The sequence below is a fragment of the Streptomyces sp. Ru71 genome, assembly GCF_002920535.1.
Taxonomy (GTDB): domain Bacteria; phylum Actinomycetota; class Actinomycetes; order Streptomycetales; family Streptomycetaceae; genus Streptomyces.
On the sequence record NZ_PQSS01000012.1, the window covers coordinates 1 to 55323 of the forward strand.

The 55323-nt window shown below is 67.3% G+C and carries 63 protein-coding genes, 1 tRNA gene and 1 pseudogene (1 of these 65 only partly in view); 59 read left to right on the forward strand and 6 right to left on the reverse strand.

All coding sequences use genetic code 11. The annotated features are described in order from the left end of the window. Positions 1-93: 93 nt before the first annotated feature. Both C3489_RS10010 and C3489_RS10015 read left to right on the forward strand, forming a co-directional pair. A pseudogene (locus tag C3489_RS10010) lies at positions 94-1150 on the forward strand (UDP-N-acetylmuramate dehydrogenase). Positions 1151-1206: 56 nt separating this feature from the next. Further along, a complete protein-coding gene (locus tag C3489_RS10015; RefSeq protein ID WP_103781420.1) occupies positions 1207-1971 on the forward strand; it encodes a thioredoxin domain-containing protein in 765 nt (254 codons plus the stop codon). A 9-nt stretch (positions 1972-1980) separates the two neighbouring features. Here C3489_RS10015 and C3489_RS10020 read toward each other — a convergent pair whose 3' ends face one another. Both C3489_RS10020 and C3489_RS10025 read right to left on the reverse strand, forming a co-directional pair. Further along, positions 1981-3012, reverse strand: a complete 1032-nt coding sequence (locus tag C3489_RS10020) for an adenosine deaminase (protein ID WP_103781421.1) — start codon at positions 3010-3012, stop codon at positions 1981-1983. A 122-nt stretch (positions 3013-3134) separates the two neighbouring features. Continuing rightward, the gene (locus C3489_RS10025; protein ID WP_103781422.1) at positions 3135-4361 is read right to left on the reverse strand and encodes a pyridoxal phosphate-dependent aminotransferase; all 1227 of its coding nucleotides are present in this window, start codon (positions 4359-4361) and stop codon (positions 3135-3137) included. Positions 4362-4649: 288 nt separating this feature from the next. Between C3489_RS10025 and C3489_RS10030 the strand changes: the two genes are divergently transcribed. From C3489_RS10030 to C3489_RS10120, 18 genes are all read left to right on the forward strand, one after another. Continuing rightward, positions 4650-4722: transfer RNA gene (locus C3489_RS10030), tRNA-Trp, on the forward strand. A gap of 108 nt (positions 4723-4830) precedes the next feature. Then, complete coding sequence (secE, locus tag C3489_RS10035; protein ID WP_103781423.1) at positions 4831-5118, forward strand: preprotein translocase subunit SecE; 288 nt, start codon at positions 4831-4833, stop codon at positions 5116-5118. 81 nt (positions 5119-5199) lie between these two features. Further along, positions 5200-6066 (forward strand): transcription termination/antitermination protein NusG, encoded by an 867-nt coding sequence (nusG, locus tag C3489_RS10040; protein WP_103781424.1) that lies wholly within the window; start codon positions 5200-5202, stop codon positions 6064-6066. A 170-nt stretch (positions 6067-6236) separates the two neighbouring features. After that, positions 6237-6671: a 50S ribosomal protein L11 gene (rplK, locus tag C3489_RS10045; RefSeq protein ID WP_006130605.1), complete on the forward strand. Its 435-nt coding sequence runs from the start codon at positions 6237-6239 to the stop codon at positions 6669-6671. A gap of 74 nt (positions 6672-6745) precedes the next feature. Beyond that, the gene (gene rplA / locus C3489_RS10050) at positions 6746-7471 is read left to right on the forward strand and encodes a 50S ribosomal protein L1 (protein ID WP_103781425.1); all 726 of its coding nucleotides are present in this window, start codon (positions 6746-6748) and stop codon (positions 7469-7471) included. 166 nt (positions 7472-7637) lie between these two features. Continuing rightward, positions 7638-8480, forward strand: coding sequence for a hypothetical protein (locus C3489_RS10055; protein ID WP_103781426.1), 843 nt, complete (start codon positions 7638-7640; stop codon positions 8478-8480). An 82-nt stretch (positions 8481-8562) separates the two neighbouring features. Further along, positions 8563-9402, forward strand: coding sequence for an LppX_LprAFG lipoprotein (locus C3489_RS10060; protein ID WP_103781427.1), 840 nt, complete (start codon positions 8563-8565; stop codon positions 9400-9402). A gap of 295 nt (positions 9403-9697) precedes the next feature. Continuing rightward, entirely contained in the window at positions 9698-10228 is a 531-nt protein-coding gene (gene rplJ / locus C3489_RS10065; RefSeq protein WP_103781428.1) for a 50S ribosomal protein L10, read from the forward strand. Positions 10229-10343: 115 nt separating this feature from the next. After that, positions 10344-10733, forward strand: a complete 390-nt coding sequence (rplL, locus tag C3489_RS10070; protein WP_103781429.1) for a 50S ribosomal protein L7/L12 — start codon at positions 10344-10346, stop codon at positions 10731-10733. A 584-nt stretch (positions 10734-11317) separates the two neighbouring features. Continuing rightward, entirely contained in the window at positions 11318-14803 is a 3486-nt protein-coding gene (gene rpoB, locus C3489_RS10080; RefSeq protein ID WP_103781430.1) for a DNA-directed RNA polymerase subunit beta, read from the forward strand. 99 nt (positions 14804-14902) lie between these two features. Beyond that, positions 14903-18802 carry a DNA-directed RNA polymerase subunit beta' gene (locus C3489_RS10085; RefSeq protein ID WP_103781431.1) on the forward strand — a complete coding sequence of 1300 codons (3900 nt, stop codon included), beginning with the start codon at positions 14903-14905 and terminating at the stop codon, positions 18800-18802. Between the two features lie 125 nt (positions 18803-18927). Further along, positions 18928-19452, forward strand: coding sequence for a DUF1707 and DUF4190 domain-containing protein (locus C3489_RS10090; RefSeq protein ID WP_258054628.1), 525 nt, complete (start codon positions 18928-18930; stop codon positions 19450-19452). A 345-nt stretch (positions 19453-19797) separates the two neighbouring features. Next, positions 19798-20169 carry a 30S ribosomal protein S12 gene (rpsL, locus tag C3489_RS10095; protein ID WP_003948652.1) on the forward strand — a complete coding sequence of 124 codons (372 nt, stop codon included), beginning with the start codon at positions 19798-19800 and terminating at the stop codon, positions 20167-20169. A 2-nt stretch (positions 20170-20171) separates the two neighbouring features. Continuing rightward, the gene (gene rpsG / locus C3489_RS10100) at positions 20172-20642 is read left to right on the forward strand and encodes a 30S ribosomal protein S7 (protein WP_003998848.1); all 471 of its coding nucleotides are present in this window, start codon (positions 20172-20174) and stop codon (positions 20640-20642) included. A 39-nt stretch (positions 20643-20681) separates the two neighbouring features. Next, positions 20682-22808, forward strand: a complete 2127-nt coding sequence (fusA, locus tag C3489_RS10105; protein ID WP_103781432.1) for an elongation factor G — start codon at positions 20682-20684, stop codon at positions 22806-22808. Between the two features lie 156 nt (positions 22809-22964). Continuing rightward, positions 22965-24158: an elongation factor Tu gene (gene tuf, locus C3489_RS10110; protein WP_103781433.1), complete on the forward strand. Its 1194-nt coding sequence runs from the start codon at positions 22965-22967 to the stop codon at positions 24156-24158. Positions 24159-24358: 200 nt separating this feature from the next. Then, complete coding sequence (locus C3489_RS10115) at positions 24359-26650, forward strand: N-acetylmuramoyl-L-alanine amidase (protein WP_146075297.1); 2292 nt, start codon at positions 24359-24361, stop codon at positions 26648-26650. A gap of 78 nt (positions 26651-26728) precedes the next feature. Then, on the forward strand, positions 26729-27133 hold the full coding sequence (locus tag C3489_RS10120; protein WP_258054629.1) for a hypothetical protein: 405 nt from the start codon (positions 26729-26731) through the stop codon (positions 27131-27133). Positions 27134-27151: 18 nt separating this feature from the next. Here C3489_RS10120 and C3489_RS10125 read toward each other — a convergent pair whose 3' ends face one another. Continuing rightward, entirely contained in the window at positions 27152-27706 is a 555-nt protein-coding gene (locus C3489_RS10125; RefSeq protein ID WP_103781435.1) for a hypothetical protein, read from the reverse strand. 139 nt (positions 27707-27845) lie between these two features. Here C3489_RS10125 and C3489_RS10130 point away from each other — a divergent pair, with 139 nt between their 5' ends. Beyond that, positions 27846-28493, forward strand: coding sequence for a hypothetical protein (locus tag C3489_RS10130; protein ID WP_103781436.1), 648 nt, complete (start codon positions 27846-27848; stop codon positions 28491-28493). Positions 28494-28503: 10 nt separating this feature from the next. After that, entirely contained in the window at positions 28504-29001 is a 498-nt protein-coding gene (locus C3489_RS10135; protein WP_103781437.1) for a hypothetical protein, read from the forward strand. Here C3489_RS10135 and C3489_RS10140 read toward each other — a convergent pair. After that, entirely contained in the window at positions 28950-29813 is an 864-nt protein-coding gene (locus C3489_RS10140; protein ID WP_103781438.1) for a DNA-binding protein, read from the reverse strand. The two genes, C3489_RS10135 and C3489_RS10140, sit on opposite strands and share 52 nt — an antisense overlap. A 259-nt stretch (positions 29814-30072) precedes the next feature. Further along, on the reverse strand, positions 30073-30528 hold the full coding sequence (locus C3489_RS10145) for an ATP-binding protein (protein WP_258054630.1): 456 nt from the start codon (positions 30526-30528) through the stop codon (positions 30073-30075). A 160-nt stretch (positions 30529-30688) separates the two neighbouring features. On the opposite strand from C3489_RS10145, the gene C3489_RS10150 reads away from it, so the two are divergent. The 3 genes from C3489_RS10150 to C3489_RS10160 are packed head-to-tail and all read left to right on the forward strand — an operon-like array spanning position 30689 to position 32088. Then, a complete protein-coding gene (locus C3489_RS10150; RefSeq protein WP_103781439.1) occupies positions 30689-31564 on the forward strand; it encodes a helix-turn-helix transcriptional regulator in 876 nt (291 codons plus the stop codon). Beyond that, positions 31561-31770, forward strand: coding sequence for a DUF397 domain-containing protein (locus C3489_RS10155; RefSeq protein ID WP_103781440.1), 210 nt, complete (start codon positions 31561-31563; stop codon positions 31768-31770). Before C3489_RS10150 ends, C3489_RS10155 begins: the two co-directional genes overlap by 4 nt. Before the next feature lie 6 nt (positions 31771-31776). Continuing rightward, positions 31777-32088 carry a hypothetical protein gene (locus tag C3489_RS10160; protein ID WP_103781441.1) on the forward strand — a complete coding sequence of 104 codons (312 nt, stop codon included), beginning with the start codon at positions 31777-31779 and terminating at the stop codon, positions 32086-32088. Between the two features lie 17 nt (positions 32089-32105). Here C3489_RS10160 and C3489_RS10165 read toward each other — a convergent pair whose 3' ends face one another. Next, positions 32106-32582: a hypothetical protein gene (locus C3489_RS10165; protein WP_103781442.1), complete on the reverse strand. Its 477-nt coding sequence runs from the start codon at positions 32580-32582 to the stop codon at positions 32106-32108. A 174-nt stretch (positions 32583-32756) separates the two neighbouring features. Between C3489_RS10165 and C3489_RS10170 the strand changes: the two genes are divergently transcribed. The 34 genes from C3489_RS10170 to C3489_RS10335 all read left to right on the forward strand — a co-directional run. Next, on the forward strand, positions 32757-33056 hold the full coding sequence (locus C3489_RS10170; RefSeq protein ID WP_258054631.1) for a hypothetical protein: 300 nt from the start codon (positions 32757-32759) through the stop codon (positions 33054-33056). A 269-nt stretch (positions 33057-33325) separates the two neighbouring features. Next, positions 33326-37876: an RHS repeat-associated core domain-containing protein gene (locus C3489_RS10175; RefSeq protein ID WP_103781443.1), complete on the forward strand. Its 4551-nt coding sequence runs from the start codon at positions 33326-33328 to the stop codon at positions 37874-37876. Between the two features lie 6 nt (positions 37877-37882). Then, complete coding sequence (locus C3489_RS10180) at positions 37883-38425, forward strand: barstar family protein (RefSeq protein ID WP_103781444.1); 543 nt, start codon at positions 37883-37885, stop codon at positions 38423-38425. A gap of 190 nt (positions 38426-38615) precedes the next feature. After that, a complete protein-coding gene (locus C3489_RS39250) occupies positions 38616-38738 on the forward strand; it encodes a hypothetical protein (RefSeq protein ID WP_258054632.1) in 123 nt (40 codons plus the stop codon). A gap of 2 nt (positions 38739-38740) precedes the next feature. Next, on the forward strand, positions 38741-39361 hold the full coding sequence (locus tag C3489_RS10185; RefSeq protein ID WP_103781445.1) for a hypothetical protein: 621 nt from the start codon (positions 38741-38743) through the stop codon (positions 39359-39361). Between the two features lie 371 nt (positions 39362-39732). Then, the gene (rpsJ, locus tag C3489_RS10190; RefSeq protein ID WP_003948644.1) at positions 39733-40041 is read left to right on the forward strand and encodes a 30S ribosomal protein S10; all 309 of its coding nucleotides are present in this window, start codon (positions 39733-39735) and stop codon (positions 40039-40041) included. Between the two features lie 16 nt (positions 40042-40057). Continuing rightward, positions 40058-40702 (forward strand): 50S ribosomal protein L3, encoded by a 645-nt coding sequence (rplC, locus tag C3489_RS10195; RefSeq protein ID WP_103781446.1) that lies wholly within the window; start codon positions 40058-40060, stop codon positions 40700-40702. 8 nt (positions 40703-40710) lie between these two features. Further along, a complete protein-coding gene (rplD, locus tag C3489_RS10200; RefSeq protein WP_103781447.1) occupies positions 40711-41361 on the forward strand; it encodes a 50S ribosomal protein L4 in 651 nt (216 codons plus the stop codon). Then, positions 41361-41780, forward strand: coding sequence for a 50S ribosomal protein L23 (gene rplW / locus C3489_RS10205; RefSeq protein WP_103781448.1), 420 nt, complete (start codon positions 41361-41363; stop codon positions 41778-41780). Before rplD ends, rplW begins: the two co-directional genes overlap by 1 nt. Positions 41781-41818: 38 nt before the next feature. Beyond that, positions 41819-42655, forward strand: coding sequence for a 50S ribosomal protein L2 (gene rplB / locus C3489_RS10210; protein ID WP_103781449.1), 837 nt, complete (start codon positions 41819-41821; stop codon positions 42653-42655). Positions 42656-42667: 12 nt separating this feature from the next. Next, positions 42668-42949: a 30S ribosomal protein S19 gene (rpsS, locus tag C3489_RS10215; RefSeq protein ID WP_103781450.1), complete on the forward strand. Its 282-nt coding sequence runs from the start codon at positions 42668-42670 to the stop codon at positions 42947-42949. A gap of 43 nt (positions 42950-42992) precedes the next feature. Then, entirely contained in the window at positions 42993-43340 is a 348-nt protein-coding gene (gene rplV, locus C3489_RS10220) for a 50S ribosomal protein L22 (RefSeq protein WP_030778516.1), read from the forward strand. After that, positions 43340-44161 (forward strand): 30S ribosomal protein S3, encoded by an 822-nt coding sequence (rpsC, locus tag C3489_RS10225; protein ID WP_003998826.1) that lies wholly within the window; start codon positions 43340-43342, stop codon positions 44159-44161. Before rplV ends, rpsC begins: the two co-directional genes overlap by 1 nt. Before the next feature lie 5 nt (positions 44162-44166). After that, positions 44167-44586 (forward strand): 50S ribosomal protein L16, encoded by a 420-nt coding sequence (gene rplP / locus C3489_RS10230; RefSeq protein ID WP_009190136.1) that lies wholly within the window; start codon positions 44167-44169, stop codon positions 44584-44586. After that, positions 44586-44810, forward strand: a complete 225-nt coding sequence (rpmC, locus tag C3489_RS10235; RefSeq protein ID WP_007494763.1) for a 50S ribosomal protein L29 — start codon at positions 44586-44588, stop codon at positions 44808-44810. Before rplP ends, rpmC begins: the two co-directional genes overlap by 1 nt. Further along, positions 44810-45094 carry a 30S ribosomal protein S17 gene (gene rpsQ / locus C3489_RS10240; RefSeq protein ID WP_103781451.1) on the forward strand — a complete coding sequence of 95 codons (285 nt, stop codon included), beginning with the start codon at positions 44810-44812 and terminating at the stop codon, positions 45092-45094. Before rpmC ends, rpsQ begins: the two co-directional genes overlap by 1 nt. 96 nt (positions 45095-45190) lie before the next feature. After that, on the forward strand, positions 45191-45559 hold the full coding sequence (rplN, locus tag C3489_RS10245; protein ID WP_003998823.1) for a 50S ribosomal protein L14: 369 nt from the start codon (positions 45191-45193) through the stop codon (positions 45557-45559). 2 nt (positions 45560-45561) lie between these two features. Continuing rightward, positions 45562-45885 (forward strand): 50S ribosomal protein L24, encoded by a 324-nt coding sequence (rplX, locus tag C3489_RS10250; RefSeq protein WP_055706473.1) that lies wholly within the window; start codon positions 45562-45564, stop codon positions 45883-45885. Continuing rightward, on the forward strand, positions 45885-46442 hold the full coding sequence (gene rplE / locus C3489_RS10255) for a 50S ribosomal protein L5 (protein ID WP_014674377.1): 558 nt from the start codon (positions 45885-45887) through the stop codon (positions 46440-46442). The genes rplX and rplE overlap by 1 nt, the downstream gene beginning before the upstream one ends. A gap of 5 nt (positions 46443-46447) precedes the next feature. Then, a complete protein-coding gene (locus C3489_RS10260; RefSeq protein ID WP_003948630.1) occupies positions 46448-46633 on the forward strand; it encodes a type Z 30S ribosomal protein S14 in 186 nt (61 codons plus the stop codon). A 210-nt stretch (positions 46634-46843) separates the two neighbouring features. Then, positions 46844-47242 (forward strand): 30S ribosomal protein S8, encoded by a 399-nt coding sequence (rpsH, locus tag C3489_RS10270; RefSeq protein ID WP_103781452.1) that lies wholly within the window; start codon positions 46844-46846, stop codon positions 47240-47242. 24 nt (positions 47243-47266) lie between these two features. Next, positions 47267-47806, forward strand: a complete 540-nt coding sequence (gene rplF / locus C3489_RS10275) for a 50S ribosomal protein L6 (protein WP_103781453.1) — start codon at positions 47267-47269, stop codon at positions 47804-47806. 3 nt (positions 47807-47809) lie between these two features. Continuing rightward, on the forward strand, positions 47810-48193 hold the full coding sequence (gene rplR / locus C3489_RS10280; RefSeq protein WP_103781454.1) for a 50S ribosomal protein L18: 384 nt from the start codon (positions 47810-47812) through the stop codon (positions 48191-48193). Between the two features lie 36 nt (positions 48194-48229). Beyond that, positions 48230-48835, forward strand: a complete 606-nt coding sequence (rpsE, locus tag C3489_RS10285; protein WP_019753099.1) for a 30S ribosomal protein S5 — start codon at positions 48230-48232, stop codon at positions 48833-48835. Between the two features lie 2 nt (positions 48836-48837). Further along, a complete protein-coding gene (gene rpmD, locus C3489_RS10290; RefSeq protein ID WP_103781455.1) occupies positions 48838-49020 on the forward strand; it encodes a 50S ribosomal protein L30 in 183 nt (60 codons plus the stop codon). A 2-nt stretch (positions 49021-49022) separates the two neighbouring features. Then, a complete protein-coding gene (gene rplO, locus C3489_RS10295) occupies positions 49023-49478 on the forward strand; it encodes a 50S ribosomal protein L15 (RefSeq protein ID WP_067018996.1) in 456 nt (151 codons plus the stop codon). Positions 49479-49650: 172 nt separating this feature from the next. Continuing rightward, entirely contained in the window at positions 49651-50964 is a 1314-nt protein-coding gene (secY, locus tag C3489_RS10300; RefSeq protein WP_103781456.1) for a preprotein translocase subunit SecY, read from the forward strand. Beyond that, entirely contained in the window at positions 50964-51626 is a 663-nt protein-coding gene (locus tag C3489_RS10305) for an adenylate kinase (RefSeq protein WP_103781457.1), read from the forward strand. The genes secY and C3489_RS10305 overlap by 1 nt, the downstream gene beginning before the upstream one ends. Positions 51627-51726: 100 nt before the next feature. Next, a complete protein-coding gene (gene map, locus C3489_RS10310; protein WP_103781458.1) occupies positions 51727-52563 on the forward strand; it encodes a type I methionyl aminopeptidase in 837 nt (278 codons plus the stop codon). Positions 52564-52789: 226 nt separating this feature from the next. Beyond that, positions 52790-53011 carry a translation initiation factor IF-1 gene (gene infA, locus C3489_RS10315; protein WP_003948620.1) on the forward strand — a complete coding sequence of 74 codons (222 nt, stop codon included), beginning with the start codon at positions 52790-52792 and terminating at the stop codon, positions 53009-53011. 60 nt (positions 53012-53071) lie between these two features. Continuing rightward, a complete protein-coding gene (gene rpmJ, locus C3489_RS10320) occupies positions 53072-53185 on the forward strand; it encodes a 50S ribosomal protein L36 (protein WP_004984509.1) in 114 nt (37 codons plus the stop codon). A 197-nt stretch (positions 53186-53382) separates the two neighbouring features. After that, complete coding sequence (rpsM, locus tag C3489_RS10325; protein WP_009300593.1) at positions 53383-53763, forward strand: 30S ribosomal protein S13; 381 nt, start codon at positions 53383-53385, stop codon at positions 53761-53763. Between the two features lie 65 nt (positions 53764-53828). Beyond that, a complete protein-coding gene (rpsK, locus tag C3489_RS10330; RefSeq protein ID WP_003956432.1) occupies positions 53829-54233 on the forward strand; it encodes a 30S ribosomal protein S11 in 405 nt (134 codons plus the stop codon). Between the two features lie 143 nt (positions 54234-54376). Continuing rightward, positions 54377-55323, forward strand: the 5' portion of a protein-coding gene (locus tag C3489_RS10335; RefSeq protein WP_024755423.1) for a DNA-directed RNA polymerase subunit alpha. 76 nt of this gene lie beyond the right edge of the window; 947 of the gene's 1023 nt are visible here — the first part of the coding sequence; it begins with the start codon at positions 54377-54379; its stop codon lies beyond the right edge, outside the window.

Sequence of the window (55323 nt, forward strand, 5' to 3'; positions counted from 1 at the left end):
GGCACCCGAGACGCACCCCCACCACCCGCACACGCCGCCGCAGGCACCCGCACCCGAAACCGCACCCAGCGCCGCAGGCATAGGCTTGCCCCCGTGCAGGAACGACAAGACGCCCCCCTCGCCCCCCCTGACCACCTTCCGTCTCGGCGGCCCCGCCGCCCGCCTCCTCACGGCGACCACCGACGCCGAGGTGATCGACGCCGTCCGCGAGGCCGACGCCAACCGCACCCCCCTCCTGATCATCGGCGGCGGATCCAACCTGCTCATCGGCGACAAGGGCTTCGACGGCACCGCCCTCCGCATCGCCACCCGAGGTGTCGAGCTGAGCGGCACCACCCTGGAGCTCGCCGCAGGCGAGGTGTGGACCGACGCCGTCACCCGCACCGTGGAGGCCGGCCTCGCCGGCATCGAATGCCTCGCCGGAATCCCCGGCTCCGCCGGCGCCACCCCCATCCAGAACGTCGGCGCGTACGGCCAGGACGTCTCCGCCACGATCACCGAGGTGATCGCCTACGACCGCCGCACCCACCGCACGGTCACCCTCACCAACGCCGACTGCGCCTTCTCCTACCGCCACAGCCGCTTCAAGCAGGACCCCGACCGCTACGTCGTCCTCCGCGTCCGCTTCGAGCTGGAGGACGCCGACGGCCTCTCCGCCCCGATCCGCTACGCCGAGACCGCCCGCGCCCTCGGCGTGGAACCCGGCGACCGCGTCCCCCTCGCGGACGCCCGCGAGACCGTCCTGAAGCTGCGCGCCGGCAAGGGCATGGTCCTGGACCCCGACGACCACGACACCTGGTCCGCCGGCTCCTTCTTCACCAACCCGATCCTCACGGACACCGCCTTCGAGGCCTTCCGCGCCCGCGTCCACGCCCGCCTCGGCGCCGACACCGAGCCCCCCGCCTACCCCGCCGGCGACGGCCACACCAAGACCTCCGCCGCCTGGCTGATCGACAAGGCCGGCTTCACCAAGGGCTACGGCACCGGCCCCGCCCGTATCTCCACCAAGCACACCCTCGCCCTGACCAACCGCGGCGAGGCCACCACCGAGGACCTCCTGACCCTCGCCCGCGAGGTCGTCGCCGGCGTCCGCGAGGCGTTCGGCATCACGCTGGTCAACGAGCCGGTGACGGTGGGCGTCAGCCTGTAGCAAAAGATCACATAGGGTCGAACCCCGACCGGTCAGGAAAATCGAGGGGAACGACCATGCAGGGCACCCGCCGCACCCGTACCGCCGCCGCGCTCTCGGCGGCGGCAGTACTCCTGGCAGCCGGAGCGACGGCATGCGGCGGGAAGCCGGAAGCGGGCGGCGGCGACGACGACGCCAAGCCCATCGGCGGAAAGCTGACGCAGCCCGCCCCCGCCCCCGCCCACACCTACGCCACCGACGCCGACCTCCCCGAGTCCCTCGCCCCCGACGGCACCACCGTCCGCGTCGGATCCCCGACCGCCAAGACCGTCGTGCACGTGTACGAGGACATGCGCTGCCCGGTCTGCAAGCAGTTCGAGACCGGGGGCGGCGGCGAGTCCCTGCGCGAGATGGTCCGCTCGGGCCAGGTCAGGGCCGAGTACACCCTCGCCAGCTTCCTGGACACCAACCTCGGCGGCCAGGGCTCGAAGAAGGCCGCCAACGCCCTGCGCGCGGCCCTCGACCAGGGCAGGTTCGTCGAACTCCACGACCTGCTCTTCGCCCACCAGCCCGAGGAGAGCGTCGACGGCTACACCGACACGTTCCTGCTCCAGATGGCCGGCCAGGTCAAGGGCCTGCGCGGCGCGCAGTTCGACGCCGCGGTCAAGGGCATGAAGTACGGCGCCTTCGTGACCGCCTCCGAGAAGGCGTTCACCGCCTCGGGCGCGACCGGCACGCCCACCCTGAAGGTCAACGGCAAGACCGTCCCGCAGAACCTGGCCGGCGGCATCTTCGACAAGAGCACGCTGCCGATGGTGATCGGCGCCATGACCGCACAGTAGGGCCGGACGTCAGTCGTCCAGCCACTCGTCCACCCCCGCCAGCAGCTCGCGCCGCACCCCCTCCGGCGCAGCCGACGCCCGCAGCGACTGCCGGGCCAGTTCCGCCAGCTCCTCGTCGGTGAACCCGTGGTGCCGCCGCGCGATCTCGTACTGCGCGGCGAGCCGCGAGCCGAACAGCAGCGGGTCGTCGGCGCCCAGCGCCATCGGCACGCCCGCCTCGTACAGCGTGCGCAGTGGCACGTCCTCGGGTTTCTCGTAGACCCCCAGCGCCACATTGGACGCCGGGCACACCTCGCAGGTGACGCCCTGCTCGGCCAGCCGCCGCATCAGCCACGGGTCCTCGGCGGCGCGCACCCCGTGTCCGAGCCGGTCGGCGTGCAGGTCGTCCAGGCAGTCCCGCACCGACGACGGGCCGGTCAGCTCGCCGCCGTGGGGTGCCGACAGCAGTCCGCCGTCGCGGGCGATGGCGAAGGCCCGGTCGAAGTCGCGGGCCATGCCCCGTCGCTCGTCGTTGGAGAGCCCGAAGCCGACCACGCCCCGGTCGGCGTAGCGCACCGCCAGCCGGGCCAGGGTGCGCGCGTCCAGGGGGTGCTTCATCCGGTTGGCGGCGACCAGCACCCGCATCCCGAGCCCCGTCTCCCGGCTGGTGGTCTCCACCGCGTCCAGGATGATCTCCAGCGCCGGGATCAGCCCGCCCAGCCGCGGGGCGTACGAGGTGGGGTCGACCTGGATCTCCAGCCAGCGCGAGCCGTCCTTCAGGTCCTCCTCGGCCGCCTCCCGCACCAGCCGCTGGATGTCCTCCGGCTGCCGCAGGCACGAGCGCGCGGCGTCGTAGAGCCGCTGGAAGCGGAACCAGCCGCGCTCGTCCGTCGCCCGCAGCCGCGGCGGCTCCCCGCTGACCAGCGCGTCGGTCAGCGCGTCGGGCAGCCGTACGCCGTGCTTGTCGGCCAGTTCCAGGAGGGTGGCCGGCCGCATCGAGCCGGTGAAGTGCAGGTGCAGATGGGCCTTGGGCAGTGCAGACAGATCACGTACGCGCTCCATTCCCAGATCCTGCCGCACGCCTCGGGCGTCCCGGTAGCTCTTTCCCCGATCGAGGTCTTGCTCGCACGAAGAAACGGGCCGCCTCCCGGAGGAGACGGCCCGTGCCCAGCTCAGCGGGGAGGTCAGTCCCTGGCCTCCGCCAGCAGCTTCTGGATCCGGCTCACGCCCTCGACGAGGTCCTCGTCACCGAGCGCGTACGACAGCCGCAGGTAGCCCGGCGTGCCGAAGGCCTCGCCCGGGACGACCGCGACCTCGGCCTCCTCCAGGATCAGCGCGGCCAGCTCGACCGAGTCCTGCGGGCGCTTGCCGCGGATCTCCTTGCCGAGCAGCGCCTTGACCGACGGGTAGGCGTAGAAGGCGCCCTCGGGCTCCGGGCAGAGCACGCCGTCGATCTCGTTGAGCATCCGCACGATGGTCTTCCGGCGCCGGTCGAACGCCTCGCGCATCTTCGCGACGGCCTCCAGGTCACCGGAGACGGCGGCCAGCGCGGCCACCTGGGCGACGTTGGAGACGTTGGACGTGGCGTGCGACTGCAGGTTGGTCGCGGCCTTGACGACGTCCTTCGGGCCGATGATCCAGCCCACGCGCCAGCCGGTCATGGCGTACGTCTTGGCCACGCCGTTGACGACGATGCACTTGTCGCGCAGCTCGGGCAGCACCGCCGGCAGCGACACGGCGGAGGCACCGCCGTAGACCAGGTGCTCGTAGATCTCGTCGGTGAGCACCCACAGGCCGTGCTCGTGGGCCCAGCGGCCGATGGCCTCGGTCTCGTGCTCGGAGTAGACCGCGCCGGTCGGGTTGGACGGGGAGACGAAGAGGACGACCTTCGTCTTCTCGGTGCGCGCGGCCTCCAGCTGCTCGACGGAGACGCGGTAGCCGGTGGTCTCGTCGGCGGTCACGAAGACCGGGACGCCGCCGGCCAGCCGGATCGACTCGGGGTACGTCGTCCAGTACGGCGCCGGCACGATGACCTCGTCGCCCGGGTCGAGGATCGCGGCGAACGCCTCGTAGATCGCCTGCTTGCCGCCGTTGGTCACCAGGACCTGGGAGGCGTCGACCTCGTAGCCGGAGTCGCGCAGCGTCTTCGCGGCGATGGCGGCCTTCAGCTCGGGCAGGCCGCCGGCCGGGGTGTAGCGGTGGTACTTGGGGTTCTTGCAGGCCTCGACGGCCGCCTCGACGATGTAGTCCGGAGTCGGGAAGTCGGGCTCACCGGCGCCGAAGCCGATCACCGGGCGCCCGGCGGCCTTCAGGGCCTTGGCCTTGGCGTCCACGGCGAGGGTGGCGGACTCGGAGATCGCGCCGATGCGGGCCGAGACCCGGCGCTCGGTGGGAGGGATTGCAGCGCTCATACGGCCCATGCTTTCAGACCCGAAACGCGCGCGGCACGCTGGTTTCACGGAGTGGGCATCCACCGAACGCCTGACGGAACGTCGGGCACGACCGGCGCCCGCCCGGTGTCTGTCGGCGCCTGTCCGGTCGCGAACATCAGAACCAACCACCCCCGTGGCCACTTTCCGTTCGACTGTGCGCTCCGGACCACGTACACTCTCACCTCGTTGGCCTTCACCAGCCGCCGCCGCAACCGGTGCACACCAAGCATCCGGGCGGATGCGGTACGTTGGGGGACACACCAACAAAGGGTCGTAGCTCAATTGGTAGAGCACCGGTCTCCAAAACCGGCGGTTGGGGGTTCAAGTCCCTCCGGCCCTGCTACACACACCTTCGCCAGGATGTGTGCGCATGTACGTACAGCAATGCACCGCCGTGCGGCTCAGACCGGGCGCGGCACGGCCACGACCCGGGACCAGGTGAGGACGAATGGCGGATGCCGTGGGCTCCATCGACACGCCTGACGCCCAGGACGAGGCGGCGGAGAGCCGGAAGAAGACCCGCAAGGGCGGCAAGCGGGCCAAGAAGGGTCCGCTCAAGCGCCTGGCCACTTTCTATCGGCAGGTCATCGCCGAGCTGCGCAAGGTCGTCTGGCCCACGCGCAACCAGCTGACGTCGTACACGACTGTGGTGATCTTCTTCGTCGCCATCATGATCGCCCTGGTGACTGTGATTGACTATGGGCTCAACCACGCGGCCAAGTACGTCTTCGGCTGAGCCAGAAGCGAAGGGCGCCGAGGTATCCGGCGCCCCTTTTCGCGTGTTCCACCCCTATGTATCCAGGAAGAAGCAGCCACCGTGTCTGACCAGAACCTGAACGACGCCGTTGAGCCTCGCGGAGAGAGCGTCGAGGTCGACGACGAGCTCGACATCGTCGAGGGCGCGGACGAGGACCTGGACGAGGTAGAGGCTGCCGACGCCGAGGCGGGCGAGGCCGCCGAGGAAGCCGCCCTCCACGAGGAGGACGAGGTCGAGGAGACCGAGGCCGGCGAGGCCGAGGGCGACGAGACCGAGGCCGTGGCCGAGGAGGCCGAGCCCGAGGAGGAGCTCGACCCGGTCACCAAGCTCCGCGAGGAGCTGCGCACCCTGCCCGGCGAGTGGTACGTCATCCACACGTACGCCGGTTACGAGAAGCGCGTGAAGGCCAACCTGGAGCAGCGCGCCGTCTCGCTGAACGTCGAGGACTTCATCTACCAGGCCGAGGTGCCCGAGGAAGAGATCGTCCAGATCAAGAACGGCGAGCGCAAGACCGTCAAGCAGAACAAGCTGCCCGGTTACGTCCTCGTCCGGATGGACCTGACGAACGAGTCCTGGGGCGTCGTCCGCAACACGCCCGGCGTCACCGGCTTCGTGGGCAACGCCTACGACCCGTACCCGCTGTCGCTGGACGAGATCGTGAAGATGCTCGCCCCGGAGGCCGAGGAGAAGGCCGCCCGCGAGGCCGCCGAGGCCGAGGGCAAGCCGGCCCCGCAGCGCAAGGTCGAGGTCCAGGTACTGGACTTCGAGGTCGGCGACTCGGTCACCGTCACCGACGGCCCGTTCGCCACGCTGCAGGCCACGATCAACGAGATCAACCCCGACTCCAAGAAGGTCAAGGGCCTGGTGGAGATCTTCGGCCGCGAGACGCCGGTCGAGCTCTCCTTCGACCAGATCCAGAAGAACTAGTTCTTTCTGGACGTACCGCTTCCGCGCAGGTCAGGCGAACGCTCCGGCGACCGCCTGACCTGCACGGTTTTTGGCCGCACATCCATACCCGTTATCGTTGTGCGGTATGCCTGCGTCCGGGTGGTCCCCGGAGGCAGGCATGGACCCGAAGTGAAAGGACCCGGAGAGCCATGCCTCCCAAGAAGAAGAAGGTCACGGGGCTCATCAAGCTCCAGATCCAGGCCGGCGCCGCCAACCCGGCCCCGCCGGTCGGCCCCGCGCTGGGTCAGCACGGCGTCAACATCATGGAGTTCTGCAAGGCCTACAACGCCGCGACCGAGTCGCAGCGTGGCTGGGTCATCCCGGTGGAGATCACGGTCTACGAGGACCGTTCCTTCACCTTCATCACCAAGACCCCGCCGGCCGCCAAGATGATCCTCAAGGCCGCGGGCGTTGAGAAGGGCTCCGGCGAGCCGCACAAGACCAAGGTCGCCAAGATCACCCGCGACCAGGTCCGCGAGATCGCCACCACCAAGATGCCCGACCTCAACGCCAACGACCTGGACGCCGCCGAGAAGATCATCGCCGGCACCGCCCGTTCCATGGGCGTCACGGTCGAGGGCTGACCCCACCCACCAGCAGAAGTGGAAGGGCCTGCTCGGCCCGCACCACAACTCCTAAGCACACACAGGAGCATCACGTGAGCAAGCGCAGCAAGGCTCTCAAGGCTGCGGACGCCCAGGTCGACCGGGAGAAGCTGTACGCCCCGCTCGAAGCCGTCCGTCTCGCCAAGGAGACCTCCACGACCAAGTTCGACGCCACCGTCGAGGTCGCCTTCCGTCTGGGTGTCGACCCGCGCAAGGCCGACCAGATGGTCCGTGGCACCGTGAACCTGCCGCACGGCACCGGCAAGACCGCCCGGGTCCTGGTCTTCGCGACCGGTGACCGTGCTGCGGCCGCGGAGGCCGCGGGCGCCGACATCGTCGGCTCCGACGAACTGATCGACGAGGTCGCGAAGGGCCGTCTGGACTTCGACGCCGTCGTCGCCACCCCGGACCTCATGGGCAAGGTCGGCCGCCTCGGCCGCGTGCTCGGTCCGCGTGGTCTGATGCCGAACCCGAAGACCGGCACCGTCACCCCCGACGTGGCCAAGGCCGTCACCGACATCAAGGGCGGCAAGATCGAGTTCCGTGTCGACAAGCACGCGAACCTGCACTTCATCATCGGCAAGGCGTCCTTCGACGACGCCAAGCTGGTGGAGAACTACGGCGCGGCCCTGGAGGAGATCCTCCGTCTGAAGCCGTCCGCCGCCAAGGGTCGCTACATCAAGAAGGCCGCGGTCAGCACCACCATGGGCCCCGGCATCCCGGTCGACCCGAACCGCACCCGCAACCTCCTCGTCGAGGAGGACCCGGCCGCGGTCTGAGCCTGACGCTCACCGAAGTCGGTCACGGGCCCCGCACCCTGCTCGCAGGGGGCGGGGCCCGTTCCCGTTCCCGTGTCCGCGCTCCCCGGCTGCCGGGCCGTTCCGTTCCCGAAGCCGTCCCCGGCGGGTTAGCGTGAAAGATCGCGGGGGAGCGGAGGGGAGACGGATGAGGAGCATCCGACGGGGGATGGTGCCGGTCCTGCTGACGGCCGTACTGAGCACGGTGACGGGCTGCGGCGGCGACGACGGCCCGCCGCGTCCCACCGCGTCGCCCAGCCTCGACGTCCGTACGGCGGCCGCCCTGCGGGGCGTCGAGCGGGCCACCGCCCGGGCCGGTTCCGCCCGGATCCGATCCACCACCGTCATGGCCGGCCTGCTCTCCACGCGCAGCGAGGGCGCCCTGGACTGGGCCGGCGAGTCCACCGGCACGCTCAGCATCACCTACACCGGCGGCAGCCTCGCCGAGCCGCTGCGGGCGCTGGGCTCCACCACCATGGAGGCGCGGCTGCTGCCCGAGGCCTACTACGCACGGGTGGGCGCCGAGTTCGCCCGGCGCATCGGCGGCCGCCACTGGATCCGCTACGCCTACGACGACCTCGCCGAGCTGCCCGACGACTCCGGCAGCCATCTGCGCGACCAGCTGCGCAACACCGCCCCCGTGCCGCCCTTGAAGCTGCTGCTGGCCGCCGGCGACGCCCGCGCGATGGGCGAGGAGACCGTCGCCGGCCGCCGCACCCGGCACTACCGGGGCACCGTCGACGTCGCCGCCCTCACCGACGCGGCCCTGAAGAAGCAGCTGACCGACGCCGGGGTGACCGGTGAGCACATCGACCTCTGGGTGGACGAGCACGACCTGCTGGTGAAGAAGACCGAGAAGGCCGAGATGAGCACCGGTGTGATGACCCAGACGGCGACCTACGACGACTACGGCGTCCGGGTCGCCGTACAGCGGCCACCGGCGGCCGACACGAAGGATTTCGCCGACCTCATGGGCCCCACGAGTAGCTGAAAAACCCCGCGTCTTACCGGGCTCTTACCGTTACCCTCACAAGGCTGCCGTGTGGCAGCTGTGTCTTGTGTGGGGGGAAACCATGAAGAAGTCTTCTGCGATATCCGCTGCCTCGCTGGCCGCGCTGCTGCTCACCGGGGCCGTCGGGTGCGGCAAGAGCGACGGGAAGTCGCCGGAGATGTCCCCGGCCGCGGCCGTCGCCGCGGCCTCGAAGAACGCCGACGCCATCACCTCGCTCCGCTACCGCGTGAGGGGCACGGTCGCGGGCGAGGGGAAGATGCACGGCGAGGCGGCGATGAACCTGAAGCCCCTCGCCATGAGCATGAAGATGTCGGTCGAGGGCGGCGAGGACGCCGGCGACGTGGAGATACGGCTCGTCGACAAGGCGCTGTTCTTCAACGGCGGCGAGGACGCCGCGAAGGAGCTGGACGGCAAGACCTGGGTCAAGTTCGACATGTCCAAGAGCACCAAGGAGCTGGAGGAGCTCGGGGCGGCCGGCCAGGCGCAGCAGAACCCGGCGGCGGAGTCCACGTTCCTCGCCGGCTCCAAGGACGTGAAGAAAGTCGGCACCGAGAAGATCGACGGTGTGAGCACGACGCACTACGCCGGCACGGTCACGCCGGCGGACATCAAGGCGTCCCTGGCCGGCCAGGACGAGGCCGGCCGCAAGGAGCGCGAGGAGAGCCTCAAGTCGTACGAGGAGCTCGGCGTCGACAGGCTCACCATGGACATGTGGATCGACGGTGAGCAGCACACCAAGCAGTTCCGCATGCGCGGCGACGCCGACAAGGGCCCGCTCGACATGACCGTGACGTTCCTCGACGTCAACAAGCCGGTGACGGTGACCGCCCCGCCCGCCAAGGACGTCGCCGATCTGGCGGAGATGATGAAGAAGGCGATGGAGGAGGCCATGCGGAGCTGATCCCCCTTACGGGCGGATTTGCTCGACGGCGCCCCGTTCCCGTACTCTCCTACAGAAGCCAAAGACCGCTGGTCGTTGCCGTGCCCCAACAAAGGGGCCGGTGGCCGAAGGATCCGCTGAAAATGCGGGCGACCCGCGCAGGTGACAGTGGAAGAACTCCCGGAGTGCGTGTGTGCCCGCACATGTGTGCTGCCGGTCGAGTCCGCCCCGTGCGCCTGCGCCGGGGCGTTTCGTTTTCCCCAGTCCTCCTTCGGGTCCGCGCGGTCCGAATCACCCGGAAGGAGGCCGAGGCTCTATGGCGAGGCCCGACAAGGCTGCCGCGGTTGCCGAGCTGACGGACAAGTTCCGCAACTCCAACGCCGCCGTGCTGACCGAGTACCGCGGTCTCACCGTGGCGCAGCTCAAGACGCTGCGCCGCTCGCTCGGTGAGAACGCCCAGTACGCCGTGGTGAAGAACACGCTGACCAAGATTGCGGCCAACGAGGCCGGGATCACGACGCTGGACGACCAGTTCGCTGGTCCGACGGCCGTCGCCTTCATCACCGGTGACCCGGTGGAGTCGGCGAAGGGTCTCCGTGACTTCGCCAAGGACAACCCGAATCTCGTCATCAAGGGCGGTGTGCTTGAGGGCAAGGCCCTCACCGCCGACGAGATCAAGAAGCTTGCGGACCTTGAGTCCCGCGAGGTTCTGCTCTCCAAGCTGGCCGGTGCCTTCAAGGGGAAGCAGTCCCAGGCTGCCTCCGTCTTCCAGGCGCTGCCGTCGAAGCTCGTCCGCACCGTGGACGCGCTGCGCGCCAAGCAGGACGAGCAGGGCGGTGCCGAGTAATTCGGCTCGCTTTTCGATCCTCGCCTGACGTGAGGCGAGGGTCTTAGCGGGCCAACGTACGCCCGCCTCACCCAGTACATCCGGCACCTGCCGATCGAGTGGAAGGACCGCCATCATGGCGAAGCTCACCCAGGACGAGCTGCTTGCCCAGTTCGAGGAGATGACCCTCATCGAGCTCTCCGAGTTCGTGAAGGCCTTCGAGGAGAAGTTCGACGTCACCGCCGCCGCTGCCGCGCCGGTCGTCGTCGCCGGTGGTGCCGCTGGTGGCGCCGCCGCCGAGGCCGCCGAGGAGAAGGACGAGTTCGACGTCATCCTCACCGGCGCCGGCGACAAGAAGATCCAGGTCATCAAGGTCGTGCGTGAGCTGACCTCGCTGGGTCTGAAGGAGGCCAAGGACCTCGTCGACGGCACCCCGAAGCCGGTTCTTGAGAAGGTCAACAAGGAAGCCGCCGACAAGGCCAAGGAGGCCCTTGAGGGCGCCGGCGCCTCCGTCGAGGTCAAGTAAGACCTTCGCGACCGCTGAGACGGCCTTCTGGGGTCCAGGACGTGAGAACGTCCCCCTGGGGCTGTAACGCGAACGCACCGAAGGGCGATCATCCATCCGGGTGGTCGCCCTTCGGCGTTCCCCGGGGGACGGCCCGGGCTGCCTTGCACCTGTGTTCGTGAGGGGTAAGGTGATCTTCGTCGTGTCTCGGCCGCCCCGGTTCGGGCAAGGGGGGCCTTGACGAACCGCACGCAGCGCGCAATTCTCAGGACGCGTCGTCACAAGGATCCGAATCCGAGGCATGGATCGACGACGAAGAGGGCAGTATCAACGTGCGTTGAGGGCAGGCATGCCGCAGGCGTTGAGAAGAGTGAGGTCTCCGAAATGCGGGACTGGACATCAGTGTGCCAAGTGGCTACACTGACCCTTTGCGCTGCCTGTTAGCTGTCCCCTGCCCGTCACCAGGGGTCTGCCCTCACTCGAACACTGACCGACAGATCGTCTCTGACCTGGCCCTTTGGTCGGATCGGACACTGCCTGTCTCTGTGTACGGGGGAGGGGCCGGTACGCGCGTAGTGAGTCCGAGCCCTCGGAAGGACCCCCTCTTGGCCGCCTCGCGCAACGCCTCGACCGCGAATACGAACAACGCTGCCAGCACCGCCCCGCTGCGCATCTCCTTTGCAAAGATCAAGGAGCCCCTCGAGGTTCCGAACCTTCTCGCGCTGCAAACCGAGAGCTTCGACTGGCTGCTCGGCAACGACGCGTGGAAGGCTCGCGTCGAGGAGGCCCTCGAGAACGGTCAGGACGTCCCCACCAAGTCCGGTCTGGAGGAGATCTTCGAGGAGATCTCCCCGATCGAGGACTTCTCGGGGTCGATGTCGCTGACCTTCCGTGACCACCGCTTCGAGCCGCCGAAGAACTCGATCGACGAGTGCAAGGAGCGCGACTTCACGTACGCGGCCCCACTCTTCGTCACCGCCGAGTTCACCAACAACGAGACCGGCGAGATCAAGTCCCAGACGGTCTTCATGGGCGACTTCCCGCTCATGACGAACAAGGGCACCTTCGTCATCAACGGCACCGAGCGTGTCGTGGTGTCGCAGCTGGTCCGTTCCCCCGGTGTCTACTTCGACTCCTCCATCGACAAGACGTCCGACAAGGACATCTTCTCCGCCAAGATCATCCCGTCCCGGGGTGCCTGGCTGGAGATGGAGATCGACAAGCGCGACATGGTCGGTGTGCGCATCGACCGCAAGCGCAAGCAGTCCGTGACCGTCCTCCTCAAGGCCCTCGGCTGGACCACCGAGCAGATCCTGGAGGAGTTCGGCGAGTACGAGTCCATGCGCGCCACCCTGGAGAAGGACCACACCCAGGGCCAGGACGACGCGCTGCTCGACATCTACCGCAAGCTGCGTCCGGGCGAGCCCCCCACGCGTGAGGCCGCGCAGACGCTGCTGGAGAACCTCTACTTCAACCCCAAGCGCTACGACCTGGCCAAGGTCGGCCGCTACAAGGTCAACAAGAAGCTGGGTGCGGACGCCCCGCTCGACGCGGGCATCCTGACCGTCGAGGACATCATCTCGACGATCAAGTACCTGGTGAAGCTGCACGCGGGCGAGACCGAGACGGTCGGCGACAGCGGTCAGACGATCGTCGTCGAGACCGACGACATCGACCACTTCGGCAACCGCCGCCTGCGCAGCGTCGGCGAGCTCATCCAGAACCAGGTCCGTACGGGTCTGGCGCGTATGGAGCGTGTCGTCCGCGAGCGGATGACGACCCAGGACGTCGAGGCGATCACGCCGCAGACCCTGATCAACATCCGGCCGGTCGTCGCCTCCATCAAGGAGTTCTTCGGCACCAGCCAGCTGTCGCAGTTCATGGACCAGAACAACCCGCTGTCGGGTCTCACCCACAAGCGCCGTCTGTCGGCGCTTGGCCCGGGTGGTCTCTCCCGTGAGCGGGCCGGCTTCGAGGTCCGTGACGTGCACCCGTCGCACTACGGCCGTATGTGCCCGATCGAGACGCCGGAAGGCCCGAACATCGGTCTGATCGGCTCGCTCGCCTCCTACGGCCGGGTCAACGCGTTCGGTTTCGTCGAGACCCCGTACCGCAAGGTCATCGACGGCCAGGTCACCGACGAGGTCGACTACCTGACCGCCGACGAGGAGGACCGCTTCGTCATCGCGCAGGCCAACGCCACGCTGACGGACGACCTCCGGTTCGCCGAGGCCCGCGTGCTGGTCCGCCGCCGTGGCGGCGAGGTCGACTACGTCGGCCCCGAGGACGTGGACTACATGGACGTCTCGCCGCGCCAGATGGTGTCGGTCGCGACGGCCATGATCCCCTTCCTTGAGCACGACGACGCCAACCGTGCCCTCATGGGCGCGAACATGATGCGCCAGGCCGTGCCGCTGATTAAGTCCGAGGCGCCGCTCGTCGGCACCGGCATGGAGTACCGCTCCGCGGTCGACGCCGGCGACGTGGTCAAGGCCGAGAAGGCCGGTGTGGTCCAGGAGGTCTCCGCGGACTACATCACCACCGCCAACGACGACGGCACGTACATCACGTACCGCCTGGCCAAGTTCGCCCGCTCCAACCAGGGCACCTCGGTCAACCAGAAGGTCATCGTCAACGAGGGCGACCGCGTCATCGAGGGCCAGGTCCTCGCCGACGGTCCGGCCACCCAGAACGGCGAGATGGCGCTGGGCAAGAACCTGCTCGTGGCGTTCATGCCGTGGGAGGGTCACAACTACGAGGACGCGATCATCCTGTCGCAGCGCCTCGTGCAGGACGACGTCCTCTCCTCGATCCACATCGAGGAGCACGAGGTCGACGCCCGTGACACCAAGCTCGGCCCCGAGGAGATCACCCGGGACATCCCGAACGTCTCCGAGGAGGTCCTCGCCGACCTCGACGAGCGCGGCATCATCCGCATCGGTGCCGAGGTCATCGCCGGTGACATCCTGGTCGGCAAGGTCACGCCCAAGGGTGAGACCGAGCTGACGCCGGAGGAGCGCCTGCTGCGCGCGATCTTCGGTGAGAAGGCCCGTGAGGTCCGTGACACCTCGCTGAAGGTGCCGCACGGCGAGACCGGCAAGGTCATCGGCGTGCGCGTCTTCGACCGCGAGGAGGGCGACGAGCTTCCCCCCGGTGTGAACCAGCTCGTGCGCGTGTACGTGGCGCAGAAGCGCAAGATCACCGACGGTGACAAGCTCGCCGGCCGTCACGGCAACAAGGGTGTCATCTCCAAGATCCTGCCGATCGAGGACATGCCGTTCCTGGAGGACGGCACCCCGGTCGACATCATCCTCAACCCGCTGGGTGTGCCGTCCCGAATGAACCCGGGACAGGTCCTGGAGATCCACCTCGGCTGGCTCGCCAGCCGCGGCTGGGACGTCTCCGGCCTGGCGGACGAGTGGGCCCAGCGCCTGCAGGCCATCGGCGCCGACAAGGTGGAGCCCGGCACCAACGTCGCCACCCCGGTGTTCGACGGTGCCCGTGAGGACGAGCTGGCGGGTCTGCTGCAGCACACCATCCCGAACCGCGACGGCGAGCGCATGGTGCTTCCGTCCGGCAAGGCGCGGCTGTTCGACGGCCGTAGCGGTGAGCCGTTCCCGGACCCGATCTCGGTCGGCTACATGTACATCCTCAAGCTGCACCACCTGGTCGACGACAAGCTGCACGCCCGTTCGACCGGTCCGTACTCGATGATCACCCAGCAGCCGCTGGGTGGTAAGGCCCAGTTCGGTGGCCAGCGCTTCGGTGAGATGGAGGTGTGGGCCCTTGAGGCCTACGGCGCCGCGTACGCCCTCCAGGAGCTGCTGACCATCAAGTCCGACGACGTCACCGGCCGCGTGAAGGTCTACGAGGCCATCGTCAAGGGCGAGAACATCCCTGAGCCCGGCATTCCCGAGTCCTTCAAGGTGCTCATCAAGGAAATGCAGTCCCTGTGCCTCAACGTGGAGGTGCTGTCCTCGGACGGCATGTCCATCGAGATGCGCGACACCGACGAGGACGTCTTCCGCGCAGCGGAGGAGCTCGGTATCGACCTGTCCCGGCGCGAGCCGAGCAGCGTCGAAGAGGTCTGACGGGAGTCCGGCGGGGCCCCTGAACCACAAGGGGCCCCGCCGACCCCCAGGCCCCCGTACAGACCACAGACTTACGACCCTGAGAGGGATTGACGCATAGTGCTCGACGTCAACTTCTTCGACGAGCTCCGGATCGGCCTGGCCACCGCTGACGACATCCGTCAGTGGAGCCACGGCGAGGTCAAGAAGCCCGAGACCATCAACTACCGCACGCTCAAGCCCGAAAAGGACGGACTCTTCTGCGAGAAGATCTTCGGTCCGACCCGGGACTGGGAGTGCTACTGCGGCAAGTACAAGCGCGTCCGCTTCAAGGGCATCATCTGCGAGCGGTGTGGCGTCGAGGTCACCCGCGCCAAGGTGCGCCGTGAGCGGATGGGCCACATCGAGCTGGCCGCTCCCGTCACGCACATCTGGTACTTCAAGGGCGTCCCGTCGCGCCTGGGTTACCTGCTGGACCTCGCTCCGAAGGACCTGGAGAAGGTCATCTACTTCGCGGCGTACATGATCACGTACGTCGACGAGGAGCGCCGTCAGCGCGACCTGCCCTCGCTGGAGGCCCACGTCTCCGTCGAGCGCCAGCAGATCGAGCAGCGCCGCGACGCCGACCTTGAGGCCCGCGCCAAGAAGCTTGAGACCGACCTGGCCGAGCTGGAGGCCGAGGGCGCCAAGGCCGACGTGCGCCGCAAGGTGCGCGAGGGTGCCGAGCGCGAGATGAAGCAGCTGCGCGACCGCGCGCAGCGCGAGATCGACCGCCTCGACGAGGTGTGGAACCGGTTCAAGAACCTCAAGGTCCAGGACCTGGAGGGCGACGAGCTGCTCTACCGCGAGCTGCGTGACCGCTTCGGCACGTACTTCGACGGTTCGATGGGTGCCGCGGCGCTGCAGAAGCGCCTGGAGTCCTTCGACCTGGAGGAGGAGGCGGAGAAGCTCCGCGAGATCATCCGGACCGGCAAGGGCCAGAAGAAGACCCGTGCGCTCAAGCGCCTGAAGGTCGTCTCCGCGTTCCTGCAGACGTCCAACAGCCCCAAGGGCATGGTCCTGGACTGCGTCCCGGTCATCCCGCCGGACCTGCGTCCGATGGTGCAGCTGGACGGTGGCCGCTTCGCGACCTCCGACCTGAACGACCTGTACCGCCGTGTCATCAACCGCAACAACCGTCTGAAGCGCCTGCTGGACCTGGGTGCTCCGGAGATCATCGTCAACAACGAGAAGCGCATGCTTCAGGAGGCTGTTGACGCCCTCTTCGACAACGGTCGTCGCGGCCGGCCGGTGACCGGTCCCGGTAACCGCCCGCTGAAGTCCCTCAGCGACATGCTGAAGGGCAAGCAGGGTCGCTTCCGTCAGAACCTGCTCGGCAAGCGTGTGGACTACTCCGCGCGTTCCGTGATCGTCGTCGGTCCGCAGCTGAAGCTGCACCAGTGCGGTCTGCCGAAGGCGATGGCGCTGGAGCTGTTCAAGCCGTTCGTGATGAAGCGCCTGGTCGACCTGAACCACGCGCAGAACATCAAGAGCGCCAAGCGCATGGTGGAGCGCGGCCGCACGGTCGTGTACGACGTCCTCGAAGAGGTCATCGCCGAGCACCCGGTCCTGCTGAACCGTGCTCCCACCCTGCACCGCCTCGGCATCCAGGCCTTCGAGCCGCAGCTGGTCGAGGGCAAGGCCATCCAGATCCACCCGCTCGTGTGCACCGCGTTCAACGCGGACTTCGACGGTGACCAGATGGCCGTGCACCTGCCGCTGTCCGCGGAGGCGCAGGCCGAGGCCCGCATCCTGATGCTGTCCTCGAACAACATCCTCAAGCCGGCCGACGGCCGTCCGGTGACGATGCCGACCCAGGACATGGTCCTCGGTCTGTTCTTCCTCACCACCGACGCCGAGGGCCGCAACCCGAAGGGCGAGGGCCGCGCGTTCGCGTCCGTCGCCGAGGCGATCATGGCGTTCGACGCCGGTGAGCTGTCCCTGCAGACGCCGATCGACATCCGCTTCCCGGTGGGCACCATCCCGCCGCGTGGCTGGGTGCCGCCGGTGCGCGAGGAGGGCGAGCCGGAGTGGCAGCAGGGTGACAGCTTCACGCTGAAGACCACGCTGGGCCGTGCGCTCTTCAACGAGCTGCTGCCCGAGGACTACCCGTTCGTCGACTACGAGGTCGGCAAGAAGCAGCTCTCCCAGATCGTCAACGACCTGGCCGAGCGCTACCCGAAGGTCATCGTGGCGGCGACGCTCGACAACCTGAAGGCGGCGGGCTTCTACTGGGCGACCCGTTCCGGCGTCACCGTGGCCATCTCCGACGTCGTCGTCCCCGAGGCGAAGAAGGAGATCGTCGCCCGCTGGGAGGCCGCGGACGAGAAGGTCCAGCGCCAGTACGAGCGTGGTCTGATCACCAAGGACGAGCGCACCCAGGAACTGATCGGCATCTGGACCAACGCGACCAACGAGGTCGCCGAGGCGATGAACGAGAACTTCCCGAAGACCAACCCGATCTTCATGATGGTGAACTCGGGTGCCCGAGGCAACATGATGCAGATGCGTCAGATTGCCGGTATGCGTGGTCTGGTGTCGAACGCCAAGAACGAGACGATCCCGCGTCCGATCAAGGCGTCCTTCCGTGAGGGTCTGTCCGTGCTGGAGTACTTCATCTCCACGCACGGTGCCCGTAAGGGTCTGGCGGACACCGCCCTGCGTACCGCCGACTCGGGTTACCTCACCCGTCGTCTGGTCGACGTCTCCCAGGACGTCATCATCCGCGAGGAGGACTGCGGTACCGACCGCGGCCTGCGTCTGCGGATCGCCGAGCGCAACGCCGAGGGCGTGCTCATCAAGGCGGACGACGTCGAGACCAGCGTGTACGCGCGCTGCCTCGCCGAGGACATCGTGGTCGACGGCCAGGTCCTGGCCCCGGCCGGCACCGACCTCGGTGACGTCCTGATCGACGAGCTGGTCCTGCGCGGCATCGAGGAGGTCAAGACCCGTTCGGTCCTGACCTGTGAGTCCGCGGTCGGCACCTGCGCCATGTGCTACGGCCGTTCGCTGGCCACCGGCAAGCTGGTCGACATCGGTGAGGCGGTCGGCATCATCGCCGCCCAGTCCATCGGTGAGCCCGGTACCCAGCTGACGATGCGTACCTTCCACACCGGTGGTGTGGCCGGTGACGACATCACCCAGGGTCTGCCGCGTGTCGTCGAGCTCTTCGAGGCCCGTACCCCGAAGGGTGTCGCCCCGATCTCCGAGGCCTCCGGCCGCGTGCGGATCGAGGAGACCGAGAAGACCAAGAAGATCGTCATCACGCCGGACGACGGCAGCGACGAGACGGCCTACCCGATCTCGAAGCGCGCCCGTCTCCTGGTCAGCGAGGGCGAGCACGTCGAGGTGGGCCAGAAGCTCACCGTGGGTGCCACCAACCCGCACGACGTGCTGCGCATCCTGGGCCAGCGTGCCGTCCAGGTCCACCTGGTCGGCGAGGTCCAGAAGGTGTACAACTCGCAGGGTGTGTCGATCCACGACAAGCACATCGAGATCATCATCCGGCAGATGCTGCGCCGTGTGACGATCATCGAGTCCGGCGACGCCGAGCTGCTGCCCGGCGAGCTGGTCGAGCGCTCGAAGTTCGAGACCGAGAACCGTCGTGTGGTCCAGGAGGGCGGTCACCCGGCCTCCGGTCGTCCGCAGCTCATGGGTATCACCAAGGCCTCGCTGGCCACGGAGTCCTGGCTGTCGGCGGCGTCCTTCCAGGAGACGACGCGAGTCCTCACCGACGCGGCGATCAACGCCAAGTCCGACTCGCTCATCGGCCTCAAGGAGAACGTCATCATCGGTAAGCTCATCCCGGCCGGTACGGGCCTGTCCCGCTACCGCAACATCCGGGTCGAGCCGACCGAGGAGGCCAAGGCCGCGATGTACTCGGCCGTCGGCTACGACGACATCGACTACTCGCCGTTCGGCACGGGCTCCGGCCAGGCCGTTCCGCTGGAGGACTACGACTACGGTCCGTACAACCAGTAAGCGAGCGTCCGCTTGATCCGAAGGGCGGTCACCCCGTGCGGGTGGCCGCCCTTCGGCGTTCTGCCATGCCGGACGCGCCGGTTCGGCGCATCATGGAGGGACGCCGGCGCTCCGGGGAGGTCCTCGTGTCGCAGTCGCCGTATCCGTGGCAGCCCTGGCAGCCCGCTCAGCCGGGGTGGCGGGGGATGCTCGCCTCGCATGCCGACCGGGAGCGGGCCGTGGATGTGCTCAGAGCCGGATACGGCGAGGGGCGGATGGAGCGGGAGGAGTTCGAGCGGCGGGTCGAGCGGGCGTACGCGGCCCGGACGGTGGGGGAGCTGGCCCTGCTCGTCGCCGATCTGCCGCAGGGGCCCGTGCCGCCGTCCCTGCCCGCCGTCTTCGCGTCCGGGGCGGCTGTGCCCGTTCCCCGCCCGCGGACGAACGGGAAGGCCGTGGGAGCCGCCGTGTGCGGGCTGCTGTGCGTGCCGACCTTCGGGCTCACCGGGATTCCGGCCGTGGTGCTGGGGCATGCGGCGCGGTCCGAGATCCGCCGGACGGGGGAGCTGGGGGAGGGGCTGGCGCTGACCGGTCTCGTTCTGGGGTGGTTGGCCACGGCCGGCTGGGCACTCGTACTGATCCTGCTGACCGTCGTGTCCCTCGCGGTCGGATGAGCCTCGGCGCAAGGACGTGAGAAAAGTGTTCGAAGCGGACAGCGGCCGCCGATTCGAAGATCACGTGCGCCCGATGGTCTTGACATGTGCCGAGGGGCACTGCGGGCGCGGCCCATTTGTTTTGACCGTAGCGTTTGAGGTAGGTACGCTCAGACCTTGTGCCTGGGGTGTGCCTTGGCTCTCCTGCGTGCCTTCAACCGCATGAGGGAGCCGTGACTGGCCACCGTGATCTGCGCCTCTTTCTGCCGTTCGGCAGGAGCTCGCACGATTCGACACACCCGACCGCGTGGGTCGGCGACGTTCCAGGTTAGCTGTACCCATCGGCACACAGAAACCGGAGAAGTAGTGCCTACGATCCAGCAGCTGGTCCGCAAGGGCCGGCAGGACAAGGTCGAGAAGAACAAGACGCCCGCACTTGAGGGTTCCCCTCAGCGCCGTGGCGTCTGCACGCGTGTGTTCACGACCACCCCGAAGAAGCCGAACTCGGCCCTCCGTAAGGTCGCGCGTGTGCGTCTGACCAGCGGCATCGAGGTCACGGCCTACATTCCGGGTGAGGGACACAACCTGCAGGAGCACTCCATCGTGCTCGTGCGCGGCGGCCGTGTGAAGGACCTGCCGGGTGTTCGCTACAAGATCATCCGTGGCTCGCTCGACACCCAGGGTGTCAAGAACCGCAAGCAGGCTCGCAGCCGTTACGGCGCCAAGAAGGAGAAGTAAGAATGCCTCGTAAGGGCCCCGCCCCGAAGCGCCCGGTCATCATCGACCCGGTCTACGGTTCTCCTCTGGTGACCTCCCTGATCAACAAGGTGCTGCTGAACGGCAAGCGCTCCACCGCCGAGCGCATCGTCTACGGCGCCATGGAGGGCCTGCGCGAGAAGACCGGCAACGACCCGGTCATCACGCTGAAGCGCGCTCTGGAGAACATCAAGCCGACCCTTGAGGTCAAGTCCCGCCGTGTCGGTGGCGCCACCTACCAGGTCCCGGTCGAGGTCAAGCCGGGCCGTGCCAACACCCTGGCGCTGCGCTGGCTGGTCGGTTACTCCCGCGCCCGTCGCGAGAAGACCATGACCGAGCGTCTGCTCAACGAGCTTCTCGACGCCAGCAACGGCCTCGGCGCCGCTGTGAAGAAGCGCGAGGACACCCACAAGATGGCCGAGTCCAACAAGGCCTTCGCGCACTACCGCTGGTAGTCGCTACCCACATCGAGACCGAGAGAAGACTGAAGCCTTATGGCTACCACTTCACTTGACCTGGCCAGGGTCCGCAACATCGGGATCATGGCCCACATCGACGCGGGCAAGACGACCACCACCGAGCGGATCCTGTTCTACACCGGTGTGTCTTACAAGATCGGTGAGGTCCACGACGGCGCTGCCACCATGGACTGGATGGAGCAGGAGCAGGAGCGTGGCATCACGATCACCTCTGCTGCCACCACCTGTCACTGGCCGCTGGAAGACGTCGACCACACCATCAACATCATCGACACCCCGGGCCACGTCGACTTCACCGTCGAGGTGGAGCGCTCCCTGCGCGTGCTCGACGGTGCCGTGACGGTGTTCGACGGCGTCGCCGGCGTTGAGCCGCAGTCCGAGACGGTGTGGCGTCAGGCGGACCGCTACGGCGTTCCGCGTATCTGCTTCGTCAACAAGCTCGACCGCACGGGCGCCGAGTTCCACCGCTGCGTGGACATGATCTCGGACCGCCTGGGCGCGCAGCCGATCGTCATGCAGCTCCCGATCGGTGCCGAGGCCGACTTCAAGGGCGTCGTGGACCTGGTCCGCATGAAGGCGCTCGTGTGGTCCGCCGAGGCGACCAAGGGCGAGATGTACGACATCGTCGACATCCCGGACACGCACACCGAGGCTGCCGAGGAGTACCGCGGCAAGCTGCTGGAGGCCGTGGCCGAGAACGACGAAGAGATCATGGAGCTGTACCTGGAGGGCCAGGAGCCCACCGAGGAGCAGCTGCACGCCGCGATCCGTCGTATCACCATCGCGTCCGGCAAGGGCACCGGCACCACCGTGACCCCGGTGTTCTGCGGTACCGCGTTCAAGAACAAGGGTGTCCAGCCCCTGCTCGACGCGGTCGTGCGCTACCTGCCCTCCCCCGTTGACATCGAGGCCATCGAGGGCCACGCGGTCAACGACGCGGAGGAGGTCGTCCGCCGCAAGCCGTCCGACGAGGAGCCGCTGTCGGCGCTGGCGTTCAAGATCATGAGCGACCCGCACCTCGGCAAGCTCACCTTCGTCCGGGTCTACTCGGGCCGCCTGGAGTCCGGCACCTCGGTGCTGAACTCCGTCAAGGGCAAGAAGGAGCGCATCGGCAAGATCTACCGCATGCACGCCAACAAGCGTGAGGAGATCGAGTCGGTGGGCGCCGGCGACATCGTCGCCGTCATGGGCCTGAAGCAGACCACCACCGGTGAGACGCTCTGCGACGAGAAGAACCCGGTGATCCTGGAGTCCATGGACTTCCCGGCGCCGGTCATCGAGGTCGCGATCGAGCCGAAGTCGAAGGGCGACCAGGAGAAGCTGGGCGTCGCGATCCAGCGCCTGGCCGAGGAGGACCCGTCCTTCCAGGTCCACACCAACGAGGAGACCGGCCAGACCGTCATCGGCGGTATGGGCGAGCTTCACCTTGAGGTGCTCGTGGACCGCATGAAGCGCGAGTTCAAGGTCGAGGCCAACGTCGGCAAGCCGCAGGTGGCGTACCGCGAGACGATCCGCAAGGCCGTCGAGCGCGTCGACTTCACGCACAAGAAGCAGACCGGTGGTACGGGTCAGTTCGCCAAGGTGCAGATCGGCATCGAGCCCCTTGAGGGCGGCGACGTCTCGTACGAGTTCGTGAACAAGGTGACCGGTGGTCGTATCCCGAAGGAGTACATCCCTTCGGTGGACGCCGGCTGCCAGGAGGCCATGCAGTTCGGCATCCTCGCGGGCTACGAGATGACCGGTGTGCGCGTGATCCTGCACGACGGTGCCTACCACGAGGTGGACTCCTCCGAGCTCGCCTTCAAGATCGCCGGTTCGCAGGCCTTCAAGGAGGCCGCGCGCAAGGCTTCCCCCGTGCTCCTTGAGCCGATGATGGCCGTCGAGGTCACCACGCCCGAGGACTACATGGGTGAGGTCATCGGCGACATCAACTCCCGCCGTGGTCAGATCCAGGCCATGGAGGAGCGGGCCGGTGCCCGTGTCGTGAAGGGCCTCGTGCCCCTGTCGGAGATGTTCGGCTACGTCGGCGACCTCCGCAGCAAGACGTCGGGTCGCGCAAGCTACTCGATGCAGTTCGACTCCTACGCCGAGGTTCCGCGGAACGTCGCCGAGGAGATCATCGCGAAGGCCAAGGGCGAGTAACGCACCGCGTTCACACGCCGTAGGCTTGACTCCGGAGCCTCACGGGGCAAACTTCCGCAATCGCGGGGTTTGCCCCGGGTTCCGGGCCTTTACAGCAAAGATCACCTGGCGCCGATGAAGTAAGGCGTACCAGAACCACTCCACAGGAGGACCCCAGTGGCGAAGGCGAAGTTCGAGCGGACTAAGCCGCACGTCAACATCGGCACCATCGGTCACATCGACCACGGTAAGACGACCCTCACGGCCGCCATTACCAAGGTGCTGCACGACGCGTACCCGGAGCTGAACGAGGCGACCCCGTTCGACAACATCGACAAGGCGCCCGAGGAGCGTCAGCGCGGTATCACCATCTCCATCGCGCACGTCGAGTACCAGACCGAGGCGCGTCACTACGCCCACGTCGACTGCCCGGGTCACGCGGACTACATCAAGAACATGATCACGGGTGCGGCGCAGATGGACGGCGCCATCCTCGTGGTCGCCGCCACCGACGGCCCGATGCCGCAGACCAAGGAGCACGTGCTCCTCGCTCGCCAGGTCGGCGTGCCGTACATCGTCGTCGCCCTGAACAAGGCCGACATGGTGGACGACGAGGAGATCATGGAGCTCGTCGAGCTTGAGGTCCGTGAGCTCCTCTCCGAGTACGAGTTCCCGGGCGACGACCTGCCGGTCGTCCGCGTCTCCGCGCTGAAGGCGCTGGAGGGCGACGCTCAGTGGACGCAGTCCGTCCTCGACCTGATGAAGGCCGTCGACGAGTCCATCCCGGAGCCCGAGCGTGACGTCGACAAGCCGTTCCTGATGCCGATCGAGGACGTCTTCACGATCACCGGTCGCGGTACGGTCGTCACCGGCCGTATCGAGCGTGGTGTCCTGAAGGTCAACGAGACCGTCGACATCATCGGCATCAAGACCGAGAAGACCACCACCACGGTCACCGGCATCGAGATGTTCCGCAAGCTGCTCGACGAGGGCCAGGCCGGTGAGAACGTCGGTCTCCTGCTCCGCGGCATCAAGCGCGAGGACGTCGAGCGCGGCCAGGTCATCATCAAGCCGGGTTCGGTCACCCCGCACACCGAGTTCGAGGCCCAGGCCTACATCCTGTCGAAGGACGAGGGTGGCCGCCACACCCCGTTCTTCAACAACTACCGCCCGCAGTTCTACTTCCGTACCACGGACGTGACCGGCGTCGTGCACCTCCCCGAGGGCACCGAGATGGTCATGCCGGGCGACAACACCGAGATGCGCGTCGAGCTGATCCAGCCCGTCGCCATGGAGGAGGGCCTGAAGTTCGCCATCCGTGAGGGTGGCCGGACCGTCGGCGCCGGCCAGGTCACCAAGATCGTCAAGTAAGTTCCGCTTACTTGAGGGTCCTGTGACCCGGTAGCTCCAGCTGCGAGCTCCACTGAGGGGCCCGTACGACTTCGGTCGTGCGGGCCCTTCTGCATGCCCTGGCGGTAAGCGCTCCCACCCCGTCCTGTAGCATTCCGCCACTCATTCGTGTCATGTCCATCTAAGGGCTCGTGAGGGGCCGTTCAGGGGTGGGAAACAACTTGAGATCGGGACGTCGAGCACGTCGTACCGCCGCCGCCCGGGCGCGGCGCACGGCCGCCGGGGCCGCCCTCGGCATCGCCGCGATTCTGGGCATCCAGTCCATGGCGAACGGCGCCGTCTTCGGAAGCGGGGACACACCAGCGCGTCACCCCAGCGTCTACAGCGCGCGAGGGGAGGAGAACGGCCCCGTCAGGAGCGCCGTGCACAAGCTCGCGCTGACCGACAAGGGCCACGGCGAGGCCGTGCTGTCCCAGCGGGACACCGACCGCTTCGGGCTCCTGGGTGTCTCCTGGACCGACCCGAAGGCGAAGATCCAGGGCACCATCCAGGCCCGCGCCCGCAGCGCCGAGACGGGCAAGTGGACCGAGTGGACGAACCTGGAGCCCTACCCGGCCATGCTCGACGGCGACCACGCCGGCGCGCGCGGCTCCACCGAGCCGCTGTGGGTGGGCGCCTCCGACGGCGCCGAGGTCCGCATCAGCGACGGCGCCCGCAACGGCAAGCTCCCGGCGGGGCTGCGTCTCGACCTGGTCGACCCGGGCACGCCCAAGGCGAGCTCCGGGAAGGTGGACGCGGAGCCCGCCGCGTTCGTGCAGGAGACGCCTCCGACGACCCCCGGCCCGGCCTCCACGGCACCGCAGCCGACGGTCGTCACCCGGGCGGAGTGGGGCGCGGACGAGAGCATCAGCCCCGAGGAGCCGATCTACCTGCCGAACGGCAACACGATCAAGGCCGCCTTCGTCCACCACACCGCCGACGCCAACCCGTACGACTGCTCGGAGTCCGCGGCGATCGTCCGGGGCATCTACACGTACCACGTGAAGACCAACGGCTGGCGGGACATCGGCTACAACTTCCTGGTCGACAAGTGCGGCACCCTCTTCGAGGGCCGCAAGGGCGGTATCGACCAGCCGGTCTACGGCGCGCACACCTACGGCTGGAACTCCCAGTCGACGTCCGTGACCTTCCTCGGCGACTACAACCAGGCGAGCCCGTCGGACGCGGCCCTGGTCTCGGCCTCGCGCATCATCGCGTACAAGCTCGGCCAGTACGGCGTCGACCCGGCCGGCAAGGCCACGCTGAACTCCGGTGCCACGCAGACCAATTACTTCGGCACGTCGTACACCCAGGGCCAGGACTACACCTTCAACGCCGTGTCCGGGCACCGCGACGGCTACAACACCGAGTGCCCCGGCAACCTGCTCTACGGGCAGCTGGGCACCATCCGCGGCTACGCCAGCGGCAGCGTCCAGAACCTGTCGATCACCTCGGTGAGCGGTGAGGCCACGAAGGCGGGTAGCGGCTACCAGACGCCCGGCCCGGCCACGGTCAACTGGTCGACGAGCACGCAGAACAGCCTGGTGTACAAGTTCGAGGTGCTGGTCGACGACCAGGTCGCCGCGTCGACCGCGGGCACGGCCCGCAGCGCCTCGCTCACCCTGTCCGGCTACGGCGACCACACGGTCGCCGTCCGTGCCACGCACACCTCCGGCAAGGTGACGACGTCCGCGCCGGTCACCGTGACCGTGCCCGGCCCGAAGACGTTCAAGCCGGTCACCCCGACCCGTCTGATGGACACCCGCTCCGGCCTGGGCGTGCCGAAGGCCAAGGTGGGCCCCGGCGGTGAGGTGGTCCTCCAGGTCACCGGCAACAGCGTGGTGCCGTCCTCCGGCGTCGGCGCGGTGGTCCTGAACGTGACGGCGACGAACCCGACGGCGACCAGCTACGTCTCGGTCTACCCGAACGGAACCGACCGCACGTCCGCGTCGAACCTCAACTTCACGGCCGGCCAGACGATCCCGAACCTGGTGACCGTGCCGGTGATCGACGGCAAGGTGCGGTTCTTCAACCACGCGGGCACGGTCGACCTCCTCGCGGACGTCACCGGCTACTACACGACCGACACCAGCGGCTCGACCCACGTCAACCACGGGCCGCTGCGGCTGATGGACACGCGGTACGGCACGGGCGTGCGCAAGGGCCCGGTCGGACCGCAGGGCGTGGTGACGCTGCCGGTGACCGGCGTCCAGGGCGTCCCGGCGTACGGACGTGACCGCCGTCGTCCTGAACGTGACGGCGACGAACCCGACGTCGTCGAGCTATGTCTCGGTCTACCCCGACGGCACGACGCGCACGTCGGCGTCGAACCTCAACTTCACCGCCGACCAGACGATCCCGAACCTGGTGATCGTGCCGGTGGTGAACGGCAAGGTGAACTTCTACAACCAGTGGGGTTCGGTGGATCTGATCGCCGACATCACGGGTTACTTCGTGAAGTGATGTGCCGTTAGAGCTGTGGGCCCGTCTCCACCCGGTGGTGGGGGCGGGCCCTTCTCGTGCTTTCTCGAACCATCCGCACAGGAGGACACGTGGACGAGTGGCAGGCGGCTCTGAAGGAGTGGGAGGCCTGGGAGACGCAGGGGGAGGCGTCACCTGGCACGGAGTTCCTGATCGAGCTCGACGAGGAGATGCTGGCGTACTTCCGGGAGATGGTGCAGGTACTGGTCGACCGCTGCGGGATCTCCCGCGCGGAGGCCGTGGCAAGGATCAACGCGACGTACGGGCAGGACGCCGGCGGCCTGCTGATCATGAGGCACGAGCTGCCGGAGTACTGGGCGTACGGCGCGTACTACCGCCCGGACGACCAGGACCGCCTGCCCACAGGGGACCCGGCCTACGACGCGGCCATCGACTTCACCAGGCTCCCGTTGCGCCCGGCCCCGCCGAGGGACTCGGACTGCTGGACGGTGGGGGAGGAGCAGGAGGAGTCCTAGGAGAGGCCCAGGAGAGGCCTAGGAGTCCGTCCCGCTGATGTCGTCGTACGCGCCGTGGTGGCGCATGCAGCCGCCGTCCGCTCGGACCGTCGGCTTGCCGGAGTACCAGTCGGGGCGGAGGCTGAGGTCGATGCCGGCCTTGTCGGTGGTGGTGATGCCGGGGAGGCCGGCGCCGGGCTCGCCCTGCTTGGGGGCGGGGACGTTCTTCACGGTCAGGCCCTCTTCCTGCCAGGTGCGCCGCAGGTGGTCCACGGCGGCCCGGTAGGCGGCGGGGTCGGCGAAGTCCAGGTCCCAGCTGTAGGTCGGCTGGTCGCGGGTGACGTCACCGTCGTCCACGCAGGAGCCGCTGCTCTCCTCCTGCGCGAGCTCGTCCGGCCAGTGGCCCCCGAGGTCGGGCGCCGGGCTCAGCGCGAGGACGGTCCGCGCGCCGGCCTCCTTGGTGGCGTCGACCCGCGCCCGGTACTCGTCGGCGGAGTGCACACGCCCGCCCTCCATCGACGTACACCCGTAGGCGCCGAAGGCGAGGGCGGTGACGAAGAGGGCGCCGAGGGCGGCTGCGGTGCGGTAGGCCATGGGCCGATCCAAGCCGGGGGCGGCGGGGCCGGGTAAGCGCGGGAGTACCCGGATGGTCCGGCCGCCCCCTGAGTAGGAACACCTACGTGATGGCACCATGAGGGGCCGAACGATCGAGCGAGCGGGGGAGTCCCACGTCATGGCCCGTTACATGGAGACGCTGACCGTCGAGCGGGGCGGGTTCCGGATCAAGGTGCCGGAGTCGTGGTGGGAGTTCGACGTGCGGCCGGAGTCGCGCGACGACTCGATCCACCGCATGGTGACCGAACGCGTCGCCCAGCGCCCCGAATTGGCCCCGTACAAGGACACGTACGTCGCCTTCCTGCAGAGGGCCGCCGCCGACGCGTGGAAGTCGGGCGCGATGTACTGCGGCTGCATGGCGGAGAGCTTCGGCGGCGACACGCCGATCACCGGCTCGGTGACGGTGTCCCTGGTCGGCGGCCGCACCCGCGAGGGCGCCCCCCTCTCGACCGACCCGTCCGCCATCGCCGCCGGCCTCGCGGTCAAGGAGGCCAAGAGGGAGGGCGACTCCTGGCGCAAGGTCACCACCGTCGACATCCCCGGCGTCGGCCCGGCGGCCCGGACCTACGGCATCGAGGACATCGCCGTACCGGACGACGCCCTGAACCGCACCGTCCGCGCCGTCCTGATGCAGACGTTCATCCCGGTACCGGGCCAGGAGGGCAAGGTCGCCCTGGTGGCGGGCAGCAGCCAGGTCCTGGACCTGGCGGACTCCTTCTTCGACATCTTCGACGCGATCACGTCTACGTTCCGGTTCGTGGGCTAGGTCCCACGGCATGGGGACGGCACCCGACTGGAACACCGGCGAGGGCCTGATCCGTCTCGACGACCCGGCCGAGGTCGACGCCGCGTTCGAGCGTGGTGAGCGGCACCTCGGTACGGCTGTGATCGGACTTGCCTTCAACTGCTCGCTGGAGGAGGCGTCACCGCGGATCCTCCGGGCGATGCGGCTGCCGGACATCGCCCAGCGGGGCTTCGCCTTCACCGCGGCGGGCGTGGCGGCCCGGCTCAACGGCGCGTTGACGCCCCAGCTGTACGACGCCCTGCGTGCGGAGGGCCTCACCGGCGGCGTCGCCGAGGACGCCATCAGGGACACCCTCACGTTCGTACCGTTCCGGGAGCTGCCGTGGTGGTTCCGGGGGTGCCGGGTGTGGCTGGGGGTGCGGGATCGGGGGGAGGGGTGGTTGCTTCGGATGAAGGACGCGGTCGGTGACTCCGCGCGTCATGCCGCCGCTGCCTGGCGCAGGCGTTCCTCGCGGCAGTCGCGGCAGTAGCCCCCTGGTCGTGGCGTGCGGATCCCGCGTTCGCAGCCCTCGCAGTTGTGGATCGGCAGGGGCGGGGCCGGGCGGTCGGCGGGCGGTGGCGTGGCCGGTGGGGGAGGTGGCAGCAGGTCGGTGAGGCGGTGGGCGAGCAGGGCCGCCGGGTTGCGCAGGGGCTCGCGGGGGAGGTTCGCGGTCAGGGCATGGCGTACGGCGTCGGGGTGGGCGCCGCGTTCCAGCCAGGCGGCGACGGCCGGGGCGAGCTGACGGACGGCACGCTCGGAGAGCAGCAGGCGGGGGTCGTGGTGGTGGAGGGTGGCCAGGACGGCCGTGGCGGCGCGGTGACGGTCCAGGTCAGGGGCTTGCGGCTCCGGGAGGGGTGGCGGCGGGGGCGCCGGTGGGGCTTCGCTCACCGGTGCGGGAGGCGGCTGCGGCGGAGGTGTGGGCCGGGCCTCGCGGCGAGGGGCCGCCCGCTCGGCCGTCGGCTGGTTGTACGACACCGTGTACGTGACGACCCGCCCGTTCGGCAGCCGTTCCCGGATGCGGGCCAGGTAGCCGTGGGCCTCCAGCTCGCGCAGGGCGGCGGCGATACGGGTCTCGCCCTCCGGGAAGCGGGCGGCGAGCGCCTTGATGCCGACGGGGGCACCGGCGGGCAGCGACTGGATGTGGGCGGCGAGCCCGATCGCGGTCAGGCTCAGCTCGCGGTGCTGGGCGAGGTGGTTGCCGATGACCGTGAAGCGTTCGGTGTGCCGGGAGTTGATGTGGGTGATGCCGCGCCGATTCAGCGGCTGGGCGCATGGGGGCGCGCTAAAGTGCTGGGTATCCATCGGGAAGGGGGCTCTACTTCCTCGGTGGTCAGGCCCTCGATCGGGATGCCAGTCCCGGCCGGGGGCCGTCGCATGTCTGCGGTTGTGGTCGCGGCGAGCATATGCCACCGAACGGGGCGGAAATCCAGCCCAGTTGGGGAAAGCCACTCGTGCGAGTGACGGGCGCGCGGGGGTGTGTCGGCGGGGTGGGGCGGGGTTTGGTCGGTACTTCCCCCACGGTCCTTTAAAGCATTGACCACGCGCTGGGCCGGGACGAGGCTCACCGGGTCGCGTCCGACCCCGATCCGGCGTTCCCCGTCCCGATCTCAGCCCACACGGTCTTGCGCGGGAACCGTTCCTCCCGCACTCCCCACCGGTCCGCGAGCGCCTCGACGAGGAGCAGCCCGCGACCGGATTCGGCACTGACGGCGGGGCGTTGGACCTCGGGAAGCCGCTCACCGCGCGTGTCCGTGACCTCGATGCAGAGCGTGCCGCCGATCACGTACAGCGTCAGACGGAAGTTGCGCCCCGGAACGCGGCCGTGGGTGGCGGCGTTGGCGGCCAGCTCGGCCACGATCACGTTCGCGGGCTCGGCAGGCAGCCCCCAGCGGCGCAGCTGGGCCTCGGCGAGGAGCCGGGCGAGGCGGGCGCCACGCGCCGTGGACGACAGCAGCACGCTGAAGTGCGGGGCGGAGACGGGGAGTTCGACTGCGGCGTGGGCGATTTCCTGATTCACGTCACTCAGAGTGGCCGCAGATGCCTACCGTGGTGAGTGACAGGGCGGTTGCGTACGGTCACTGTCCGGTGCTTGTCCGGTGCTGTCTTGGCTGTCTGCACGGTTGCCACGGGTAGGGCGCCGACGTACGGCGCGGGAACGGGACGACGGAGGGGCGCGCATGTCCGTGGACGGCGAGGCGGTACGGCTCAAGGGTGAGGCGGACGAGCCGGGTTGGGAAGTGGACCCGGACGACGAGTGGGGCGTGGCCGTCATCACCACGGTGGGACGCCAGCTGAAGCTGCCCCGCGAGGCGGCCGGCCTGCGCGCCGCCGAGTTCGGCAGGATCGTGGGCTACAGCGAGGACATGGTCTACAAGATCGAGGGCGGCAAGCGCATCCCTCGCCAGGACTACCTGACCGCGTCGGACGAGGTGCTGGGCGCGGGCGGGCTGATCGCGGCGACGTGGGAGGACGTGAAGAAGGTCCGGTATCCGAAGCGGGTGCGCGAGCTGGCGAAGCTGGAGGCGCAGGCGGTTGAGATCGGGGTGTACGAGTGCAACATCATCGCCGGGTTGCTCCAGACGCCGGACCACGCGCGGGCAGTGATCGGCGCGGCCCAGCCGCCGTACTCGCCGGACGACGTGGAGCGCATGGTGGCGGCGCGGTTGGCCCGGCAGTCGGTCTTCGAGCGGGAGCCGGCGCCCGCTCTGAGCTTCGTCCTGGAAGAGGGATCCCTGCGTCGCCCCATCGGGGGCACAATGGTGTGGCGTCACCAGCTCGAACGGCTGTTGGAGGTGGGGCGGTTGCACAACGTCGTGCTCCAGGTGATGCCGATGAACTGCGACACCCACTCGGGGCTGGACGGACGTATCGAGCTGCTGAAGTTCGCGGACGGTACGGCGGTGGGCCGCTCCGACGGCGCGTTCAGCGGCCGTCCGACCCATGACCCCAAACACCTGCGCATCCTTGAGCTGCGGTATGGCACGATCCGGGCTCAGGCGCTCTCGCCCAGGGAGTCGCTGGCCTTCGTCGAGAAACTGCTGGGAGAGACATGACGCGCAAGACCACAGCCGGGGATACTTCCGAGCTGGCGTGGTTCAAGAGCAGCTACAGCGGCGGGAATGACGGCAACTCCTGCGTCGAGATCGCCCACGCTCCCGGCACAGTCCACGTCCGCGACTCCAAGCACACGACAGGCCCCCAACTCGCGCTCACGGCAACGGCGTGGGCGAACTTCGTGACGTACGCGTCGGGCCGCTGACCCGGCGTGGACCTGACCGGCCATGCGACGGACTTCGTCGTCGACACCTCCTTCCCGGACGCCATGCCCCGCTTCGTGGAGCTGTCGCTGCGCCGCTGGCCGGGGTTGTACCTGTGCGGTCGCCCCTTCACGGCCGACGACCTGGCCGGCTGGCGGCTGCCTGAGTCCGACGACGAGTACTCCGCGATCGTCACGTTCGCGGCCGGCCAGGAGATGGAGGACTCCTGGGAGGACAACGGCTACGCGCTGGACGCCTCGGGGCAGGGGCCGTACTCCGTGCTCTACCGCTCGCATCCGAGCCCGCTGTCCGAGTCCTAAGGGAGACGTACGACGGGCTACCGCGATGACCAGGGAACGCGCTTCGGCTGGCCGGCCGGGCGGACGTCGACAAGATCGAAGCCGTCTTCGTGGCGTACGAGATGTTGGACCTGGCCCAGGCCGGAGTCACGGACGAACCCGACCCACCCTTGCGTGGTCGCGTGTCGAAGAAGCCATCCGACGACGTCCATCATCACCCCGAAGTCGTCCTCGTGGACGCACGTCCGGATGGTCAGGGCCCATGGTTCGCCGCCGTCGAGGTCAGGCCTGTCCATGGCACGGACCAGCAGGGAGACATCGGCCCCGTCGAAGGAATGGCTCGCCGAGCCACCGGCGAAGGCCTGCCAGGGACCGCCCCATGACTCCCAGTCGGCCGACTTCAACTCTGCCGGCGTGTCCGCCTGTCCCAGGAGCCACCTCAGTTCCAGAAGCACCGGCTCGGGCAGGTCCGGTGGCAGGTCCACCGCCAGGAACAGGTCGTAGTAGTCACTCACTTCAGGGACCCTAGCCCCAGCCGCTGACAGCACTCTGCATCGACGAACGCTGTCTTAAGAAGTGAACGAAGCCAGGGATCCACTACCGCCCGGACGACCAGTGTCGACTCCCCACCGGCGACCCCGGCGGTGACGCCGACATCGGAACGCGCACTGCCAGAAGGGGCCTCGGCGATGGAGTTCAGATTCTCGATAGACGAGAACGTGCCGCCGCCTCCCTCCGGCTACGACTTGGGGCATGTGGACGTCACCGGCAACCTCGGCGAGGCGACCTCACGAGGTGGCCCCACGGATCAGGCGATGATGATCTACCTGTCCCTCACCCTGCTCCTGGACGGCCTGCGGCGGTTCCTTTTCGGGCGGGATCGTTCCTACAGCTCCGCGGCCGTCGTCGTTCTCGCTGTCGTTCAAGCGTGTGGAGAACGGATGGATCGAGACCACACGCGACGGCGTGCTCGTGGACCGGTCGACTGATCACGAGGTTGCCGCAGCGGTCTACCTGGGAGCGAGGAGGTTCGCAGCGGACAACTTGCCCCAACTCCCCACCGACGACGCGGGCCGAGAGGATCTTGAACAGTCACTGATCGAGTTCGAGCGCTGTCTGACAACAATGCGCTGATCCTTAGTCCGCCCCGGAGGGAGGTGCCCTCCCGCTGCCTGCTCGCGTCGAACGGTCGTTCCAGGTAAGTTCACGTCTGCATACGGCTGTTGGTAAGTGACGTGCGCGTGACGGGGGTTGCGGTATGGCGGGGCATCGGCCGCGGGACTGGCATGTCCTGGATCTGGACAAGGACCCGACGCCGGGGGACCCGGACCGGGTGCGGTCGCTGGCCAACCAGCTGCATGACTTCGCCGATGACGTCGGTGAGGCGTTGCGGCTGGTCAAGGGGATGGCCGAGGACGACGCCGTGCTGCAGTGGGCGGGCAAGTCGGCGAAGGTCTTCCAGGACGAGTTCTCCGGTGTCCCGAAGAACCTGCGGAAGCTGAAGAAGTCCTACGAGATGTGCGGGGACGCACTCGCGGGCTTCTGGCCGAAGCTGGAGCGGGCGCAGGCGCTGGCGGACAAGGCGCTGGCGAAGGCGCGGGAGGCCCAGCACGACCTCAGCTCTGCAAAGTCGCGGCTGTCGTCGGCCGATTCGTGGGTGACACGGGCGACGAAGGAGGCCGACAAGTACAAGGACGACCCCACCGGCAGCAAGTCGGACGGCGACAAGCCGGACGAGGCGAAGGTGCGGGCGGCCACGCGGGACGCGCAGAACGCCAAGACGGCACACGACAAGGCGCAGTCGGACGTCACCTCGGCGCAGAACGCGCTGGACGCGGCGAAGAAGATGGCCGAGGACGCGCGCAAGATGCGCGAGGAGGCCGCCCGCGAGGCCAAGCAGAAGATCGACGACGCCTCGGACGCCGGCATCCAGAACCGCTCCTGGTGGGAGGACGTCGGCGACTGGTTCGAGGACAACTGGGACACCATCGTCGCCGTCTGCAAGGTCGTCGTCGCGGTCGTCGGCATCATCGCGATGATCATCGGCGGCCCGATCCTCGGCGCGATCCTCCTCGTGGCCGCGCTCGTCGTCCTCGCCGACACCCTTTACAGATATTCAAAGGGCCAAGCATCCCTATGGGATGTGGCCTTCGCGGCACTGGACTGCATACCTGGCGGCAAGGGGCTGACCAGCCTCGGCAAGCTGGCCAAGGGCATGAAGGGCCTCAAGGCTATGCGCCTCAAAGGGATGGCCAATGCCCTTCGAGGCCTCGCCAAAAATGGTCGCACTGCCATCGCGGATGGCGCTAAGGGCGCATACAACCGAGCAAAGAGCTTGGTGCGTTCGAAGGGCAGCGACCCGATCGACATGGCGTCTGGGGCGATGTACCTACCCCAGGCCGACGTCACTCTGCCGGGGAATCTGCCCTTCACCTTCGTCCGGCGCGTCGCCTCCGACTACCGTAGCGGCTGGTGGTTCGGTCCGAGTTGGGCATCCACGATCGACCAGCGCCTTGAAGTCGACGCCCTTGGTGTCGTATTCGTCACCGAGGACGGACTGCTGCTGGCCTATCCGCATCCTGATAGCCCGGAAACGCCAGTTCTCCCGGAGAGTGGGCCCTGCTGGCCATTGCATCGGTTGGAGAACGGTGGCTATCGAGTTGTCGATCCCCTCACCGGCCACGGTCGAGTGTTCACCGCTCCACGTGAGGGCATATGCCTACTCGACCGCATCACGGATCGGAACCACAACTACCTTCACTTCGAGTACGACGCCGAGGGCACTCCGCAGGCCGTCCAGCACTCTGGTGGCTACCGTCTCAGGCTGACCGTGGACGAGGGCCGTATCACCGCGCTGGTCCTCGACGGTGCCGCCGAGGACGGTTCTGACGTCACAGTCAAGGAGTACGGGTACACCGACGGCAACCTGACCTCGGTCACCAACTCGTCCGGTCGCCCACTGCGGTTCACCTACGACGAACGACTGCGGGTCACCTCTTGGGAAGACACGAACCAGAGGCGCTACCACTACGCGTACGACGACCGGGACCGCTGCATCGCGGAGGGTGGCGAGGCCGGCCACCTCGCGATCAGCCTCACCTACGACGGCGTCGACCCGGCCTGGCCCGACTGCCGCATCACCACCCTCACCACGGCTGAAGGAGCGGTGTCCCGCTTCGTGGTCGACGAGCGGTTGCTGGTCGTCGGTGAGATGGACGCAGTGGGTGGAGTGGTGACCACCACCTATGACAGTGATCAGCATGTAGTCGCGACCACCGATCAGCTGGGGCATCGCACGACTTTCGTGAACAACGAGGCGGGGATGCCGACCGAAACAGTCCGACCTGATGGCTCGGTCATTCGGGTTCTGTACGACGACCGGTCTCTTCCCCAGACGATCGTCCTGCCGGACGGGTCGTCTTGGCAGTACTCCTATGACGAGCGTGGGAACGTGGTCGCCATCACCGATCCGGTGGACGCGACCACGTACTTCGGCCGTAGCGCAGACGGCAGTGTCGTAGAAGTCTGGGACGCATCCGGTCGCACACTTTCTTGCGTCAACAACGCCGCCGGCCTGCCACTGGCGGTGACCGACAGCCTCGGCAAGACCACCCGCTATGCGTACAACGGATTCGGTCTGATCACCACGGTCACCGACCCGCTGGGTTCCGAGACCCATCTGGAATGGACCGTCGAAGGTCTGTTGGCGAGCCGCACCGCGCCGGACGGAACAGAGGAGACCTGGGAGTACGACGGCGAGGGAAACTGTGTTCGTCATGTCGACGCCGTCGGCGAGGTGACGACACTCGAATACACCCACTTCGACCGACTCAGTGCCCGGATCGGTCCGAGGGGAGAGCGTTACACCTTTGAGCACGATCCCCAGCTGCGTCTCGCCCAGGTGACCAACCCGCAGGGTTTGACCTGGAACTACTCCTATGACACGGCAGGGCGACTACTTGCCGAGTCCGATTTCGACGGCCGGACCACACGCTACGACTACGATGCGGCAGGTCGACTGGTCTGCCGGACCAATGCTCTTGGCCAGCGGGTGCATTACCAGAGGGACGCGCTGGGGCAGATCACCGCCAAGGACGCGGACGGTACGACCACCGTCTACACCTACGCAGCGAACGGTTCCCTAACGGAAGCCGTTGCCCCGCACAGCAGCTTGTACGTGGAGCTTGACGCGGTCGGTCGCCGCATCAGAGAGACCGTCGACGGCCGGACTATGTGCTTCGGCTACGACGCATCGGGCAACCGGACACTGCGCACAACGCCTTCGGGTGCTCGCAGCACATGGGCATATGACGCCGCCGGTCGCAGCGTTCGGCTGGAAACGGGCGGCCACACCATCGATTTCACACATGACGCCGCAGACCGCGAGGTCACCCGTTGTGTGGACGGCGCCCTCACCGTGACATCCGCCTACGACATGCTCAACCGGCTGGTGGCAGTGGAAGGCAAAGCTCCTGGAGGGCGTCAGGTTGCCAAGCGTGCGTACTCCTACCGACCGGACGGCTACCTCGCGAGTGTCCAGGAGGCAGGCAAGCGACGCCGGCGCTTGGAGCTCGACGCCAACGGGCGGGTTACGGCGGTGCATGCGGAGGGCTGGAACGAGCGCTACGCGTATGACGCGGCCGGTAACCAGACCGAGGCTGTGTGGCCGGGGCAGCATCCAGGCCATGAGGCCGCCGGGTCACGTGACTACGTGGGCACGCGGTTGGAACGCGCCGGCGGCGTCCACTACGAGTACGACCGTCTGGGACGGGTGGTGCTGCGCCGTAAGAGCCGGCTCTCCCGCAAGCCCGACATCTGGCGGTACGAATGGGATGCTGAAGACCGGCTCACATCCGTAATCACTCCGGACGGCACGCGCTGGCGTTACACCTATGACCCTCTGGGGAGACGAACCGCAAAGCTCCGTCTGGGCGCCGACGGGCATTCCGTCATCGAACGCACCATCTTCACCTGGGACGGCAACACACTCTGCGAACAGACGACCGAGCAGGGTGATGCGGGTGTGCGCACGACGCTCACCTGGAACCACGACGGGCTCGCGCCGCTGAGTCAGGCTGAACGCATCTGGACTGTCGAGGCGCCGCAGGAAACCATTGACGAGCGCTTTTTTGCCATCGTCACCGACTTGGTCGGTACCCCGACCGAGCTGATATCCCCCGACGGGGAGGTCGCCTGGCACACTCGCTCCACCCTCTGGGGGATCACCGCTTGGAGTCGCGACGCGACCGCCTACACCCCGCTGCGTTTCCCAGGCCAGTACCACGACCCGGAAACCGGTCTTCACTACAACCATCACCGGCACTACGACCCCGAGACCGGTCGGTACACCAGCCCGGATCCACTCGGTCTGCTCCCAGCTCCGAATCCCGTCGCCTATGTACACAATCCGCACACCTGGTCCGACCCGCTGGGATTGGCCCCCTTGTGTCATCTGCATGGCGGCGAAACCGGAAGCCCTGGCGGTCCCGGAATTCTCCCCGGCCCTGCTCCCCAGCATGCTGTGGACATGCTGAACAAGGTCAACGCCCGTCCAGGAGGAATCGGGAAGATCGACGGCTACCATGGCAACTCCAACTGGGGTAACAACCTGAATCAGCTGCCGGGAGGAAAATATAAGGAGTGGGATGTAAACGCCAAGGTTGACCTCCCGCGGTGCAGTGCTCCTGGATGCGGTAAGGAAATAAGGGGTACTGAGCGTCTCCTGACGCCCAAGGATGGACCCGGGCCGGCCTACTATACGCCGGACCACTATGGAACCTTCTATTATGTCGGTGAATTTACAGGGTGATTTTGAATGAGTGGCTTTGATATCACGGGGACGTCGGAGCCGTGGGTCGTTTTCGTTCCTCGAGGGCACGCGGAGATTGATCGGCAGCTTGGGTGCCTGGAAGATCGAGGTGGGAGAATCTACCGGATCGAAGCTCGCGAGCTGATGACACCGCAGAGCATCTACCAGTCATTCGCGCGACATCTGCAATTTCCGGGCTACTTCGGGCAGAACTGGGATGCCATGGTGGACTGCCTGGATGACTTGTGTGGGGCGGTCACAGGGCAGATCGGAATTGCGGGGGTTATTGGCGAAGCGGATCTACTGTTGCAATTGGATCACTTCCCGCTTTTCGTGTCCGTTCTCTGTCAAGGGGCGGATCGGGCGAACTCGTCGGTGGACCTCGACGGCTTTCCGCTGGACCGGCCGGCAATCTCTGAGCATTTCATCTTCGAGTTCCGAGAGTTTGACCGCGAAAAGGTCATGCGTCGAGTCGTGCAACGTGACCTGGTCGTCACCTCTGGTGACACCTTCGTCGCGGCCGCCCTTAACCCCGAGGAATGGCATTGAGGCGTGACGATCTCGTCCAGGCACGTGCTGCAAGGGGTGCGACGTCGACGGGGCCTGCCTCTATCTCGACGGACCTTTTGTCGGCTGGCAGGGGCCCGTCGCCGGACGGGACAAGCTCAGCGCCTCCCTGCGTATCGACGGGCCTGAGCGGCTGGGCGAGCTGATCGTCTGGGAGACCGGGGAGGCACAGTTGCAGCTGGGTGACCTCGCTACCGGTGTCGTCGACGATCACTCCCTGCGGCTGACGGACACCGCGCAGCTCGCCCTCGTCGTGAGCACGATGCTGCAGTGGGTGGACGGGGCAGGAGCGTGAGCGTGTCCGACCTCGACCGGATCCTCCGTGCCGTCCTCGCCCCCCTCGGCGGGCTCGTCGAGATCGGGGCCGTTCAGGCCGCGGGGGACGACGTCCGCCTGGCGGATGTCTCCGTCGGCGAGTTTCTCGCAGCCCGGCGGCATGACCTCGACAGCGTGCTCGGCGGCGTCCGGAGCCTCCTCCAGGCCGGCGATCACCTCGCCGCCGTCGCCGATCAGCTCGGGTACTTCCGGGAGCACGAGGTCACCGGGGCGTCCCTGCTCCTCTGGTCCGGCGGGATCGCCGGCGTGCCCGATGATCCGGAGCTGCTCGGCGAGCCGGGTCTTGTCCGCCGTATGTGCCGGATCGGGGCCGATCTTCAGCTGACCGCGTTCCTGCACGAGCTGGTCACCGCGGCGATCACCGTCGGGGAGGGGGGCGAGAGGGTCGTGGGCGCTCTGCGTGGCGCCGCCCGGCTTGTCGGGGGCGAACCCGCTCACGTCCACCGCATGTGGCGCGTCGCACATCTGGCCCGGATCCTGGAGCCCCGGTCCGACGCCCCGGGCTGGGGCAGGGCCGCCTACCGGGCCTGTGACCTGGTCCTGGAGGGCCTCCTCCAGGGGGACAGCCCGCCCCGGGTTTGACCTTCGTCACCCCCGGGGTAATCTCTTCGGCTCGATTGGCATCCGGCCTGCCCCATATGGCAGACTGTCGGAGTTGCTCGGTCGAGTGTTGATGCTGCGCGCCTCCCGCCGGGAGGACCGGAAGCGAGTCCCACAGTACTCGTCGTCCTAACTGCCCTCGGGCAGCGCTGGGGCGGACGTACGGGAATCTTCCGGGAAGTGTGGTGCGGCACTGGCCAGGCGCCCGGTGAACCTCTTCCCCAGGACAAGGGATGTTCGAACAAGGGACATCTGTGTCAGCGGGAGTGCGACACGCCCGACCGCGTGGGTCGGCGAAAGTCAAAGGAACACCTGGTTCCAGAGCTGTAGAGAGACAGGACTACTGAGTAGCCATGGCGGGACAGAAGATCCGCATCCGGCTCAAGGCCTACGACCACGAGGTCATCGACTCCTCGGCGAAGAAGATCGTCGAGACGGTGACCCGCACTGGTGCGTCGGTCGCGGGCCCGGTGCCGCTGCCCACTGAGAAGAACGTGTACTGCGTCATCAAGTCGCCGCACAAGTACAAGGACTCGCGCGAGCACTTCGAGATGCGCACGCACAAGCGCCTGATCGACATCCTCGACCCGACCCCCAAGACCGTTGACTCTCTGATGCGACTCGACCTCCCGGCCGGTGTCGACATCGAGATCAAGCTCTGAGGCTGGTGGGCTGAGAATGGCTAAGCAGATCAAGGGCATCCTGGGCGAGAAGCTCGGCATGACGCAGGTGTGGGACGAGAACAACCGTGTTGTTCCGGTCACCGTCGTCAAGGCCGGCCCCAACGTCGTGACCCAGGTTCGTACCAACGACGTCGACGGCTACGAGTCGGTCCAGATCGCCTTCGGCGAGATCGACCCGCGCAAGGTGAACAAGCCCCTCAAGGGTCACTTCGCCAAGGCCGACGTCACCCCCCGTCGCCACCTCGTCGAGATCCGCACCGCGGACGCCTCCGAGTACACGCTGGGCCAGGAGATCACCGCTGAGGTGTTCGAGGCCGGCGTGAAGGTCGACGTCACCGGCAAGAGCAAGGGCAAGGGCTTCGCCGGTGTCATGAAGCGTCACAACTTCGGTGGCCTCGGCGCCGGTCACGGCACCCAGCGCAAGCACCGCTCGCCCGGTTCCATCGGTGGCTGCGCCACCCCGGGCCGTGTGTTCAAGGGCCTCCGCATGGCGGGTCGCATGGGCAACGAGCGGGTCACCACCCAGAACCTGACCGTCCACGCCGTTGACGCGGAGAAGGGTCTGCTGCTCATCAAGGGCGCGGTTCCCGGTCCGAACGGCGGCCTCGTCCTGGTCCGCACCGCGGCCAAGGGGGCCTGAGGTAACCGATGAGCACTGTTGACATCCTTTCGCCGGCTGGCGAGAAGGCCGGTTCCGTCGAGCTCCCCGCGGAGATCTTCGACGCCAAGGTCAGCGTTCCGCTGATCCACCAGGTCGTCGTCGCGCAGCTGGCCGCTGCCCGCCAGGGCACGCACAAGACCAAGACCCGCGGTGAAGTCCGTGGTGGCGGCAAGAAGCCGTACCGCCAGAAGGGCACCGGTCGCGCCCGCCAGGGTTCGACCCGCGCGCCGCAGTTCGCCGGTGGTGGCGTCGTGCACGGTCCCGTGCCGCGTGACTACTCGCAGCGGACCCCGAAGAAGATGAAGGCCGCCGCTCTGCGCGGTGCCCTCACCGACCGGGCGCGTCACAACCGCATCCACGTCGTCGCCGGCGTGGTCGAGGGTGCGATCTCCACCAAGGCCGCCAAGAGCCTGTTCGGCAAGATCTCGGAGCGCAAGAACCTGCTCCTGGTCGCCGAGCGCTCGGACGAGGCCGCGTGGCTGTCCGCCCGCAACCTGCCCCAGGTCCACATCCTGGAGCCGGGCCAGCTGAACACGTACGACGTTCTCGTCTCGGACGACGTGGTCTTCACCCAGGCCGCTTTCGAGTCCTTCGTCGCCGGCCCGAAGGCCAACGACACCGAAGGGAGCGAGGTCTGATGGCCATCCGTCACCCCGCTATCGCCTCGAAGGCCGCCAAGGCCGCCAAGGCCGCGCGCGTCGCCAAGGCGCGTCGTCACGCCGCCGAGGGCAAGAACACCGTCGAGACCCCGCTGAGCAAGTCGTTCACGGACCCCCGTGACGTCCTGCTGAAGCCGGTCGTCTCCGAGAAGAGCTACGCGCTCCTCGACGAGAACAAGTACACGTTCATCGTCGACCCGCGCTCGAACAAGACCCAGATCAAGCAGGCCGTCGAGTCGGTCTTCGAGGTCAAGGTCACCGGGGTCAACACGATCAACCGCCAGGGCAAGCGCAAGCGGACCCGCACCGGCTTCGGCCAGCGTGCGGCGACCAAGCGCGCGATCGTGACCCTCGCCGAGGGCGACCGTATCGACATCTTCGGCGGTCCGACCGCGTAAGCGGGTCGGATCGTCCGATATCGGACGAGGACTGAGAAATGGGAATCCGCAAGTACAAGCCGACTACGCCGGGCCGTCGTGGCGCCAGCGTTGCCGACTTCGTCGAGGTCACGCGGTCCACGCCGGAGAAGTCGCTGGTCCGCCCTCTGCACAGCAAGGGCGGCCGTAACAACGCCGGTCGTGTGACCGTCCGCCACCAGGGTGGTGGCCACAAGCGCGCCTACCGCGTGATCGACTTCCGTCGTCACGACAAGGACGGCGTGCCGGCGAAGGTCGCGCACATCGAGTACGACCCGAACCGCACCGCGCGCATCGCGCTCCTGCACTACGCGGACGGCGAGAAGCGCTACATCCTGGCCCCCCGTGGGCTGAACCAGGGCGACCGGATCGAGAACGGCCCCGGCGCCGACATCAAGCCCGGCAACAACCTGGCGCTGCGCAACATCCCGGTCGGTACGACGATCCACTCCGTGGAGCTTCGTCCGGGCGGCGGCGCCAAGTTCGCCCGCTCCGCCGGTGCCTCGGTGCAGCTGCTCGCGAAGGAGGGCTCGATGGCCCACCTCCGCATGCCCTCCGGTGAGATCCGCCTGGTCGACGTGCGCTGCCGCGCCACCGTCGGCGAGGTCGGCAACGCCGAGCAGAGCAACATCAACTGGGGCAAGGCCGGCCGCAAGCGCTGGCTGGGCGTCCGCCCGACCGTTCGCGGTGTGGCGATGAACCCGGTTGACCACCCCCACGGTGGTGGTGAGGGCAAGACCTCCGGTGGTCGCCACCCGGTCAGCCCCTGGGGTCAGAAGGAAGGTCGTACTCGTTCTCCCAAGAAGGCGAGCAACAAGTACATCGTCCGCCGCCGCAAGACGAACAAGAAGCGCTAAGGACGGGTTGAGATGCCTCGTAGCTTGAAGAAGGGGCCCTTCGTCGACGACCACCTGCTCAAGAAGGTGGACGCCCAGAACGAAGCCGGAACCAAGAACGTCATCAAGACCTGGTCCCGCCGCTCGATGATCATCCCCAGCATGCTGGGTCACACCATCGCGGTGCACAACGGCAAGACCCACATCCCGGTGTTCGTCACCGAGTCGATGGTCGGCCACAAGCTCGGCGAGTTCTCGCCGACGCGCACCTTCCGGGGTCACGTCAAGGAAGACCGGAAGTCGAAGCGCCGCTAGTAGCGGATCGCATTCAGACACGTAAGTAACTGAAGGGACAACCATGGAAGCCAGGGCCCAGGCGCGGTACATCCGCGTCACGCCCATGAAGGCCCGCCGCGTGGTGGACCTCATCCGTGGCATGGACGCCACGGAGGCCCAGGCCGTCCTGCGATTCGCTCCGCAGGCCGCCTCGGTGCCGGTGGGCAAGGTGCTCGACAGCGCCATCGCCAACGCCGCGCACAACTACGACCACACCGATGTCGACAGCCTCTTCGTTTCCGAGGCCTACGTCGACGAGGGCCCGACCCTGAAGCGGTTCCGTCCGCGTGCCCAGGGCCGTGCCTACCGGATCCGCAAGCGGACCAGCCACATCACCGTGGTCGTCAGCAGCAAGGAAGGAACCCGGTAATGGGCCAGAAGGTAAACCCGCACGGGTTCCGGCTCGGTGTCACCACGGACTTCAAGTCCCGGTGGTACGCCGACAAGCTGTACAAGGACTACGTCAAGGAAGACGTCGCCATCCGTCGGATGATGACGTCCGGCATGGAGCGCGCCGGCATCTCCAAGGTCGAGATCGAGCGCACCCGTGACCGCGTGCGTGTGGACATCCACACCGCTCGTCCGGGCATCGTCATCGGCCGCCGTGGCGCCGAGGCCGACCGCATCCGCGGCGACCTCGAAAAGCTCACCGGCAAGCAGGTCCAGCTGAACATTCTTGAGGTCAAGAACCCCGAGACCGACGCTCAGCTGGTTGCCCAGGCCGTGGCCGAGCAGCTCTCCTCCCGCGTCTCCTTCCGCCGCGCCATGCGTAAGAGCATGCAGTCGGCGATGAAGGCCGGCGCCAAGGGCATCAAGATCCAGTGCGGTGGCCGCCTCGGTGGCGCCGAGATGTCCCGCTCGGAGTTCTACCGCGAGGGCCGTGTGCCCCTGCACACGCTCCGCGCGAACGTGGACTACGGCTTCTTCGAGGCCAAGACGACCTTCGGCCGCATCGGCGTGAAGGTCTGGATCTACAAGGGCGACGTCAAGAACATCGCCGAGGTCCGCGCCGAGAACGCTGCGGCCCGTGCGGGTAACCGCCCGGCCCGTGGCGGTGCCGACCGCCCGGCCCGTGGTGGCCGTGGTGGCGAGCGGCGCGGTCGCAAGCCGCAGCAGGCTGCCGGCGCCGAGGCCCCCAAGGCCGAGGCTCCCGCGTCCGCTCCGGCTGAGAGCACCGGAACGGAGGCCTGACCGAAATGCTGATCCCCCGTAGGGTCAAGCACCGCAAGCAGCACCACCCGAAGCGCAACGGTATGTCCAAGGGTGGGACGCAGGTTGCGTTCGGCGAGTACGGCATCCAGGCGCTGACCCCGGCGTACGTCACGAACCGCCAGATCGAAGCGGCTCGTATCGCCATGACCCGTCACATCAAGCGTGGCGGCAAGGTCTGGATCAACATCTACCCGGACCGTCCCCTCACCAAGAAGCCGGCCGAGACCCGCATGGGTTCCGGTAAGGGTTCTCCGGAGTGGTGGATCGCCAACGTCAAGCCCGGACGCGTGATGTTCGAGCTGTCGTACCCCAACGAGAAGATCGCCCGTGAGGCGCTGACGCGTGCGGCCCACAAGCTGCCGATGAAGTGCCGGATCGTCAAGCGCGAGGCAGGTGAAGCGTGATGTCGGCCGGTACCAAGGCGTCCGAGCTGCGCGAGCTGGGCAACGAGGAGCTTCTGGCGAAGCTTCGCGAGGCCAAGGAAGAGCTGTTCAACCTCCGCTTCCAGGCGGCGACGGGCCAGCTCGAAAACCACGGCCGTCTCAAGGCGGTCCGCAAGGACATCGCCCGGATCTACACCCTCATGCGTGAGCGTGAGCTCGGCATCGAGACGGTGGAGAACGCCTGATGAGCGAGAGCAACGTGACTGAGAAGAAGGAAGAGCGCGGATTCCGCAAGACCCGTGAGGGTCTGGTCGTCAGCGACAAGATGGACAAGACCGTCGTCGTCGCCGTCGAGGACCGCGTCAAGCACGCGCTGTACGGCAAGGTCATCCGCCGTACCAACAAGCTCAAGGCGCACGACGAGCAGAACGCCGCGGGTGTCGGCGACCGCGTCCTCCTGATGGAGACCCGGCCGCTGTCCGCGACGAAGCGCTGGCGCGTCGTCGAGATCCTCGAAAAGGCCAAGTAATTCCTGCGGGGCAAACCCCGCAGGTCAGTTCCGCCAGGCTCCGGGGGCCGTCGAGAGACGGCCCCCGGGGAACCGGCAGACGATCAGGAGATAGACGTGATCCAGCAGGAGTCGCGACTGCGTGTCGCCGACAACACTGGTGCGAAGGAGATCCTTTGCATCCGTGTGCTCGGTGGCTCCGGTCGCCGCTACGCGGGCATCGGTGACGTCATCGTCGCCACCGTCAAGGACGCGATCCCCGGTGGCAACGTGAAGAAGGGTGACGTCGTCAAGGCGGTCATCGTTCGCACCGTCAAGGAGCGCCGCCGTCCGGACGGCTCGTACATCCGCTTCGACGAGAACGCCGCCGTCATTCTGAAGAACGACGGCGACCCTCGCGGCACCCGCATCTTCGGCCCGGTCGGGCGTGAGCTGCGCGAGAAGAAGTTCATGAAGATCATCTCGCTGGCTCCGGAGGTGCTGTAAGCATGAAGATCAAGAAGGGCGACCTGGTCCAGGTCATCACCGGCAAGGACAAGGGCAAGCAGGGCAAGGTCATTGCCGCTTACCCGCGCGAGGAGCGCGTCCTGGTCGAGGGTGTCAACCGGGTCAAGAAGCACACCAAGGCCGGCCCGACCGCTCGCGGTTCCCAGGCCGGCGGCATCGTGACCACCGAGGCCCCGATCCACGTCTCCAACGTCCAGCTGGTCGTGGAGAAGGACGGTCAGAAGGTCGTCACGCGTGTCGGCTACCGCTTCGACGAAGAGGGCAACAAGATCCGCGTTGCCAAGCGGACGGGTGAGGACATCTGATGGCTACCACCACCACTCCGCGTCTGAAGACGAAGTACCGCGAGGAGATCGCGGGCAAGCTGCGTGACGAGTTCAAGTACGAGAACGTCATGCAGGTTCCCGGCCTCGTCAAGATCGTGGTCAACATGGGTGTGGGCGACGCCGCCCGCGACTCCAAGCTGATCGAGGGCGCCATCCGCGACCTCACCACGATCACCGGTCAGAAGCCGGCCGTCACCAAGGCCCGCAAGTCCATCGCGCAGTTCAAGCTGCGTGAGGGCCAGCCGATCGGTGCCCACGTCACGCTCCGTGGCGACCGCATGTGGGAGTTCCTGGACCGCACCCTGTCGCTCGCGCTCCCGCGCATCCGCGACTTCCGCGGCCTGTCCCCCAAGCAGTTCGACGGCCGTGGCAACTACACCTTCGGTCTCACGGAGCAGGTCATGTTCCACGAGATCGACCAGGACAAGATCGACCGCGTCCGGGGTATGGACATCACCGTGGTCACCACGGCGACCAACGACGAAGAGGGCCGCGCGCTCCTCCGTCACCTCGGCTTCCCGTTCAAGGAGGCGTGAGCGAGATGGCGAAGAAGGCTCTCATCGCGAAGGCTGCTCGCAAGCCCAAGTTCGGTGTGCGTGGCTACACCCGCTGCCAGCGCTGCGGCCGTCCCCACTCCGTGTACCGCAAGTTCGGCCTCTGCCGCGTGTGCCTCCGTGAGATGGCTCACCGTGGCGAGCTGCCGGGCGTGACCAAGAGCTCCTGGTAATCCCCTAGTTAGGGATACCTGGACCTCTCGGTAAGCAACCGGGACGGCAGAGGCCTCAGCTCTCATGGCTTAGGCTGGGAGGGTTGGGCCTCTGCCGCCCTGAACGACTTACTACGCCGTAGGTCCCCGCGCCGCACCCGTCCCGTCCATGTACGGGGAGAGGGATGGCGCATATAGGAAACCCCGGCGAGAAAGGCCACAGGCCAATTCATGACCATGACTGATCCGATCGCAGACATGCTTACGCGTCTGCGGAACGCGAACTCGGCATACCACGACTCCGTGTCGATGCCGCACTCGAAGATCAAGTCGCACATCGCGGAGATCCTCCAGCAGGAGGGCTTCATCACGGGCTGGCGTGTCGAGGACGCCGAGGTCGGCAAGAACCTCGTGCTCGACCTGAAGTTCGGCCCGAACCGTGAGCGCTCCATCGCGGGCATCAAGCGGATCTCGAAGCCTGGTCTCCGGGTTTACGCGAAGTCCACCAACCTGCCGAAGGTGCTCGGCGGCCTCGGCGTGGCGATCATCTCCACGTCCCACGGTCTGCTCACCGACAAGCAGGCGCAGAAGAAGGGCGTGGGTGGGGAAGTCCTCGCCTACGTCTGGTAACGGAAGGGAACGGAGGAAACAGCTATGTCGCGTATCGGCAAGCTCCCCATCCCGGTTCCCGCCGGCGTGGACGTCACCATCGACGGCCGTACGGTCAAGGTCAAGGGCCCCAAGGGCGAGCTGACCCACACCGTCGTCGCGCCGATCGAGATCGCTAAGGGCGAGGACAACACCCTCCAGGTGACCCGCCCGAACGACGAGCGGCAGAGCAAGGCCCTGCACGGCCTGTCCCGCACGCTGGTGGCGAACATGATCACCGGTGTGACCCAGGGATACGTCAAGAAGCTCGAAATCAGCGGTGTGGGTTACCGCGTGACCGCCAAGGGCTCGAACCTGGAGTTCGCCCTCGGTTACAGCCACCCGATCACCGTCGAGGCCCCCGAGGGCATCACCTTCAAGGTGGAGACCCCGACCCGTTTCTCGGTCGAGGGCATCGACAAGCAGAAGGTCGGCGAGGTTGCGGCCAACATCCGCAAGCTGCGCAAGCCCGACCCGTACAAGGCCAAGGGCGTCAAGTACGAGGGCGAAGTCATCCGCCGCAAGGTCGGAAAGGCGGGTAAGTAAGCCATGGCATACGGGCAGAAGATCCTCAAGGGCGACGCTTACAAGCGTGCTGCTATCAAGCGTCGTCACCTTCGGATCCGCAAGAAGGTCTCCGGTACCGCGGAGCGTCCCCGCCTGGTCGTGACCCGCTCCAACCGCCACATCGTGGCGCAGGTGATCGACGACCTGAAGGGCCACACCCTGGCGTCGGCGTCCACCCTGGACAGCTCGATCCGCGGTGGCGAGGGCGACAAGTCCGCGCAGGCCAAGCAGGTCGGTGCCCTGGTCGCCGAGCGCGCCAAGGCCGCCGGTGTCGAGGCCGTCGTGTTCGACCGTGGTGGCAACCAGTACGCCGGGCGCATCGCCGCCCTGGCGGACGCCGCCCGCGAGGCCGGGCTCAAGTTCTGAGCCGCTTGTAGCTAGCGGAAAGAGAGAGGTAATCCAATGGCTGGACCCCAGCGCCGCGGAAGCGGTGCCGGTGGCGGCGAGCGGCGGGACCGGAAGGGCCGTGACGGCGGCGCTGCTGCCGCCGAGAAGACCGCGTACGTTGAGCGCGTCGTCGCGATCAACCGCGTCGCCAAGGTTGTGAAGGGTGGTCGTCGCTTCAGCTTCACCGCGCTGGTCGTGGTGGGCGACGGTGACGGCACCGTGGGTGTCGGTTACGGCAAGGCCAAGGAGGTGCCGGCCGCCATCGCCAAGGGCGTTGAGGAGGCCAAGAAGCACTTCTTCAAGGTCCCCCGTATCCAGGGCACCATCCCGCACCCGATCCAGGGTGAGAAGGCTGCCGGCGTCGTGCTGCTCAAGCCCGCGTCCCCGGGTACCGGTGTTATCGCCGGTGGTCCGGTGCGTGCGGTGCTGGAGTGCGCCGGTATCCACGACGTGCTGTCGAAGTCGCTCGGCTCCGACAACGCGATCAACATCGTGCACGCGACCGTGGAGGCCCTGAAGGGCCTGCAGCGTCCCGAGGAGATCGCGGCCCGCCGTGGTCTGCCCCTGGAGGACGTCGCTCCCGCGGCTCTGCTGCGTGCGCGTGCCGGGGCGGGTGCGTAATCATGGCGCAGCTCAAGATCACGCAGGTCAAGTCCTACATCGGCAGCAAGCAGAACCACCGTGACACCCTGCGTACCCTGGGCCTCAAGCGCCTGGGTGACGTGGTCGTCAAGGAGGACCGCCCCGAGTTCCGCGGCATGGTGCACACCGTCCGCCACCTCGTGACGGTCGAGGAGGTCGACTGATCATGGCGGAGAACAACCCGCTGAAGATCCACAACCTCCGTCCCGCCCCGGGCGCCAAGACCGCCAAGACCCGTGTGGGTCGTGGTGAGGCGTCGAAGGGTAAGACGGCCGGTCGTGGTACCAAGGGCACCAAGGCCCGCTACCAGGTTCCGGAGCGCTTCGAGGGTGGCCAGATGCCGCTCCACATGCGTCTCCCGAAGCTGAAGGGCTTCAAGAACCCGTTCAAGACCGAGTACCAGGTCGTGAACCTCGACAAGCTGGCCGCGCTGTACCCGGAGGGTGGCGAGGTCACCGTCGAGGGTCTCGTCGCCAAGGGTGCCGTTCGCAAGAACAGCCTCGTCAAGGTCCTCGGCCAGGGCGAGATCTCCGTGGCGCTGCAGGTGACGGTCGACGCCGTCTCCGGCTCCGCCAAGGAGAAGATCACCGCCGCCGGCGGCACGGTCACCGAGCTCGTCTGAGCCCGATGACGTAACACGTCAACCGGGGATACTCCACAATTGGGGTATCCCCGGTTGGTCGTTCCTAGGGGAGCAGTGTCGCCGGTAAGGTAGCGTCCACTGTTTCTTTTCGTATTCGTCGAACCTCAAGACCGCCCTTCGACGCAGTTGCGCGGGGGTCGCAGGAGGCACCGTGCTCACCGCGTTCGCCCGGGCGTTCAAGACGCCCGACCTGCGCAAGAAGCTGCTCTTCACGCTCGGCATCATCGTGGTCTACCGGGTTGGTACCCACATCCCGATCCCCGGCGTGGACTACAAGTCCGTCCAGCAGTGCGTGGACGAGGCGTCCGGCAACCAGGGCCTGTTCGGACTGGTCAACATGTTCAGCGGCGGTGCGCTGCTGCAGATCACCGTCTTCGCGCTGGGCATCATGCCGTACATCACGGCGAGCATCATCCTGCAGCTGCTGACCGTGGTGATCCCGCGCCTGGAGGCCCTCAAGAAGGAGGGCCAGGCCGGCACGGCGAAGATCACCCAGTACACGCGTTACCTGACCATCGCCCTGGCGGTGCTGCAGGGCACCGGTCTGGTGGCCACCGCCCGCAGCGGCGCCCTCTTCAACGGCTGCACCGTCGCCTCGCAGATCGTTCCCGACCGGGCGATCTTCTCCACCATCACCATGGTCGTCTGCATGACCGCCGGTACGGCCGTCGTGATGTGGCTGGGTGAGCTGATCACCGACCGCGGTATCGGCAACGGCATGTCGATCCTGATGTTCATCTCGATCGCCGCGACCTTCCCGTCCGCCCTGTGGTCCATCAAGAAGTCCGGCGACCTGGCCGGCGGCTGGATCGAGTTCGGCACGGTGATCCTGGTCGGCCTGGTGATGGTCGGGCTCGTGGTCTTCGTGGAGCAGGCCCAGCGCCGTATCCCGGTGCAGTACGCGAAGCGGATGATCGGCCGCCGTTCCTACGGCGGTACGTCGACCTACATCCCGCTGAAGGTGAACCAGGCGGGTGTGATTCCCGTCATCTTCGCCTCGTCGCTGCTCTACATTCCGGCACTGATTGCGCAGTTCTCCGGCGGTAACTCGGGGTGGAAGACCTGGATCCAGCAGAACCTGGTGAAGGGCGACCACCCGATTTACATCACTTTGTACTTCTTGCTCATCGTTTTCTTCGCGTTCTTCTATGTGGCGATCTCCTTCAACCCCGAGGAAGTCGCCGACAACATGAAGAAGTATGGTGGCTTCATCCCGGGCATCCGGGCTGGCCGACCGACCGCTGAGTACCTCTCGTACGTGCTCAACCGGATCACCTGGCCGGGTTCGCTGTACTTGGGACTGATCGCTCTCGTGCCGACGATGGCGTTGGTGGGCTTCGGGGCGAGCCAGAACTTCCCGTTCGGTGGGACCAGCATCCTGATCATCGTGGGTGTGGGTCTTGAGACGGTGAAGCAGATCGAGAGCCAGCTCCAGCAGCGCAATTACGAAGGGTTCCTCCGCTGATGCGAATCGTCCTCGTCGGGCCGCCGGGTGCTGGAAAGGGCACGCAGGCCACGCGACTCACCGAGAAGCTTGGCGTCCCGCACATCTCCACGGGCGACCTGTTCCGCGCCAACATCAGCCGGCAGACGGAGCTCGGGAAGCTCGCGAAGTCCTACATGGACGCCGGCAACCTCGTTCCCGACGAGGTCACCATCGCGATGGCGAAGGACCGCATGGAGCAGCCGGACGCCGTCAACGGCTTCCTGCTGGACGGCTTCCCGCGCAACGTCTCGCAGGCCGAGGCGCTGGACGAGCTGCTGACCACCGAGAACATCAAGCTGGACGCCGTCCTCGACCTGGAAGCCCCCGAGGACGAGGTCGTCAAGCGCATCGCCGGCCGTCGCATCTGCCGCAACGACTCGGCGCACGTCTTCCACGTGTCGTACAAGAAGCCGGCCAAGGAGGGCGTCTGCGACGTCTGCGGCGGCGAGCTGTACCAGCGTGACGACGACTCCGAGGAGACGGTGCGCACGCGGCTGGAGGTCTACCACTCGCAGACCGAGCCGATCATCGACTACTACAAGGCCCAGGGCCTGGTCGTGACGATCTCGGCGATGGGCGACGTGGAAGAGGTCACGCAGCGGGCGCTGGAAGCGCTGAAGCGCGAGGGCGACGACCAGTAGTCGTCGGTCCGCATCCGGCCGTGGCGCCCTGTGGGGCGTCACGGCCGTAGTGTTGTGTTGGTAACCGGTTGACGTGAGTGACGGAGAGCGCAGGCCCCCCATGGTGCAGATCAAGACGCCCGAGCAGATCGCGAAGATGCGTGCGGCGGGTCTGGTCGTCGCCGCCATCCACCAGGCCACCCGGGAAGCCGCGGTGCCGGGCGCCACGACCAAGGATCTGGACGAGGTCGCGCGCAAGGTGCTCGCCGAGCACGGGGCCAAGCCGAACTTCCTCGGGTACGGCGGCTTCCCCGCGACGATCTGCACGTCCGTCAACGAGGTCGTCGTCCACGGCATCCCTTCGGATGATGTCGTGCTGAAGGACGGCGACATCATCTCCATCGACTGCGGCGCGATCGTCGACGGCTGGCACGGCGACGCCGCCTACACCGCGTTCGTGGGCTCCGGTCACTCCCCGGAGCTGGTCGAGCTGTCCCGGGTGACGGAAGAGTCGATGTGGGCCGGCATCGCCGCGATGAAGGTCGGCAACCGCCTCGTCGACATCTCCCGGGCCGTCGAGACGTACATCCGCCGCCAGCCCAAGCCGGGCGGCGGCCGCTACGGGATCATCGAGGACTACGGCGGCCACGGCATCGGCACCGAGATGCACATGGACCCGCACCTGCTGAACTACGTCGACCGCCGCCGCGGCAAGGGCCCCAAGCTGGTCCCCGGCTTCTGCCTGGCGATCGAGCCGATGGTCTCCCTGGGCACTCCGAAGACCGAGGTCCTCTCCGACGACTGGACGGTCATCACGACCGACGGCACCTGGTCCTCCCACTGGGAGCACTCCGTCGCCCTGACGGAAGCGGGCCCCCTCGTCCTGACGGCCCCGGACGGCGGCAAGGCAAAGCTGGCCGAGTACGGCATCACGGCGGCTCCGGACCCGCTGGCCTGAGCTGTGGGGGCCGCTGGCCTGAGCTGTGGGGGGCCGTCGGAGGCGTGGGTCCCGAGTTTCGCCCCCCTTGCATGACGATCTCCCTCGTAGGGCAGACTTCCTCGTTTCGCCTTTTCGGGAGGGCTGACGTAGACTGACTCGTCGGCTCTTGTGCACCCGCATGTCCGCATGCTCACTAACGGTGCACAGCGGAGTCGATCAAGGTAGTCGATTCGAAGGGCGAAGCGTGGCCAAGAAGCAAGGTGCCATCGAGATCGAGGGCACTGTCGTCGAGTCTCTGCCGAACGCCATGTTCAAGGTCGAGCTCCAGAACGGCCACCAGGTCCTGGCACACATCAGCGGCAAGATGCGCATGCACTACATCCGCATCCTCCCTGACGACCGGGTCGTGGTGGAGCTGTCTCCGTACGACCTGACGCGTGGCCGGATCGTCTACCGGTACAAGTAGATCTTGCCCGCGCCCCGGGCCCGCCCGGAGCGATGGCACTGACCCGGAGAACCTCACCCCATGAAGGTCAAGCCGAGCGTCAAGAAGATCTGCGACAAGTGCAGGGTGATCCGCCGTCACGGCCGGGTCATGATCATTTGCGAGAACCCGCGCCACAAGCAGCGCCAGGGCTGATCGCAGCCGATCGAACCCTCTGCACCTCTATCGCAGAGTTTTCGCGCGACGCGAGCTGAACTATGTACATACGCAGAACCCAGGCGAGCGATCGCCTGACACCCCCGGTTCGGAGGCCGGGGACCCAGTTCGTACCTGATACGGCGGCTGGGAACCGGTTCTGCGGAAGACCTCCGAAGATCACCAGGAGCCATTGAATGGCACGCGTTTCCGGTGTCGACATCCCGCGCGAAAAGCGCGTGGAGGTCGCCCTCACCTACGTGTTCGGCATCGGCCGGACCCTCTCGAAGGAGACGCTGGCTGCGACCGGCGTCGACCCGAACACCCGCGTCCGCGACCTCTCCGAGGAGCAGCTCGTCGCGATCCGCGAGTACGTCGACAACAACATCAAGACCGAGGGTGACCTCCGTCGCGAGATCCAGGCCGACATCCGCCGCAAGGTCGAGATCGGCTGCTACCAGGGTCTGCGTCACCGTCGCGGTCTGCCCGTCCGCGGTCAGCGCACCAGCACCAACGCTCGTACCCGCAAGGGCCCGCGTCGCGCCATCGCCGGCAAGAAGAAGCCGGGCAAGAAGTAGTCCGCAGCGGACATCTGTCCACGGTCTTCGCTGTAGGACCGACCACCTCCCGTAGGAGTTAGTAGATGCCCCCCAAGGGTCGTCAGGGCGCTGCCAAGAAGGTGCGCCGCAAGGAAAAGAAGAACGTCGCTCACGGCCACGCGCACATCAAGAGCACGTTCAACAACACGATCGTCTCCATCACGGACCCGTCCGGCAACGTGATCTCCTGGGCCTCCGCCGGCCACGTCGGCTTCAAGGGCTCCCGGAAGTCCACGCCGTTCGCCGCGCAGATGGCCGCCGAGTCGGCTGCCCGCCGCGCCCAGGAGCACGGCATGCGCAAGGTCGACGTGTTTGTGAAGGGCCCGGGTTCCGGTCGTGAGACCGCGATCCGCTCCCTGCAGGCCACGGGTCTTGAGGTCGGCTCCATCCAGGACGTCACCCCGACCCCGCACAACGGCTGCCGTCCGCCGAAGCGTCGTCGCGTCTGACCTCGCTTCACCGGGCCTCTCGGGCGGTACGGCTCCTTCGGGTCGTGCCGCCCGTACCCTTGCAGTACCCGCGCTTCTCACGGGCGCGGCTTCCGTCGGGCGTCAAATAGCGGGCGTCCACGAATGAAGGATCTGATCCACACATGCTGATCGCTCAGCGTCCCTCGTTGACCGAAGAGGTCGTCGACGAGTTCCGCTCCCGGTTCGTGATCGAGCCGCTGGAGCCGGGCTTCGGCTACACCCTCGGCAACTCCCTGCGCCGGACCCTCCTGTCGTCGATCCCGGGTGCGGCGGTCACGTCGATCCGTATCGACGGTGTCCTGCACGAGTTCACCACCGTGCCGGGCGTCAAGGAGGACGTCACCGACCTGATCCTCAACATCAAGCAGCTGGTCGTCTCCTCGGAGCACGACGAGCCGGTCGTGATGTACCTGCGCAAGCAGGGCCCGGGTCTGGTCACCGCCGCCGACATCGCGCCCCCGGCCGGTGTCGAGGTGCACAACCCCGACCTGGTCCTCGCCACGCTCAACGGCAAGGGCAAGCTGGAGATGGAGCTGACCGTCGAGCGCGGTCGCGGCTACGTCTCCGCCGTGCAGAACAAGCAGGCGGGCCAGGAGATCGGCCGTATCCCGGTCGACTCCATCTACTCGCCGGTGCTGAAGGTCACGTACAAGGTCGAGGCCACGCGTGTCGAGCAGCGCACCGACTTCGACAAGCTGATCGTCGACGTCGAGACCAAGCAGGCCATGCGTCCGCGTGACGCCATGGCGTCGGCCGGCAAGACCCTGGTCGAGCTGTTCGGTCTGGCCCGCGAGCTCAACATCGACGCCGAGGGCATCGACATGGGCCCGTCCCCGACGGACGCCGCCCTTGCCGCCGACCTGGCGCTGCCGATCGAGGAGCTGGAGCTCACGGTCCGCTCCTACAACTGCCTCAAGCGTGAGGGCATCCACTCCGTGGGTGAGCTCGTCGCGCGGTCCGAGGCGGACCTGCTGGACATCCGCAACTTCGGTGCGAAGTCCATCGACGAGGTCAAGGCGAAGCTGGCGGGTATGGGTCTCGCGCTCAAGGACTCGCCTCCCGGGTTCGA

Bases quoted from the DNA above. Each gene is read 5' to 3' on its own strand.
- rpmJ (WP_004984509.1), top strand. From the start codon at position 53,072: ATGAAGGTCAAGCCGAGCGTCAAGAAGATCTGCGACAAGTGCAGGGTG.
- rplK (WP_006130605.1), top strand. From the start codon at position 6,237: ATGCCTCCCAAGAAGAAGAAGGTCACGGGGCTCATCAAGCTCCAGATC.
- rplD (WP_103781447.1), top strand. From the start codon at position 40,711: ATGAGCACTGTTGACATCCTTTCGCCGGCTGGCGAGAAGGCCGGTTCC.
- C3489_RS10130 (WP_103781436.1), top strand. From the start codon at position 27,846: ATGGCCCGTTACATGGAGACGCTGACCGTCGAGCGGGGCGGGTTCCGG.
- fusA (WP_103781432.1), top strand. From the start codon at position 20,682: ATGGCTACCACTTCACTTGACCTGGCCAGGGTCCGCAACATCGGGATC.
- C3489_RS10305 (WP_103781457.1), top strand. From the start codon at position 50,964: ATGCGAATCGTCCTCGTCGGGCCGCCGGGTGCTGGAAAGGGCACGCAG.
- rpsJ (WP_003948644.1), top strand. From the start codon at position 39,733: ATGGCGGGACAGAAGATCCGCATCCGGCTCAAGGCCTACGACCACGAG.
- rplV (WP_030778516.1), top strand. From the start codon at position 42,993: ATGGAAGCCAGGGCCCAGGCGCGGTACATCCGCGTCACGCCCATGAAG.
- secE (WP_103781423.1), top strand. From the start codon at position 4,831: ATGGCGGATGCCGTGGGCTCCATCGACACGCCTGACGCCCAGGACGAG.
- rplB (WP_103781449.1), top strand. From the start codon at position 41,819: ATGGGAATCCGCAAGTACAAGCCGACTACGCCGGGCCGTCGTGGCGCC.
- rpsK (WP_003956432.1), top strand. From the start codon at position 53,829: ATGCCCCCCAAGGGTCGTCAGGGCGCTGCCAAGAAGGTGCGCCGCAAG.
- rpsG (WP_003998848.1), top strand. From the start codon at position 20,172: ATGCCTCGTAAGGGCCCCGCCCCGAAGCGCCCGGTCATCATCGACCCG.
- rplF (WP_103781453.1), top strand. From the start codon at position 47,267: ATGTCGCGTATCGGCAAGCTCCCCATCCCGGTTCCCGCCGGCGTGGAC.
- C3489_RS10020 (WP_103781421.1), bottom strand. From the start codon at position 3,012: ATGGAGCGCGTACGTGATCTGTCTGCACTGCCCAAGGCCCATCTGCAC.
- rpsH (WP_103781452.1), top strand. From the start codon at position 46,844: ATGACCATGACTGATCCGATCGCAGACATGCTTACGCGTCTGCGGAAC.
- rplJ (WP_103781428.1), top strand. From the start codon at position 9,698: ATGGCGAGGCCCGACAAGGCTGCCGCGGTTGCCGAGCTGACGGACAAG.
- rplX (WP_055706473.1), top strand. From the start codon at position 45,562: ATGAAGATCAAGAAGGGCGACCTGGTCCAGGTCATCACCGGCAAGGAC.
- rpmD (WP_103781455.1), top strand. From the start codon at position 48,838: ATGGCGCAGCTCAAGATCACGCAGGTCAAGTCCTACATCGGCAGCAAG.
- map (WP_103781458.1), top strand. From the start codon at position 51,727: ATGGTGCAGATCAAGACGCCCGAGCAGATCGCGAAGATGCGTGCGGCG.
- rplP (WP_009190136.1), top strand. From the start codon at position 44,167: ATGCTGATCCCCCGTAGGGTCAAGCACCGCAAGCAGCACCACCCGAAG.
- C3489_RS10060 (WP_103781427.1), top strand. From the start codon at position 8,563: ATGAAGAAGTCTTCTGCGATATCCGCTGCCTCGCTGGCCGCGCTGCTG.
- C3489_RS10140 (WP_103781438.1), bottom strand. From the start codon at position 29,813: ATGGATACCCAGCACTTTAGCGCGCCCCCATGCGCCCAGCCGCTGAAT.
- rpsC (WP_003998826.1), top strand. From the start codon at position 43,340: ATGGGCCAGAAGGTAAACCCGCACGGGTTCCGGCTCGGTGTCACCACG.
- C3489_RS10175 (WP_103781443.1), top strand. From the start codon at position 33,326: ATGGCGGGGCATCGGCCGCGGGACTGGCATGTCCTGGATCTGGACAAG.
- rplW (WP_103781448.1), top strand. From the start codon at position 41,361: ATGGCCATCCGTCACCCCGCTATCGCCTCGAAGGCCGCCAAGGCCGCC.
- rpsQ (WP_103781451.1), top strand. From the start codon at position 44,810: ATGAGCGAGAGCAACGTGACTGAGAAGAAGGAAGAGCGCGGATTCCGC.
- rplL (WP_103781429.1), top strand. From the start codon at position 10,344: ATGGCGAAGCTCACCCAGGACGAGCTGCTTGCCCAGTTCGAGGAGATG.
- C3489_RS10180 (WP_103781444.1), top strand. From the start codon at position 37,883: ATGAGTGGCTTTGATATCACGGGGACGTCGGAGCCGTGGGTCGTTTTC.
- rpmC (WP_007494763.1), top strand. From the start codon at position 44,586: ATGTCGGCCGGTACCAAGGCGTCCGAGCTGCGCGAGCTGGGCAACGAG.
- rplC (WP_103781446.1), top strand. From the start codon at position 40,058: ATGGCTAAGCAGATCAAGGGCATCCTGGGCGAGAAGCTCGGCATGACG.
- rpsS (WP_103781450.1), top strand. From the start codon at position 42,668: ATGCCTCGTAGCTTGAAGAAGGGGCCCTTCGTCGACGACCACCTGCTC.
- C3489_RS10260 (WP_003948630.1), top strand. From the start codon at position 46,448: ATGGCGAAGAAGGCTCTCATCGCGAAGGCTGCTCGCAAGCCCAAGTTC.
- C3489_RS10015 (WP_103781420.1), top strand. From the start codon at position 1,207: ATGCAGGGCACCCGCCGCACCCGTACCGCCGCCGCGCTCTCGGCGGCG.
- rpsE (WP_019753099.1), top strand. From the start codon at position 48,230: ATGGCTGGACCCCAGCGCCGCGGAAGCGGTGCCGGTGGCGGCGAGCGG.
- C3489_RS10125 (WP_103781435.1), bottom strand. From the start codon at position 27,706: ATGGCCTACCGCACCGCAGCCGCCCTCGGCGCCCTCTTCGTCACCGCC.
- C3489_RS10055 (WP_103781426.1), top strand. From the start codon at position 7,638: ATGAGGAGCATCCGACGGGGGATGGTGCCGGTCCTGCTGACGGCCGTA.
- rplO (WP_067018996.1), top strand. From the start codon at position 49,023: ATGGCGGAGAACAACCCGCTGAAGATCCACAACCTCCGTCCCGCCCCG.
- C3489_RS10025 (WP_103781422.1), bottom strand. From the start codon at position 4,361: ATGAGCGCTGCAATCCCTCCCACCGAGCGCCGGGTCTCGGCCCGCATC.
- C3489_RS10150 (WP_103781439.1), top strand. From the start codon at position 30,689: ATGTCCGTGGACGGCGAGGCGGTACGGCTCAAGGGTGAGGCGGACGAG.
- rplR (WP_103781454.1), top strand. From the start codon at position 47,810: ATGGCATACGGGCAGAAGATCCTCAAGGGCGACGCTTACAAGCGTGCT.
- C3489_RS10135 (WP_103781437.1), top strand. From the start codon at position 28,504: ATGGGGACGGCACCCGACTGGAACACCGGCGAGGGCCTGATCCGTCTC.
- C3489_RS10170 (WP_258054631.1), top strand. From the start codon at position 32,757: ATGGAGTTCAGATTCTCGATAGACGAGAACGTGCCGCCGCCTCCCTCC.
- C3489_RS10155 (WP_103781440.1), top strand. From the start codon at position 31,561: ATGACGCGCAAGACCACAGCCGGGGATACTTCCGAGCTGGCGTGGTTC.
- rpsM (WP_009300593.1), top strand. From the start codon at position 53,383: ATGGCACGCGTTTCCGGTGTCGACATCCCGCGCGAAAAGCGCGTGGAG.
- rplE (WP_014674377.1), top strand. From the start codon at position 45,885: ATGGCTACCACCACCACTCCGCGTCTGAAGACGAAGTACCGCGAGGAG.